The following is a 57,032-nucleotide window of genomic DNA, read 5'->3' on the forward strand; positions in this document are numbered from 1 at the left end:
AGAGTTACGGCGGAAATAGCGACAGGGAAACGCCCGGTCCCATCCCGAACCCGGAAGCTAAGCCTGTCAGCGCCGATGATACTGCCCACACGGGTGGAAAAGTAGGACACCGCCGAACACAATTTAAAGTCCTGTGCCCCCCAACAACAGTTGGGGGGCACAGGCATTTTCCACATGTTCTATGTTTTGCGCGAACAGATCGCGTAAATGCGACCGTGTCAAGAGGTCGGCGATCCCCGCCGTATCCTTTTGCCGTAGCACTGTTACGACCGGAGGGCGCGAGGTGGCCGAACACGGCAATGGCGGCGACGGGCCGCGGGGCGGCAGGGGCTCCGGGGATGCCGGGCGACGAGGCCGGCCCGGGCAATCCGGGAGCCGTCCTGGGCAGTCCGGTGGTGGTTCGTTCCGGGGAGCCGGTGATCAGCGCCGGACACCGCGGGGCGCGGGACCGGATCGTGATCGTCGTTCGCAGCCGCCGCGCGACCGCGATGGCAGTCCGCGGCCACCTCGGGACCGCGACGGCGTCTCGCGGCCGGCGCGGGAACGCGACGGTGCCGCCCGGCCCCCGCGGGACTACGACCGTTCCGCGCGGCCACGGCGGGACCAGGACAGTACGCCGCGACCTCCGCGAGCTGCCGGCGAGGAGACCACCCCGCGCTACGACGATCCGCCGCTGCCCGAGGGAATCGAGCCCAAGCAGCTGGCTCCGGAAGTGCGCCGGGAGCTGAGCACGCTCAACCGGGTCACCGCCGACGCGGTGGCCTGCCACCTGGTCGCTGCCGGGATGCTCCTCGACGACGACCCCGAGGCCGCACTGCGGCATGCCAAGGCGGCCCGGTCCCGGTCGACGCGGATCACCGCGGTCCGCGAAGCCGTCGGGATCGCCGCCTATCAGTGCGGGGATTGGTCGCAGGCGCTGGGCGAGCTGCGGGCGGCCCGGCGGATGGGCAGCAAGTCCGCGCTGCTGCCGCTGATCGCCGACTGCGAACGCGGCCTGGGTCGCCCCCAGCGGGCGATCGAGTTGGCCACCGGCCCGGATGCCGAACAGCTCGAGGGTGACGAGGCCGACGAGATGCGGATCGTCGCCGCCGGTGCTCGCGCCGACCTGGGCCAGTTGGAGCAGGCCCTGACGGTGCTGTCGTCGGCGCCGGCGGACCCCGACCGGACCGGCTCGACAGTGGCCCGGCTGCACTACGCGCACGCCGAGACGCTGGTGGCGCTCGGCCGCCAAGGCGAGGCGCTGGAGTGGTTCCTGCGCGCCGCGGCGGCCGACACCGAGGGCATCACCGATGTGGAGGACCGCATCGCGGAGCTCGGTGGCGGCGCCACGCTGGCCGAGGAATACGACTGCCTGCTGCTGGATCTCGACGGCACGGTGTTCCGCGGTGGCGAACCCACTGACGGCGCTGTCGAGACCCTGGCCGAGCTGCAGAGCCGAGCGCTGTTCATCACCAACAATTCGTCGCGCGGCGCCGACGAGGTCGCGGCACATCTGAACCAGCTGGGCTTCACCGCCACCGCAGAGGACGTCGTCACCAGCGGCCAGATCGCGGCAGGCCTGCTGGCCGCCCAACTTCCCGCCGGGGCGCGGGTCCTGGTGCTGGGCACCGACTCGCTGGCCGCCGAGATCGGCGCCGTCGGGTTGGAGGCGGTGCGCCTGGCCTCCGACGAACCGGCGGCGGTCATCCAGGGCCTCTCCACCGAGCTGGGCTGGGCCGACCTGGCCGAGGCGGCTCTGGCGATCCGGGCCGGGGCGCTGTGGATGACGACGAACGTCGACAACACGTTGCCGTCGGAGCGCGGTCTGCTGCCCGGGAACGGTTCCATGGTGGCCGCTCTTCGCGCCGCGACCGACGCCGAGCCGCAGGTGGCCGGTAAACCGGGCCCGGCGCTGCTGACTGCTGCACTGGCCCGCGGCGAGTTCTACGCCCCGCTGGTGGTGGGCGACCGGCTCGACACCGACATCGCCGCCGCCAACGCCGCCGGGCTGCCCAGCCTGATGGTGCTCACCGGGGTGAGCTCCGCACGTGACGCCGTCGGCGCTGCTGCCGAGCGTCGCCCGACCTACCTCGGCCATGACCTGCGGGCGCTCAACGTCGACGCCGGCCGGCTGGCGATCGGCCCGCAGCCGTATTGGGACCTACAGGTGGACGGCACCACCGTCACCGTCGCCGCTGCGCAACCCGAGGAAGACGACGGCGATGGCCTGTCGGTGGTCCGCGCGCTCGCGTCCGCGGTGGCCGACGCCGAGCTGGCCGGGCGCCCGTTCACGGTCGCGGCTGCCGATGGCACCGCGGATGCGGCGCTGCAACAGTGGTCGCTGCTCGGCACGTGGCCTTAAGCGGTATCGACTAGCGTGAGTGGCACCCATGAACAGTGAGATTGAGGACGTCCGAGCACGCATCGCGGCACTGCTGGCCGAGCTACCGGGGGACGCCGAGCTGGCCGACCTGCCGGCCCACAGCGATCTCAACGCCTTGGCGCAGCGGCTCGAAGAAGCCCACCAGGTGTTGGTGCGGGCGCTGGAGTCGGTAGAGAAGGGCTGAGTCAGGCATGTCGCGGCGTGCTCGCGTCGACGCCGAACTGGTCCGGCGCGGTTTGGCGCGGTCTCGTCAGCAGGCCGCCGAATTGATCGATGCCGGCAAGGTCACCATCGACGGCATCCCGGCGGTCAAGCCGGCCACCGCCGTGGCGCTGACCGCGGCGCTGGCCGTGCTGGACGACGGCGAACGCAGCTGGGTGTCTCGCGGGGCGCACAAGCTGATCGGTGCGCTGGACACCTTCGGCATCGCGGTGGCCGGCCGACAGTGTCTGGACGCCGGTGCCTCGACGGGCGGATTCACCGAAGTGCTGCTGGATCGGGGTGCGGCCCGGGTGGTCGCCGTGGACGTCGGCTACGGGCAGTTGGCCTGGTCGCTGCGCACCGACCCGCGGGTGGTGGTCATCGAACGCACCAACGTCCGCGGCCTGACGGTGGAGGCCGTCGGCGGGCCCGCGGAGCTGATCGTCGCTGACCTGTCGTTCATCTCGCTGGCCACGGTGTTGCCCGCGCTGACTGGCTGCGCGTCACCGGACGCCGATATCGTTCCGATGGTGAAGCCACAGTTCGAGGTCGGACGACAACAGGTGGGTTCCGGCGGTGTGGTGTCCGACCCGGTCCTGCGGGCAGACGCGGTCTTATCGGTGGCGCACCGCGCCGAAGAACTGGGGTGGGGCACCGTCGCCGTCACCGCCAGTCCGCTGCCGGGACCGTCCGGCAACGTCGAATACTTTCTGCACCTGCGTGCCGCCGCCGCGCCGCTGACCGGTGACGCGTTGCGCGCGGCCGTGCAGGATGCCGTCGCGAGGGGTCCGCAATGACCAGTGGAGATCGTCAACGCACCGTGCTGCTGGTGGTGCACAGTGGGCGTGAAGAGGCCACCGACACCGCTCGCCGCGTCGAGAAGGTGCTTGACGAACACGGCATCGCGCTGCGGGTGCTGACCGCCGAAGCCGTCGACAAGGGCGCGCTGCACGCGGGTTCTGACGACGGCCGCGAATTCGGTGTCGCGATCGACCTGGTGGACCCCGACAACGGGGCGGCCGAGGGCTGCGAACTGGTGCTCGTTCTCGGCGGTGACGGGACCTTCCTGCGCGCCGCCGAACTGGCTCGCAGCGCCGACATCCCGGTACTGGGCGTGAACCTGGGCCGGATCGGCTTTCTGGCCGAGGCCGAAGCCGACACCATCGACCAGGTCCTGGACAAGATCATCGCCCGCGACTACCGGGTGGAAGACCGGATGACGCTCGACGTCGTGGTGCGCGCCGACGGCGAGATCATCGACAGCGGGTGGGCGCTCAACGAGGCCAGCATGGAGAAGGGCCCGCGGCTGGGCGTGCTGGGCGTCGTCGTGGAGGTGGATGGCCGGCCGGTGTCGACGTTCGGCTGCGACGGGGTGCTGGTGTCGACCCCCACCGGATCCACCGCCTACGCGTTCTCCGCCGGTGGACCGGTGCTCTGGCCGGACCTGGACGCCATCCTGGTGGTGCCCAACAACGCGCACGCGCTGTTCGCCCGGCCCATGGTCACCAGCCCCGAATCGACCATTGCGATCGAAGTCGAAAGCGACGGCCACAACGCGCTGGTGTTCTGCGATGGTCGCCGCAAAATGCTGGTGCCGGCCGGCGGGCGCCTGGAAGTGCAGCGCGGCGTCACCCCGGTGAAGTGGGCGCGGCTGGGCCGCTCGCCGTTCACCGACCGCCTGGTGCGCAAATTCCGGTTGCCCGTCACCGGCTGGCGGGGACAGTAGGGGTGCGCTCCCGGTGCTGACTGAGATCCGTATCGAGTCCCTGGGCGCCATCAGCGCAGCCACCGCCGAATTCGACCGGGGACTGACCGTGCTGACCGGCGAGACCGGCACCGGCAAGACGATGGTGGTCACCGGGCTGCACCTGCTCGGCGGTGCTCGCGCCGACGCCAACCGGGTGCGTTCCGGCGCCGCCCGTGCCGTGGTGGAGGGCAGGTTCTGCACCGCCGACCTGGCGCAGGCCGCGGCCGCGCAGATCGACGAGCTGTTGGAGGCCGCCGGGGCGGAGCGCGACGAGGACGGCACGGTGATCGCGGCCCGCTCGGTCAGCCGCGACGGCCCTTCGCGGGCCTACCTGGGCGGTCGCGGGGTGCCCGCCAAATCGCTGACCGGATTCACCGGCAGCCTGTTGACGCTGCACGGCCAGAACGACCAGCTGCGGTTGATGCGCCCGGACGAACAGCGTGCGGCGCTGGACCGCTACGCCGCGGTCGGTCCCCGGCTGGAGCGCTACCGTGCCGCCCGCGAGGCCTGGCAATCCGCCCGGCGCGAGCTCGTCGAACGCCGCGACCGCGCCCGGGAACTGGCTCAGGAAGCCGACCGGCTCACGTTCGCGCTCCGCGAGATCGATGCCGTCGACCCCCGCGCCGGGGAAGACGACGCGCTGACCACCGAGATCCGGCGACTCTCCGAGCTCGACGCGCTGCGCGCCGCGGCCGCCGGCGCGCGGGCGGCCCTGGCCGGCGCCGACGAAGCAGTTGACGCAGCGGACGGGCCGAGCTCGGCAACCGATCGGCTGGGGCAGGCGAAGACGGCGTTGAGCACCACCGACGACACGGTGCTGCAGGCGCTGGGGGATCAGCTCGGTGAGGCGCTCACCGTGGTGGGCGACGTGGCCCGCGAGCTCGGCAGTTATCTCGAGGATCTGCCCACCGGCGCCGACGCGCTGGATGCCAAGCTGGCCCGGCAGGCCGAGCTGCGCAGCCTGACCCGCAAATACGCCGCCGACATCGACGGGGTGCTGGCCTGGGCGGCGCAATCCCGGGAGCGCCTGACCCAGCTCGACGTCTCCGAAGAAGCACTCGCCGAGTTGGCCCGCCGTGTCGACGCGCTGGGCGAGGAGGTGGCCAAGGCCGCCACCGACCTCAGTGCCGCGCGCACCAAGGCGGCCGGTGGACTGGCCAAGGCGGTCAGTGCGGAACTGTCCGGGTTGGCGATGGCCGATGCCGAATTCAGCATCGGGGTGAGCACCGGCCCGGCCGCCGCCGAGGACCCGTCCGCATTGCGGTTGCCGTCGGGACAGACCGTGCACGCGGGCGCCGACGGTATCGATGACGTGGGGTTCGGGCTGGCCCCGCACCGCGGCATGACGGTGCTGCCGCTGGCCAAGAGCGCCTCCGGCGGGGAGCTGTCGCGGGTGATGCTCGCGTTGGAGGTGGTGCTGGCCACCTCATCGCGGGACTCGGCCGGCACCACGATGGTGTTCGACGAGGTCGACGCCGGAGTGGGGGGACGGGCCGCGGTGCAGATCGGGCGGCGGCTGGCCCGCTTGGCCCGCACCCACCAGGTCATCGTGGTGACGCACCTGCCGCAGGTCGCGGCCTATGCCGACGTGCACCTGATGGTCGAGCCCACCGGGCGACAGGGCGCCAGCGGGGTCCGGCGGTTGGCGGACGACGACCGGGTCGGCGAGCTGGCGCGGATGCTGGCCGGGCTGGGGGAGACCGACACCGCCCGGGCTCACGCGCGAGAGCTGCTGGATGCCGCGCAGGAGGATCGGGGCGCCGGCTCCGAAAGCTAGGGCGACGACAGGTCAGCGCCGTGTGACTGATGTGACGTGATGAAACTTCTGGGGCTGGTGTTACGGCGCGCCTCCCCGGATTCACACGACTTCCCGGACAGAATCGCGCCCATGAAGATGTCTGCGCTGCTGTCTCGTAACACCGCTCGGCCCGGTCTCGTCGGTACGGCTCGGGTCGACCACGACATCGACCGACTGCTGCGCAGGGTGGGCCCCGGCGACATCGTGGTCCTCGACATCCTCGACCTGGACCGGATCACCGCCGACGCGCTGGTGGAAGCCCAGATCGCCGGCGTCGTCAACGCCTCGGCATCGATCTCCGGGCGCTACCCCAACCTGGGGCCGGAAGTATTGGTCGCCAACGGGGTCACGCTGATCGACGAAGCCGGACCCACGGTGTTCAAGAAGATCCGGGACGGCGCCAAGGTCCGCCTCTACAACGGCGCCGTGTACTCCGGCGACCGCCGGCTGGCCCGCGGCGTCGAGCGCAGCGACGTCGAGATCGCCGACATGATGATCGAGGCCAAGAGCGGGCTGGTGGCCCACCTGGAGTCCTTCGCCGGCAACACCATCGAGTTCATCCGCAGCGAGAGCCCGCTGCTGATCGACGGGATCGGGATCCCCGAGATCGACGTCGACCTGCGGCGCCGCCACGTGGTGCTGGTCGGTGACGAAGCCGGCGCCGTCGACGACCTCAAGTGCCTCAAACCGTTCATCAAGGAGTACCAGCCGGTGCTGATCGGCGTCGGTGCCGGAGCCGACGTGCTGCGCAAGGCCGGCTACCGCCCGCAGCTGATCGTCGGCGACCCCGACCAGATGAGCGCCGAGGTGCTGCGGTGCGGCTCGCAGGTGGTGCTGCCCGCCGACGCCGACGGCCACGCACCCGGTCTGGAGCGCATCCAGGACCTGGGTGTCGGTGCCATGACCTTCCCCGCCGCCGGTTCCGCGATGGACCTGGCGCTGCTGCTGGCCGATCACCACGGTGCGGCGCTGCTGGTGACCGCCGGGCACACCGCCAACATCGAGACGTTCTTCGACCGGACCCGCCAGCTGACCAACCCGTCGATGTTCATGACCCGGCTCAAGGTCGGCGAAAAGCTGGTGGACGCCCGGGCGGTCGCCACGCTCTACCGCAACCGGATCTCGGCCGGCGCGATCGCGCTGCTGGTGCTGACCATGCTGATGGCGATCATCGTCGCGCTGTGGATCTCGCGTACGGACGCCGTGGTGCTCGAGTGGCTCGGCAACTACTGGCACCACCTGTCGCAGTGGCTGCGGCACTGGGTGACCTAACAGGGATCGACTAAGAAGAATCGGGGTCGGCACCGCAATGATCACCCCTCGCTACCACGCGATGTCGCTGACGGCAGTGCTGCTGGCACTGGTGTTCGGCGTCGTGCTCGGCTCCGGGCTGTTGTCAGGCCCGTTGATGGCCGGGCTGCAGTCCGACAAGCAGGATCTGCGGGAGCAGATCGACGCGCTGCACGAACAGCACAACGCGCTGGGTGAGCGGCTTAGCAACGCCAACGATTTCGACGCCCAGATGGCCCCCCGGATCGTGCGCGACGCGCTGAACGGCAAATCCACGGTGATCTTCCGGACCCCCGATGCCGTCGACGGCGACGTCGAGGCGGTCTCGCGGATCATCGGGCAGGCCGGCGGAACCGTCACCGGAACGGTGACACTGACGGCCCAGTTCGTCGACGGCAACGCCGAGGAAAAGCTGCGTGCGGTGCTGGAGTCCGGCATCGTGCCGGCCGGCGCCCAACTGAGCACCAACCTCGTCGACCAGGACGCGCAGACCGGTGATCTGCTCGGGATCGCGCTGCTGATCAACCGCAACCCCACGATCGCGCCCGCCGACGACGCCGCGCGTGGCACCGTGCTGGCCGCGCTGCGCGACACCGGCTTCATCACCTACGCCCAAGAGCGTTTCCCCGCGGCCAACTCGGCCGTGGTGCTCACCGGCGGGGCGCTGCCCGAAGACGCCGGCACCAGTGGGCTGAGCGTGGCCCGGTTCGCCGCGGCACTGGCCCCGCACGGCTCGGCGACGGTCCTGGCCGGCCGGGACGGGTCGGCGTCGGGCACCGCGGCGGTGGCAATGGCCCGCACCGATTCCGCGGTGGCCGGCACGATCAGCACCGTCGACGACGTGGACATCGAGTCGGGCCGGATCACCACCGTCATGGCGGTCAGCAGCCTGATCGGCGGTGGACAGCCGGGCCAGTACGGCATCGGCCACGGCGCCGGGTCGGTCACGCTGGCGCAATAAGGCCGACGTATCACAGGCGGTGTCCGGGCGCGGGTGGGCGTGTCTGGAGCCGAGACGCCGTGTCGATGTTAGGGTGAGATTCCGTGGGTCGGCAGGCCCTCAGATCCTGCGCCGTCGTCACGGAGGTTGGTGTTGCCACCACTGCGAAAGCATCCGCAAACCGAGCCGAAGCATCTCTTCGTCACGGGCGGAGTTGCGTCCTCGCTAGGTAAAGGTTTGACCGCAAGTAGCCTGGGCCAGTTGCTGATCGCCCGGGGACTGCAGGTCACCATGCAGAAGCTGGACCCTTACCTCAACGTCGACCCCGGAACGATGAATCCGTTCCAGCACGGCGAGGTGTTCGTCACCGAGGACGGTGCCGAGACTGACCTCGACGTGGGCCACTACGAGCGATTCCTGGACCGCGATCTGTCCGGTTCGGCGAATGTGACTACCGGCCAGGTCTATTCGACCGTCATCGCCAAGGAGCGCCGCGGCGAATACCTCGGCGACACCGTGCAGGTGATCCCGCACATCACCGACGAGATCAAGCGCCGCATCCTGGCCATGTCGGAACCGGACGCCGACGGCGTGCGCCCCGACGTGGTGATCACCGAGATCGGCGGCACCGTCGGCGACATCGAGTCGCAGCCGTTCCTGGAAGCCGCCCGGCAGATCCGCCACGACGTCGGACGGGACAACGTGTTCTTCCTGCACGTGTCGCTGGTGCCCTACCTGGCCCCGTCCGGAGAACTCAAAACCAAGCCCACCCAGCACTCGGTGGCGGCGCTGCGCAGCATCGGCATCACCCCCGACGCGCTGATCCTGCGCTGCGACCGCAACGTCCCCGAGGCACTGAAGAACAAGATCGCGCTGATGTGCGACGTCGACATCGACGGGGTGATCTCCACCCCGGACGCGCCCTCGATCTACGACATCCCCAAGGTGCTGCACCGCGAAGAACTCGACGCCTACGTGGTGCGTCGGCTCAACCTGCCGTTCAAGGACGTTGACTGGACCGAGTGGGACGAGCTGCTGCGCCGCGTCCACGAACCCCACGAGACTGTGCGAATTGCTTTGGTGGGCAAGTACATCGACCTGTCGGATGCGTACCTGTCGGTGACCGAGGCGCTGCGGGCCGGCGGCTTCACCCACTACGCGAAGGTCGAGATCCACTGGGTGGCCTCCGATGCCTGCGAAACCCCCGCCGGCGCGGCCGCCGCGCTGGGGGAGATGCACGGCGTGCTGATCCCCGGCGGGTTCGGCATCCGCGGCATCGAGGGCAAGATCGGCGCCATCACCTACGCCCGCACCCACGCCCTGCCGGTGCTGGGACTGTGCCTGGGTCTGCAGTGCATCGTGATCGAGGCGGCCCGCCTGGCCGGAATCACCAACGCCAGTTCCGCGGAGTTCGACCCCGACACGCCCGATCCCGTCATCGCAACCATGGCCGACCAGCAGGAGGCAGTCGCCGGCACCGCCGACCTCGGCGGCACCATGCGGCTCGGCGCCTATCCCGCCGTGCTGGAAGCGGATTCGATTGTGGCCGAGGCATATCAGGCCACCGAGGTCTCCGAACGGCACCGGCACCGCTTCGAGGTCAACAACGCCTACCGCGACCGGATCGCCGAGAGCGGGCTGCGGTTCTCCGGCACCTCCCCGGACGGGAAGCTGGTGGAGTTCGTCGAGTACCCCCGCGAGGTGCACCCGTTCCTGGTGGGCACCCAGGCGCACCCCGAGCTCAAGAGCAGGCCCACCCGGGCGCATCCGCTGTTCGCCGCGTTCATCGGCGCGGCGATGGACTACAAGGCGGCCGAGCGGCTGCCGGTGGAGATCCCCGAGCACGCCCATGAACCTCACGGTGCTGAGCACGAAGACGCTCAGAACGGTGCCGAGGGGCATGGCGGCAGCGCCCAGCCGTTGACCGACCCACTGCAAGAAGCGCTGCCGGAACACGTCACCCGTGGCTGACCACGTCTTCGAGACCACGTCGTCGCAGCTGCTGCACAGCGGCAAAATCTTTGCGCTGCGCCGCGACGAGGTCTTGATGCCGGGCGGCGCGACGGCCACCCGGGACGTGGTGGAGCACTTCGGGGCGGTGGCGGTGGTCGCCCTGGATGCCGACGGCAGGATCCCGCTGATCTACCAGTACCGCCACGCGCTGGGCCGCCGGCTGTGGGAACTGCCCGCCGGCCTGCTCGACGTCGGTGGCGAGCCGTCGCACCTGACCGCGGGCCGCGAACTGGTCGAGGAGGCCGGTCTGACGGCGAGTACCTGGCAGGTGCTGGTCGACCTGGTCTCCACCCCGGGCTTTTCCGACGAGTCGGTGCGGGTGTATATGGCCACCGGCCTGACCGAGGTGGACCGCCCGGAGGCCCACGACGAAGAGGCCGATCTGCAACTCGAGTGGTATCCGATCGCCGAGGCGGCCCGGATGGTGTTTTCCGGTGAGATCGTCAATGCCATTGCGGTGGCGGGGATCCTGGCCGCCTTTGTCCACAGTCAGGGCTTCGCCGAGCTGCGTGACACCGGCGCCGAGTGGGTCGACCGACCGACCGCGTTCGCCGCCAGGCAGAACCGGCCATGACCGCGGCGACCCAGCCGGTGTGCCCGCTCAACGGGCAGTTGCAGGGGTATCTGGACCACCTGACCATCGAGCGCGGGGTCGCCGCCAACACCTTGAGTTCCTATCGGCGCGACCTGCGCCGCTACCGCGAGCACCTGCTGGCCCGCGGGATCGAAGACCTGGCCGGCGTCGCCGAAGGCGATGTCACCGAGTTTCTGGTGACGTTGCGTCGCGGCGACCCGGACAACGGGGTGCCCGCCCTGTCCGCGGTCTCGGCGGGGCGCGCGCTGATCGCGGTGCGCGGCCTGCACCGGTTCGCCGCCGCCGAGGGACTGGTGGCGGCCGACGTGGCGCGTTCGGTCAAGCCGCCGACCCCGGGACGGCGGCTGCCCAAGAGCCTGACTATCGACGAGGTGGCGGCGCTGCTGGCCGGCGCCGGCGGTGACAGTGCCTCGGACGGGCCGTTGACGCTGCGCAACCGCGCCCTGCTGGAAATGTTGTACTCCACCGGATCTCGTATCTCGGAGGCTGTCGGCCTGGATCTCGACGACATCGACGTCGCAGACCGATCGGTGCTGTTGCACGGCAAAGGCGGCAAGCAGCGATTGGTGCCGGTGGGCCGGCCGGCGGTGGCGGCGCTGGATGCCTACCTGGTGCGGGGCCGCCCCGATCTGGCGGGCCGGGGCCGTGGTACCGCGGCGGTGTTCCTCAACGCCCGGGGCGGGCGGCTGTCGCGCCAAAGCGCCTGGCAGGTGCTGCAGGACGCCGCCGAGCGGGCCGGGATCACCGCCAAGGTGTCACCACACACCCTGCGACACTCGTTCGCGACCCATCTGCTCGACGGCGGCGCCGACGTGCGGGTGGTGCAAGAGCTGCTCGGCCACGCCTCGGTGACCACCACCCAGATCTACACGTTGGTCACCGTCAACGCCCTGCGCGAGGTGTGGGCCGGCGCCCACCCCCGCGCCCGCTAGTTCTTTTGGCTTCTTTTGGCGCGAGAGTTTCCTGGCGCGAGAGTGCGGGTCTGTACGCCGACACGCCGCAAAAACTGTCAGTCTGCGCACGCTCGCGCAGGGAACTAACCGCCCAGATAGGTCGACTCCAGCACCAGGTCGTGGAGCAGGCTCTGATATTCCACGTGGGTGCGGTGTTCGCTGGTGTCCCAGAGCACGCCCTGCTGAGCCCGCATGTACTCGCGGTAACGCGGCGCCCCCGGCACCTTGACGTTGTCGGCCACCACGACCGCCCCCGGATGCAGCCACCCCCGGTCCAGGATCGCCTGCAAGTCGGGTAGGTAGGCGGTCTTGTCGTGGTCGATGAACAAGAAGTCCAGCCCACCGGCGGCAAAACCGTGCTTAGCGGTCAACGTGTCCAGCGTGCGCCCGCCGTCACCGATGGTTCCCACCACACAGGTCACCCGGTCGGCCACCCCGGCGTGCGCCCAGATCCGCCGGGCGTTGGCGGCGTTGGCCTCGGCCAGCTCGATCGAGTAGATCCGCGCCGCCGGTGCGGCGCGGGCAATCCGCAGCGCGCTGTAACCGCAGTAGGTGCCCAGCTCCAGCGCCAACGCCGGATTGACCCGCTGCACCGCGGCGTCCAACAGCAGGCCCTTCTCGTCGCCGATATTGATCAGCAAAGACTTCTCGTAGGCGAACTCATCGATGCGGGCGAGCACGTCGTCGATATCGCCGACGCGGGCGTTGGCCAGCACGAAGTCGACCGCTGCGGCCTCGCGGCCGTCGCCGATCTGCCCTGTTGTGACGACGTTGCGCCCACCGGTTGCCATCCGCAGGAACGACCACCGCAGGAAGGGGAAACGTCGTTTGAGGCTCATGGATGCGATCCTATGGCCGCCGGCGCCGCAATCACTGGTCATGTGGCTAATGCAGACGGCCGTCACCTATTAGACTTCTGCGGATGTCCGCCACCACAGCGCCGGTCCGGCCATGAGCGACGACGACACCTCGGGCGTCGGTTTGACCGGGCGTCCGCCGCGGAATATCCCCGAGCCGCAGCCCCGTTCGACACATGGGCCGGCCAAGGTCATTGCGATGTGCAATCAGAAGGGCGGCGTCGGCAAGACGACCTCCACCATCAACCTCGGTGCCGCGCTGGCCGAGTACGGCCGCCGGGTGCTGCTGGTGGACCTGGACCCGCAGGGTGCGCTGTCGGCGGGGCTCGGCGTGCCGCACTACGACCTGGCGCACACCGTGCACAACCTGCTGGTCGAACCTCGGGTCGGCATCGACGACGTGGTCGTGCACACCGGGGTGGAGAACCTGGACCTGGTGCCCTCCAACATCGACCTGTCCGCAGCCGAGATTCAGCTGGTCAACGAGGTGGGTCGGGAGCATTCCCTGGCGCGGGCGCTGACCCCGGTGCTGGACCGCTACGACTACCTGCTGATCGACTGCCAGCCGTCGCTGGGGTTGCTCACCGTCAACGGTCTGGCCTGCGCCGACGGCGTGGTGATCCCGACTGAGTGCGAGTACTTCTCGCTGCGCGGGCTGGCATTGTTGACCGACACCGTCGACAAGGTCCGCGACCGGCTCAACCCGAAGCTGGAGATCAGCGGCATCCTGCTGACTCGCTACGACCCGCGCACCGTCAACTCCCGCGAGGTCATGGCGCGGGTGGTGGAGCGCTTCGGCGACCTGGTGTTCGACACGGTCATCACCCGTACCGTCCGCTTCCCCGAGACCACCGTGGCCGGCGAGCCCATCACCACCTGGGCTCCGAAATCCGGGGGTGCACAGGCCTACCGTGCGCTGGCCCGCGAAGTCATCGACCGATTCGGCGCGTGAACTCCGACACTGAGACGGCCGACGCCCCACATGACGCGCAGGGCTTCCAGGTCCGGCTGACCAACTTCGAGGGTCCGTTCGACCTGCTGCTGCAGCTGATCTTCGCGCATCGCCTCGACGTCACCGAGGTGGCTCTGCACCAGGTCACCGACGACTTCATCGCCTACACCCGCGACGTCGGCGCGCAGCTGGAGCTCGAGGAGACCACGGCCTTTCTGGTGATCGCCGCGACGCTGCTCGACCTCAAGGCGGCCCGGCTGCTGCCGGCCGGCCAGGTCGACGACGAAGAAGACCTGGCGTTGCTCGAGGTCCGCGACCTGCTGTTCGCGCGGCTGCTCCAATATCGGGCGTTCAAACACGTCGCGCAGATGTTCGCCGAGCTCGAAGCCGCCGCGTTGCGCAGCTATCCGCGCGCGGTGTCGCTGGAAGACGGGTATGCCAACCTGCTCCCCGAAGTGATGCTGGGCGTCGACGTCGAGTCCTTCGCCCAGATCGCGGCGGCCGCGTTCACCCCGCGTCCGGCGCCGGTGGTGGGCCTCGGGCACCTGCATCAGGTGATGGTGTCGGTTCCCGAGCAAGCCGGTGTGGTGTTGCGGCTCTTGGAGGCTCGCGGCACGGGGCAGTGGGCGTCGTTCTCCGAACTGGTCGCCGACTGTAAGGCGCCGATCGAGATCGTCGGCCGCTTCCTAGCGCTGCTCGAACTGTATCGGGCCCGGGCGGTAGCATTTGAGCAGTCAGAACCACTTGGTGTGCTCCAGGTGTCGTGGACGGGGGAACGTCCCACCAATGAAGACCTGGTGAAAGCAGAATCGGCCGAGTAGTGCGAGACGAATTGATGACTGACCACGTGCCCGACTCCGAAGTGCCGGAGGACTTCGAGGCTCCCGAGGCCGCCGACGCTGTGGAAGACCACGAGGCCGCCGAGGAAACGGCCGGGACGTCGGGCTCCAATCTGGGGATCGACGTCGCCCTGGCACCCGAGCTCGAGGACTCCGAGCTGGGATCGGTGCTCGAGGCCCTGCTGCTGGTGGTGGACACCCCGGTGACCGTGGAGGCCCTGGCGGCCGCCACCGACCAGCCGGTCTACCGGATCACGGCCAAACTGCGGACGATGGCCGAAGAGTTCACCGAACGCGACAGCGGCATCGACCTGCGTGAGGCCGGCGGCGGCTGGCGCCTGTACAGCCGCGCCCGGTTCGCGCCGTACGTGGAGCGGTTACTGCTCGACGGCGCCCGGTCCAAGCTGACCCGCGCCGCGCTGGAGACCCTTGCCGTAGTCGCCTACCGCCAGCCCGTGACGCGGGCCCGCGTCAGCGCGGTGCGCGGCGTCAACGTCGACGCGGTGATCCGAACCTTGGTGGCGCGCGGCTTGATCACCGAGGCGGGCACGGACCCCGACACCGGGGCCGTGACGTTCGCCACCACCGAGCTGTTCCTGGAACGGCTGGGCCTGTCGTCACTGACCGACCTGCCCGACATCGCGCCGCTGCTGCCTGATGTCGACGTGATCGATGAAATGAGCGAAACCCTGGACAGCGAACCGCGTTTCATGAAACTCGGCGGTGCGCCGGCGGCCGATCAGCCGCTGACCTTCGATGTGGACCACCTCTGATGGCGTGGCCGGACGAAGAACAAGACGGAGTGCGCCTGCAGAAGGTGCTGTCGCAGGCCGGGGTCGCCTCGCGCCGGGTGGCCGAGCGGATGATTCGCGACGGCCGGGTCGAAGTGGACGGTCAGGTGGTGACCGAACTGGGCACCCGAGTGGACCCTGCCGCATCGGTCATCCGGGTCGACGGGGCGCGGGTGACCGTCGATGACACCCGGGTCTACCTGGCGCTGAACAAGCCGCGCGGGGTGCATTCGACGATGTCGGACGACCGCGGGCGGCCGTGCATCGGCGACTATGTCGAACATCGAGTTCGCGGTGACGCCAAGCTGTTTCACGTTGGGCGCCTCGACGCCGACACCGAGGGCCTGATGCTGTTGACCAACGACGGCGAACTCGCGCACCGGCTGATGCACCCGTCGTATCAGGTGCCCAAGACCTACGTGGCCACCGTGCTGGGCACCGTCCCGCGCGGGCTGGGCAAAAAGCTGCGCGAGGGCGTCGAACTCGACGACGGGCCGGCGAACGTCGACGATTTCGCGGTGGTGGACGCCGTGCCCGGCAAGTCCCTGGTGCGGGTGACGCTGCACGAAGGCCGCAAGCGGATCGTGCGGCGGATGCTGGCGGCGGTCGGATTTCCGGTCCAGGAGTTGGTGCGCACCGACATCGGCACGGTTGCGCTGGGGGAGCAGCGTCCCGGCAGCATCAGGGCGTTGACCCGCAAGGAAATCGGGGAACTGTATAAGGCAGTCGGTCTGTGAGCCCGGTCAGTGCGGCCGTCGTCGCCATCGACGGGCCGGCCGGTACCGGAAAGTCCACGGTCGCGCGGGGATTGGCAAAGGCGCTGGGGTCACGCTATTTGGACACCGGTGCGATGTACCGCGTCGTCACGCTGGCGGTGCTGCGGTCCGGTGTCGCCCTCGATGACCTCGACGGCATCGCCGCGGTCGCGCAGGGTGTCGAGGTCTCGGTGGACTCCCAACCCGACGGCGATCGCGCTTTTCTTGGCGCCGAAGACGTTTCGCGAGAGATCCGCGGCGACGAGGTGACCCGCGCGGTGTCGGCCGTGGCGGCGGTTCCCGCCGTGCGCAGCCGGCTGGTCGCCGTGCAGCAGCAGTTGGCCGCGCAAGGCGGCGGCGTGGTGGTGGAAGGCCGTGACGTGGGCACCGTGGTGCTGCCCGACGCCGACGTGAAGATCTTCCTGACCGCCTCGGCCGAGACCCGCGCCCGGCGGCGCAATGACCAGAACATCGCGGCCGGACTGCGCGACGACTACGCCGGCGTGCTGGCTGACGTGCTTCGCCGCGACGAGATGGATTCCACGAGGGCGGTGTCGCCGCTGCGGCCCGCCGACGACGCGGTGATCGTGGACACCGGAGACATGACCCAGGACCAGGTGGTCGACCACCTGCGGGACCTGGTTGAGCAGCATTGCGGGGCGATCCGATGAGTGACGGAACCTGGGTCGACGAAAGCGACTGGCAGATCGGCGAAGACGGCGGCTTCGACGATCTTGTCGAAGACTCCGGCCCGCCGCCGGTGGTGGCTGTGGTGGGCCGGCCCAACGTCGGCAAGTCGACGCTGGTCAACCGGATCCTGGGCCGGCGCGAAGCCGTGGTGCAGGACCTGCCCGGGGTGACCCGAGACCGGGTGTCCTACGACGCGCTGTGGACCGGCCGCCGATTCGTCGTGCAGGACACCGGCGGTTGGGAACCCGACGCCAAGGGTCTGCAGCAGCTGGTGGCCGAGCAGGCCGCGGTGGCCATGCGTACCGCCGATGCGGTGATTCTGGTGGTGGACGCGGTGGTGGGCGCGACCGCGGGCGACGAGGCCGCCGCGCGGATTCTGCGCCGGTCCGGCAAGCCGGTGTTCTTGGCCGCCAACAAGGTTGACAGTGAGCGAGCCGAATCCGACGCGGCGGCACTGTGGTCGCTGGGACTGGGCGAGCCGTTCACGATCAGTGCACTGCATGGACGCGGAGTGGCCGACCTGCTGGACGAGGTGATCGCCAAGCTGCCCGAGGTGGCCGAAACCGCCGGCGGGGGAGGCGGCCCGCGCCGGGTGGCTTTGGTCGGCAAACCCAACGTGGGCAAGAGCTCGCTGCTGAACCGGTTGGCCGGCGACGAGCGTTCGGTGGTGCACGATGTGGCCGGCACCACCGTCGACCCGGTCGACTCGCTGATCGAGATGGACGGCAAGATCTGGCGTTTCGTCGACACCGCCGGGCTGCGCCGTAAGGTCGGGCAGGCCAGCGGACACGAGTTCTACGCCTCGGTGCGCACCCACGGCGCTATCGACGCCGCCGAAGTGGTGATCGTGCTGGTCGATTCGTCGCAGCCGCTGACCGAGCAGGATCAGCGGGTGATCTCGATGGTGGTCGAGGCGGGCCGGGCGGTGGTGCTGGCCTACAACAAGTGGGACCTGGTCGACGAAGACCGGCGTTACCTGCTGGACAAAGAGATCGACCGGGACATGGCCCGGCTGGCGTGGGCGCCGCGGGTGAACATCTCCGCGAAAACCGGTCGCGCGGTACAGAAGTTGGTGCCTGCGCTGGAGACCTCGCTGGCTTCCTGGGACACCAGGATCTCCACGGGGCAGCTCAACACCTGGCTCAAAGAGGTGGTCGCCGCGACCCCGCCGCCGGCACGCGGCGGCCGCGCGCCGCGCATCCTGTTCGCCACCCAGGCGACGTCGCGTCCGCCGACGTTCGTGTTGTTCACATCGGGATTCCTCGAGGCCGGCTACCGCCGGTTCCTGGAGCGGCGACTGCGCGAGACGTTCGGATTCGAGGGCAGCCCGATCCGGATCAATGTGCGAGTGCGAGAGAAGCGCGGCCCCAAGCGTTCTCGCTGACCCCTCCAGTTAGCCGGCCTTGGTCAGCTGGAAGTCCCATTGCCCCACCACCCCGCCGGCCGGCCCGCGGCCGCACGGCTCCAGGGTTGCGGTGGTCCATTGCCCGGCCAGCGTCACCGCGTCGAAGCTGACCGTCTTCGACACCGGCAGCGGGGTGTGATCCACCGGGCAGTCCATGCTGCCCCGCCCGCTGTACTCCCAGCGGCCACCGTTGAGATGAAATTCGGCGTTCTGCAGCCAGCGTTCGGCGTCGACGGTGGTGCACGTCGCGCCGCACGGGGTGAACGTCCACGTCGCGGCCCGCTGCGACGGCCCGTGCTGGGCGGTGAAGGCGTACGGGCCTGACGGCACCTCCGGGGCGGCCTGGGCCGCCGGCGGCGCTCCGAGGAGGAACAGCAGCCCGCAGGCAGCACCGACCGCCCGCTTTCCCGTAATGCCGATCATCGCGTCACCTCTCAGCTCGGCTGCCCTAGCCCTGCGCACGATCAGCGTAGGGTGCTGCAAATGCCGGTATCGCAGATGGTGTTGATCATCCTGGCCGGGGTGGGCGCCGGGGTGATCAACTCCCTGGTCGGCTCGGGCACGTTGATCACCTTTCCGACCTTGGTGACGCTGGGTTTTGCGCCGCTGACCGCGACGATCTCCAATGCGATCGGCCTGGTGGCCGGCGGCATCTCCAGCACTTGGGCGTACCGTCGCGAACTGCGCGGCCAGTGGGATCGACTGCGATGGCAGATACCGGGATCGCTGCTGGGCGCGGTGCTCGGGGCGTACCTGCTGCTGCACCTGCCCGAGAGCGTGTTCAACCGGGTCGTCCCGGCGCTGTTGGTCGGTGCCCTGGCGCTGGTGGTGATCGGCCCGAAGATTCAGGCGTTGGCGCAGCGCCGCGCGGCGGCCGAGGGCCGCTCGACCGATCAGCTCAGCGATGGTCGGCTGGCGGCGTTAGCAATCGGCACTTTCGCTGTCGGCGTGTATGGCGGCTATTTCGCTGCGGCCCAAGGAATTCTGCTGATCGGCGTGATGGGGGTGCTGCTGCCCGAGTCGATGCAGCGGATGAACGCCGCGAAGAACCTGCTGGTGCTGATCGTCAATGTGGTCGCCGCGGCGGCCTACATCGCGACGGCTTTCGACCGGATCAGTTGGCCGGCAGCCGGATTGATCGCCGTTGGTTCGCTGATCGGGGGCTACCTGGGCGGTCACTACGGGCGCCGGTTGTCTCCGAACGCGCTGCGCGCGGTGATCCTGGTGGTCGGACTGATCGGGCTGTACCGGCTGTTGACGGTCTAGCCGGCTCAGGCGGGGTTCTGCCTACGCCACCGTTCCCAGCGGCTGCGCGGCGCCCGGGCCGAGGCCATCACCTCGTCCATCGACGCGGCGTGCGGGTGCTCCGGTTGCGCGGCCGCCTTCGGGGTCACCACCGCGGGCTCGGTGCCTTCCCACCAGACCGGTTGCAGCAGTGCGGAAACCACCGGAATGGCATGCTCGACACTCTTGCGTCCCCAATGACAGGCCCGGTCGATGGTTGCCGCGGACGGCGCCAGGTTGACCGGTGACAGCGTCGGGGAGAACCGGACCAGATGGTCGGCATAAGGCGCGTTGCGCACCATCTGCAACTGGATCGCCTGGGTGATCGGCACCAGCCACAGGTGCTTGGGGTCCCACTGCGGATGGAAGCAGTCGAAGGCGAGGTAGCAGGCGTTGCGGGTGCCCAACCGGCCCGCGCGGACTCGTTTCCAAGCCAGCTCCAACGGCACATTGCTGGCCGCGCCACCGTCCACCAGGGCGCCGACGTCGTTGTCGGCCAGCAGCGCGTCGAACATCGGCTCCATCGCCGGATCCTTGGGCTCGTGGTGCAACACCCCGGGGATCGCCGAGGAGAACGACGCCGCATCAACGACGTTGACGTCGCGGTCCGGGTTGTCGCCGCCGATCACGATCGGGGTCACCACCCGCGGGTCGATGAAGGCGGCCGTCTGCCACATCCGCGTCGCCACCTGCGGGCCCAGGCCGATCGACAGATAGGGGAAGGACCGCAACTGCAGGCCGGCCAGGCTCTGGTTGCGATAACGTGCCGGCAGGGCCGCAAACGGTTGGCGGCGCACCCCGGCCACCACCGCATCGAACGGAATCTCCAGATCCGACATCTTCATCGGCGCGCCGTCCTCGCGGCGGAACATCGCGTCGGCGAACAGGTCGAAGTTCAAGGCGAACACACCGGTCAGGCCGTGGCGGCGGCGCAGCCGCTCGGGCCCCAGGATGGCGCGGAACGACACCGTCTTGGCCCACTGGACGTACTCGTCGATAGGCACCGGCAAGGTGCGGCTGACCACCGAGCTCAGGATGGAACCGAAGGAGGACCCGATCAGGTAGTCGGGCACCGCCCCGGACTCCAGCAGGGCCTCCATCCCGCCGATGTAGACGAAGCCGGCGCCGCCACCCCCGCCGAGGACGGCTACCAGCTTCTTGTGGCCCACCTCCGCGTCGAGCTCGGCCAGGGAGAAGTCATTGCCGTGGCGTTCGGCCAGCAGGCGGCGCTGTTCGTCCTGCTCGGGGGCCAGCGTGCCCAGGGTGTCACGGGCGGCGACCAACGCCATCACCGGGTCGCGCTCTACGCGCAGTGGGCCGCGCAGCGCATCGGCCACCTTGGCTCGCCACCCGGCCAGCTCCGCGCCGACGGCGACGTCGCCGCGGCCGCGGGCGCCGCCCGGGCCGGCGGCGCCGGGCTCGAAGTCGTCGAGCCGGGCGAAGTTGAGCAGATACCGCAGCCGGCGCAGCTGCTCGGCGCTCAGCACGTCGGGCCGGCGCAGCGTGTGCCGGATGAGGCGGTTTTCCATCTTCTGCAGCAGCAGAACGGTGTCGCCGGTGTCGGCGACGTCGACCACTTCGTCGGTGACGGCGGGGTCGCCGCTGGTCTCGGGGATGTCTGTGGGGTCCGTGGGGTCGGGCATGGCCGACCACTGCTGCGAGGGGGGAAGCTGCATAAGTGGTGATTCCTGAGGGGTAGTCGCGCTGCCGAGGGGGCAGTCCCGCGTGGCCGAGCCTACGCGGTCAAGGTGTCCTCACGCGGATTCGGGACACCCGCGGCCGTGCGGTAGGCTTTCGACCTGCTGCCGGAGATGTTGCGGCGGTGGCGGGCTGTGGCGCAGTTTGGTAGCGCACTTGACTGGGGGTCAAGTGGTCGCAGGTTCAAATCCTGTCAGCCCGACAGTGTGAAATGTGCTTTGAACTGCGATGATTGTTCAGTGGAGCGGAGCGCAGCCGGATGTCTTGGGACCAATCTGGGACCACCGCGGCATCGGCTCGGCATGTCTGTCCGCACGAGACGTGGTGCGACGTACGTTGTCAGACTTCGATGGTGTGAACAACCAGTCAGGGCGCGATGCTTAAGGGCGGGCCCGTGTCCGAACGGCAACCCCAAATGGTGACTCATGTCCAATAATGACTTCCCGAGCAAAGAAGGCAGCACGCTTGGGCAGTTCTGGTTGCCCGGGGCTGAAAGCCGCAAGGTCACAGGGACGATCGAGGTCGATGGCCCCAGGGTGCGCCTTGAGGTGAGTCCGGGTTTGACTCCCTTCCACACGTTTGAGCCCCTCTCAAGCGGTAGATGGGCGGTCAAATCAACAGAGGATCCGCCCGACATGGTCGTGCTCGGTGAGATCCCCGTGCGCCCGCGCCTCGTGACACTGTGGGACGCCTACACATCACACCGTCACGCGGTTGGGTTGCCGAGCCCGTTCGATACGGACTCAATGCCTACCGTCCACGAGATGAAAGCGACCTGGTGTCTGGTTGGTGGCCACCTCGCCGATCCCGAAAGCAGACTCTTCGGTGTGCGCCCAGACGTCACCAACCTGGCTGAGTGGGCGTGGCAGCCTACCGTCACGCAGACTATCTATCTCAATAATCGGTTGAGGCAGGACTGGCACTTGGATCTCGCCGATAAATCTCTCGACACAGAACTCGTGGACGGCGCCGGGTACATCACGCTTGGGCCTGCGGCGTCGCTCAGTCCGCCCGGAATTCGAGGCTTTGCGGTCAAGACCAGCAGCCAGCTCGAAATCGAGCTCGTGAACGGTTGGACCATGCCGGAGGTCGTGACTCGTGCCCTCCAACCGCTCGCCGACCTCATGACCATTCTTTCGGGCGCATCGTGCGTCGTTCGGTCCCTCGACGTGTGGGCTGGCGAATGGTGTTCGGTGCACGGCTATCAGATTGATCCTGACGGACCCGCAACTGTAGGCGAACTGTTATTCGTCCAGCCACAGGTCGGACTTGATTTTCTCGCGCGGTGGCTTGACGTGCACTATCGCACCACACCCGTACCTCAAATTTTGGCTGCTGTGATGCGGAACGAATTCCCTACTGTTGAAGCACAAGCACTGTCCCTGGCGACAGCCGTCGAAGCGCTGCACCGAACCTTGTTCCCGCACGCACGTCGATTTAGCGTGGAATCGATCGATGAGTCACTGGAATCCCTTGCAGTATCGGGCATTCCGGGTCCAGTTGCAGAAACATTCGCGTCGGCATTGCGGCAGTACTGGCACGAATATAGTTATCCCCAACGTGTCAGAGCGCTGGCCGAACCGGTCTCCGCAGCGGTTCCTGAATGCGTCGGTCGACTCGGGCGATGGAAGAATGCGGTTGTTGAACAGCGCATCGCGTTAGCGCATGGCATGGAGTCGGGACGACTTGAAACCGATCAAATTCTTAGGATGAGCACCCTGAACAGATCATTGCAGTGGATGCTCGCGCTGCGATTACTTCTGGAGGCCGGTGTGCCTGCCGCGACCCTCGCGGAGGCCACCGCGCAATCGGAGCGCTTTGGCGAGGACAAAGCTCAGTGGACACGGCACTGGCCAAGGGTTTTCATCAATCAAACAGCTAAATGACCCGCAGGTTCCGCCCGCCTTTGGACGAAAGATGCCGTGTCAGCAGCTCACCCGCATCGGCGACGGACTGTCGGTCGGGGTGCAGGTAGCGCTGGGTAGTCGTGATGCTGCCGTGGCCAGCGATCTTGCGGAGACTGTGCAGGGGGACACCCGCGTCGGCCATCCAGGTCAGCCCGGTGTGCCGCAGGCCGTGGCGCTTGAGGTGTTCGTAGCCGAGTTTGGTCACGACTTCATCCCATGAGGTCGCATCCCGAAGGGTGGCGGTGGTGATTCGCCCGCCTCGGGGACCAGTGAACAATCGGGCGTCCGGGTCCCCGCCGACAAGGTCGATCCGACGCTGGACGAGTTTGCGAATCGACATAATCAACGGCACCTGGCGTGCTCGCCGCCCCTTGGTGTTCTTATCGACCAGGCCGCCGCCCGACACAGTCGTGGTGCCATCCTTGAGCGCGCCGGGGGACGGCGTTGTCTGTCGACACACAGTCCAGATCCAGTTCTCGGTGTCGATGTCACCGACCAGGCACCCGGAGACTTCGCCGATTCGCGCCGCGGTGCAGGCCTCGAAGATCACAACGTCGCCCCAACCCTGATATTGGTCCGCCGAGTTCGCCACCAACGCATCTGCGAGAGCCATGAGCGCGGGCCAGTCCGGCAGCGCCAGAGACCGCGGGTCGTCGAGTTCATCCTCCGCGAGTTTGTATTCGCGCTGCCAGCCGCTGATCCGTGCGGGTTTCCTGTCGATGATCCCGTCGCGGAGCGCCTGCTCCATCACCCGCACCAGCACTGACAGACTGTTTTTCACGGTTGGCCGGCTGCAGTCATCTGCGATCCACGCGTGGACGGCCCGGTCAACGGCGCCATTGGTGATCATCGTTACCGGTAGGTGGCCCAGCGATGGCACGATCCGCTTGCGCCAGCCCGCAAGGTAGGGGTCGGTGGTCTTGTTTTGCAGCCCGCGCAACGCCAGGGTCATGTTGGCTGCGCCGTACTCAGAGAGCGTGGTCGTCGCGGTGTTCGGATCGATGCCGCGCCCGGCGGACTGGCGCATCTGGGAGATCCAGGCTTCGGGACTGCCCCCGGTTTGGTTGATTCCTGACCTGTGAGGATTCGTCCTTGCTGGAAGGATCAATCTCGTGCCGAAGCCGTTTCCTGCCGAGTTCCGTGCTGACGTGATCGCTGTGGCCCGCAAGGGCGAGGCCCCGTTGCGCCAGATCGCGAAGGACTTCGGGATCTCCGAGGCCTGCCTGCATCGCTGGCTCAAGATCGCCGACCGTGACGAGGGTGTCGACCGGCCCGGGTCTGCTGCCGCCGATGGTGATCTGTCGGCGCAGCTGCGCGAGGCGCATAAGCGGATCAAGCTCCTGGAGCAGGAAGCCGAGGTGATGCGCCGCGCGGTGGGCTACCTTTCCCGGGACGCCAACCCAAAATGATGTACCCGCTGGTCCTTGACCTTGCCGCCGATGGGGTCCCCTTCACGGTGACCTGCCGGGTTCTTGGGTTCTCCACCCAAGCGTTCTACAAATGGCGCAAAGCACCACTAACCCAGCGTGATTGGGACGATGCACACCTGATCAACGCCGCCCGCGACATCCATGCCGATGATCCCGCTTTCGGATACCGGTTCATCGCCGACGAACTGCCCAGACGCGGGATCATCGCCGGGGAGAATCGCGTGGCACGACTGTGCTCCCAAGAACGCATCTGGTCGATCTTCGCCAAGAAACGAGGACTCCACCGTCGCTCCGGACCTCCGGTCCACGACGACCTCGTGAACCGCCAGTTCAGTACCCAGGCCGCCAACCAGGTGTGGCTGACCGACATCACCGAACACCGCACCGATGAAGGCAAGCTCTACCTCTGCGCCATCAAAGACGTCTACTCCAACCGGATCGTCGGCTACTCGATCGACTCGCGGATGAAATCCTCGCTGGCGGTAGCCGCCTTGGATCATGCTGTGGCCCTGCGCTCACCGGTCGCGACGATCGTCCATTCCGACAGGGGCAGCCAATTTCGGTCGCGAAAATTCGTCCAGGCACTGTCGCACCACGGATTACACGGATCGATGGGCCGCGTCGGCGCCTGCGGGGACAACGCCGCCATGGAGTCATTCTTCGCTCTCCTACAACGCAACGTGCTCGACCGGCAACGCTGAACCACCCGAGCCGAACTACGCCTGGCGATCGTGACCTGGATCGAGCGCACCTACCACCGCCGCCGCCGGCAACGCGCCCTCGGCAAGCTCACCCCGATAGAGTTCGAACTGCTCCACACCCCAGTCGCAACCGCGGCCTGAAATTCACACCCACCGAGTCAACTGAACTCGGGGCAGTCCCATTTGGCGAACCGCGCGACTGTGAGCTCCGTGTCCGGCAACAAGGTATCTATATAAAGGTTGCCAGAGGAAGGAGCACAGAATTGGGGCCCGCGCACGGTCAGCCAAGGGCTGGTGGAATCGATGCGCAGCTGCGTCTCGCGCGTGCGGAGGTCGCGTTCTGGGTCTGGGTCTGGGAACAGGGCGATCTGCGCCAACGCCAAACTGCTAGATATCACCCGCATCTCGAGTAGCGTCAACGTCGCCGGAGTCGAGGGCGTATACACCAACCAGTTGCCTTCTTCTGATTCCTCGACGCTGAGCGTGGATCCATCGTCTTCGACCACGCTTGATTCGTTGCCAGCCAGATGCCTCAACCGGTGCGGGTGATCAAGACGGAACCGAACGACACTGTAGGGCTGATCGAGGGTCACGTTAGCGCCGAGGACTGCGAAGGGCGCGACGTACTGTGGCGCGCCCGATACGGCGATGTCCCTCGCACCGAAAATGCTGACCGGCTCGCCGGTATCAAGCTGCCCACAGACATTGAATGGGCGGGACCTCGCGACCGACCCTGCTGCGGCCACCCTCATGATGCCAGCTAGATCGCCAGATTTGGGTGCTGGCAGGGGCGCTGGGGCGTCACGGGCGACAAGTCCCGTGGGCAGCCCACTCTCCAGCATCACTTCCACCTTTTCCCGAGCTCCGCAGTGAACTGACCGCGGATCTGCGGCTCCGGGAACTCCTCAAGCCAGAAGTGGCCGCCAATCGGTACCCCGTTCATCAGCGACAAGCCTAGTCTGCCAAAACCCGTTTAAAAACAACGAGATTGGCGACATCACATTGCACTCGTGCGAGCCACGCAGGTGCGCCGGGTTCCTCACTCAGTACCGCGGTGACATTACGGGATTCGTCAGCCGCTACGTTGACACCGATCTTGGCCGCGAACACGAGCTGTCGGGCGGTTGCTGGTTGGATGCCTTGGCTGAGGATTCGCAATGGTTCGCGCCAGTCGGGATATGAGGGCATGCACGCGCTCCGACGTCAAAGTCGGGCTGTCGGTGGTGCAGCGTACCGTTCGGTCCATGGAGAGTTTCGCCTGCCTGCTGTGCGACTGGGCGGGAACACCCGAATCGGTTCTCGTGCCACGAGGCGGCGTGGGCGGGATCGAATTTTTGCCCCTGCAACGCAGCGGGGTCAAACCGTTGCGCTACGCGCTTGAGGTCGTTATGGACGGCACCAAGATGGTCCGCGTCGGCAACTTCGACACCAGGGACCAAGCTGCTGGGCTGGGCATCTATTTCCACAACTCGTACTTGGCCAGGGGCAACTTTCACTGCCGTGTCCGACCAGTTCGGGATTACTTCGGGGCCGACGACACCGACCCGGATGTGTCAGTGGGCTGCAACGAGAACTTCGTGCCCGCAGAGCCGTGAACGACGACTCACCTGAGGCTCGGCTAGAGAGCATCATGGCTCTGCGTCGCAGATCCGAGGACCAGCTAGTGCCGCGGCGCCGCGTCGTAGAAGTCGTCGATGGCCCAGGTGCCTGATCCGATAGTCAGCAGCGTCGTCGCGGTGCAGATTCCTCGGCGGTCCATTGCGCGCGCGACGAGTTCTACGTTGAGACGCTCCGGTGCGTTCGGGAAAGGGATGACGGTGACCATGACAGTGCGAGACCAATCGTGGGGACGGATGTCGCCGAGGTCCCAGGTGACTTCGAACGAATCCGAGGTCTTTACGACCGACCCGGAACGGGGGCGGGTGATGGGGTGAGAGTAGGGCGGCACGGACTGAGGCACCCGGGTCAGAGTGCCGATCCGCAGCTGATTCACCAGAGGTTCCGGCCACTTCGGCGGCGGGAGTTCGTCGACGCTCGGCGCGGCTGTGCGCACGATTAGGCCGCCTTTCGGGATGTGGACCGTCAGTTGCACCCCGGTCACGGGGTCATCGGTCTCGTTGCCTACCCGGAAGCGCACCGTATTGGCGTCGTCGTCCAAGACGATGTTTCGCAAAACGTTGTCGAGCAGCCGTCGCGTGACAGCAGACATGTAAGTGTTAAGCCGCTGTTCGAACTCCTCAGCGTCGCGGGGGTCTGCGTACCGGCCGAACATCTGCATTGCCAACTCGGAGATCCGGACGTCGTCGACCGGGCTTCCGGTTGGTGTCCGCGGTGGCGGTTCTGGTGGGCGGCCGCTGGTGGCCCGCACATAAGCCGCATGACGCCGTAGCCAGTCCTCGAATTGCTCCCGTTCAATGCTGAGCCGGATGAGTGGTTCAGCGACGCCCGTCAGTGTGAGGTCCAGCTCTGGCTGCCGAACCCCAGCCAGAAGGCGGTTTTCGAGCATTTGAATTTCCTTTGGACCAGCTGGCGCGGACTGTGCGGCGCCGCGGTGGAAGATGGTGCCGGCCCGGTACTTGTCGAACTCTTTTTGCAGGGTGTGGAACTGGTCACCGGCCCGTGGTGGTTCCACAACGATCACCAGCACTTCCACCCGCGAGAACAAGACGTAGAAGGGTGTCCAACGAGGGCCGTCGACATAGGTCTTGAGTCTCTGGTCCAGCTTCGCGTGGTCTTCGCTGGCGACACCGTCCGCGGCTCCGGGCTCGACGCCGATGACCACGTAAGCAACGCCCTCGCAAACTAGATGTGCCTGCTCCACAGACCGGTTCATGAACCCGAGGATCGCCTTGGCGATGGCGAACTTTCCCGCAGTTGTACTGATATCGAGGCCGTTCTTCCATTCCAACCAGTTGGTTTCCTGAGTGCCGACCGGGGAGTTGTGGATCGCCTCGACCAGACCCAGTAGCTCGTCGGGAGTGCGCATCGCTCGTGTGCGGTCGATGTCATCCAACGTGGCGGGACGACTGGGCCGCGGGTGCACACACCCAGCTTATTGCCGCGCTGAGACAATTCGGCAGTGAGGCTGGCGGGTAGGGAATTCGCAGGACTGGACCGGGTCAAGGACGTTGGTAAACGGATGCGCATATGTCGGCGCGTTGCCGGGGAGCGGCCGCCAACCGTGCCTACGCTGCCGGAGACGCGGCAGGAGACACAGACGAATTCATTCGGCTGGACGCCTTCCGAACAAGACGCGCGGGAGGATCTGTTGGGACGCGACATCTTTCAGCAACGCGAACGCTGGCTCGAAGAGTTGCGTGAGTACGTGAATAGCAATGAGTCGATCATCTGCGGCGCTGGCTACATGTCGCTACCGGCGGTCACCGACGAGATCACCGAGGCCGCTGCCGATCCGCCGCCACACACCCGCCAACAGAGGTACGACTGGAAGTCGCGGGCTCGCGATCTCGACGATACTCGCGCGTGGTTGGGGCCTCAGCTTCGTGCCCAGGTTGAACCTGCGGCCGGGGACTTGTCGAGGGCAATCACCACCGACCTCCTCAAACTGAAGCAGAACGGAACCTTCGACCTCGACGATTCGAAACGGCCCCTCGTGCTGGCGAAGGCGCAGGCGCTGGGAACGCTCCTGGAGAGCGATGACACGATCTCCGCGGCGTGGCGCGACCTCGTGGCCGCGTGCCAAGACTCGGACCATTCCCTCTATCCGACCGAGCGCGTGAAGTTTCTGCGCGACACCGTGGTGGCTCTCTGCGCGCACAGGGACCAGGATCTAGGACCGTTCGGCTCACTCCGAACGGCAGTACAGGTACTTCTCGGTTCCGACTTCCAGGTGCGCCGCGCACAGTTCATCCTGGGAGACGTCGAGGGTCCCGTTGAGTTAGAGGTCGGTCGGGACTCGGACCTCACCCCGAGCGAGCTTGAAGATCTCGCCGCTCGCAGTGTGGCGGCGCCGTCGCTCGACGGGGACTACGTGGTCTGGTTTCGGATAGCGCGTGCCTACGTGAAGGGTGGGGTGTCGGTCAGCCACGGTGATGTCACTTTCTATCGAGCCCACTCGCTCTCAACCGCGCTGACTGACCACGATGTCGTGCGTGAGATGTTCGATGTGGTTCCCGAGGAGCTGCTCATCGAGGAGATTCGGCAGTTCCAAGGAGCTACAGGTGATGACGGGCCTTCCGAGATCCGCGGATTCGAGTGGCAGGACCCGGCACTGGTGTACGCCCGCGTCGAAGTACACGGTGTGAAACGACATCTCGTAGCGGAGCGCGCCCGAACACTCCTCGACGCCATCCTCCAGGTGAACGGAACACCAGAGAATGCGTGGAAGGTTCTGCGGGGCAGCCTGCTCTTCGGGGAGCGGGAACCCTTCCACTACACCTCCATTGAGTGGGGGCCGAAAGAAACTCGTGACTACGGCCAGCTCTACTACGAGAACGATGACTTCACGGAGACTCTGAAGGAGATGAGCGACGGGGGCCACGTGATCTCCGCCGAGATCGCCGAGGCTCTTGCTCCTGTTCTTCGGCTGCAAACCGAGCTGGAGGACACCCCACTCTCGGATGCCCAGGCTGTCGTACGAGCAGCTGTCCGCGCTATCGAGCACTGCAATACCTGGGCTACCCACGGAACGCTGGATTGGGTCGCCTTCATAAAGGAGTATCTGCTGGATGTCTACACGGTCGACGCGTTTGCACATCGCGCGGTCACTGATGTGTTCGACGCTGCAGTGAGGTACCTCCCAGACCACACACCGGGCGCTCCGGCTCAGCCCGACCTCGACGCCATTCGAAGAGACATCACTACCGACGACTGGAGCAACCGGATCATCCGCAGCAGGACGGTCGCCCACACGGCCGCGCTCCGAAGGATCTACACGGATCACTGGCTGGCGCGCCGGCTCGCCGAACTTGACGACACACTAGGCTCTGCGGGGGCGCTGGCCGCGGCGTTCCAGCAGGAACAGTCTCGTGTCGACGCGCGGGTGGATCGCTTGCGGAGGCAGCGCAACGCCGCCATTCACGGCGGTACCCTGTCAGCGGCAGCCTGCGAAACGATCGCATTATTCGCCCAGCGGATCGCGAGGATGGCGTTGAACAACGTGGTCCGAGCAATCGTGGATAACGACACAGTGAACGCCCACACTAAGGCTCGCCGAGACGAGTACCGTCAACGATCCGACAACCTGAAGCAGAGCGGGGACCTGGAGTATCTGTTCGGAATCCCGACGCCTCCGTCGGTATGAGTTCAAGAGTGTGGTTGCGGCAGGTGGGTGGGTCAATCTGAATCGGGTCAGGTTGGCGGCCGGCATGCCAGGAGGTGCTTACGAACTCTTTCCGCGAACTGTGATGCGCCTGCATTCTTGAGCTACGTGCATAGATTGAACGATCTCCCTTTCAAAGCCCAGTTGGCGTCGCTGGGGCGCTGTCTGCTGAGCGAGCGGCGTTGGGGCGCTGGTTACGGAGCGAGTTGGGCCAGCAATGGCGGATACCGCGAGGCCGCGCGCCGGCCGAAGGGATGGTGAAAGGGGTGTCTAAGGTGTCCAATCCACAGTTTCAGGTGATCCGCGAGCTCACCCGGGTGTCACTTCCCGTCGACGACGGGTACTTGTTTCGACTCGGTGTTGCGCTGTATGGATTTGCCTCGGTGAGCGGCTTCATGTTGGAGATCGTCTCTTACCTGGATCCGCCCGCAGACCGGCAGGCAATCTCAGAGAGGCCGGCCGGCGCCATCCTCGATCAATTCCGATCGGCGGCCAAGAAGTGGAAGGGAGCGCCCATCCAGCAGGCAGCGAGTACAGCCGCGACAGAGTTCGAGCGTCTCAACAGCGAACGGAGTGACTTCGTGCACGCCTACCCAATAACCGGGGTGGCCGGTGCACAGATCTTGCTCCGCCGGTTTGAGGAAAAGGGCAAGTACTTCGAGGTCACCGATGCATTCCTCGATGACTTCGTCAGTCGCTTGACGCGGGTGTCGGACGCTCTGTACGTGATCCGCGACGTGGTGACCTAGGACCGTGCGCCATGCGCTCAACCTGACGGGCCTACCCCCGGCCTCAAGGCGTGTACAGCCAAGGGAATTGGTTCGCACTCGTACTCGACAGGCTGCGGAGCAGCTGACCGACGAGGTCGCGCACAATGGCGTGCGGCGACTGTTGAATCTCTGCCAGCGACGCTGTCTTCGCTCGCGAGTAGTCGCGGTCCGTGTAGATCGGCAACTGGTCGTCGTAGCTAGACGTTGCGCTCAGCGCGAAGGAGTTGGCGCCCTCGATGCCCACGACGGCAACACCGAATCGCCATGAGCCGCTGAACCCATACAGCGCAACCTGGGCGGCCAGGCGTACGACGAGATCGGTGTGGCCGAGGATGACCGATTCCATGACACGCGGCCGGGGTTCTTCACTCCATACGCCGCCGTACATCCTCACAACCCCGCCGGACAGGAGCGTAATCGCACCGGACTCATGGAATTTGACCTCGGCTTGCCGCTCAGCACCTTCGAAGCGGCTGTTGTCCGACCAGCTCGTGGCCGCGATGCCACCTGGTCGTTGCCACACTCCAAACGGCTGACGGAGGCTCGGTTCGGCCGACTGATGCACCGCCGACGCCTGACACAAACTGACGACGTCTGCGCGTGCCGAATCCGATACCGCCAATTCGATCAGCAGATCGTCCCTAGCGCCTAGCGGCCTCGCGAGTACAGCCATTACGGGGGCGAAGCCGCGGCGCTGGTGGACCTCGTCGATCAGACCAAGCGCTTCAGCCGCAAGATCTACGTTCTGCGCGATCAGACTCTCATGCTTCCGAAGCACTTCCGCATTCGATAGCGGAATGTTGATCTTGTCGCCGCGAGCGTAGTACTTGTTGTCCGCCATGTGGGGCGGACGCGGCGACACCGGAACGTGGACCAGCAGGTAGCCCTCGTCCGGGTTCGCGTCGGATGGGATCTGCGTCGTCGTTACTGTGACCGCTTCGTCTACTCGCGTGCGACCGACTTGCTCGATGCGCTCCGCGAGGTTGGCGAGTGGTACCGGCGTTAGGCTCGGCGGTTTCGTTGCCTCGTCTACGCCAATGACGATGGTTCCGCCGTCCTCGGAGAACGCTGCGATGTCCTTTGCGATCTCGCGGTTTCCTGGATTGCCTCCTTGGAGCTCACGTTTTATGTCGAGATAGTGATTCTCTTCCAGCGTGCCGTTGGCTGCGGCTTGGGCTAGTGCCTCCTCGGTGAGGGGAGGCCAGCTCGGTTGGGTGGGGACGCTCATCGAGCGCCATGATTGCACCTACTCGCGGCATCGCGCATAGGAATGAGGGTGTCGCCGCCGCCCGCCCACAATCGACGATGAAGGTTGCCATCCACACTTCGGCGCGAGTCTCGTCGTCGTCGACCGCGGTGTACCGCTCCGTGCTCGTAACACTGGGATGTCCGAGCAGCGTTTGCATCGCGCGCAGATTGCGGGATCCGTGGTACGCCTTGGTTGCAAATCGGTGGCGGCAAGGTGTGGGCGGTCCCTTGGTCGGGCAGTGCACCGGCTATCAGATTGCAGGATTATCGCGGCGACAGGTGACCGTCATCGTCACCGGAAAACAGGTGGCCGTCGGCATCGGCGCCCACGATTACCGCGGCTAGGGCGAGTCTCGGGGTTGCGTGTATCAACTGGGGTGATGGTTACGCCGAGAAATTTGGTACATCAGCCATATTCAAATTGCGGACCCCCACCACCATCTCAAAACGGGCTAGTGAGGTCCCGAGTAGAAGGGGGCCTGGCAACTCGGAAGCGATCGATAGTGCATCACCCGGAGCTGGCGCAACCGCTCCCGCAATCCAGATCCCATCCGAGGTGCGCAGATTGGCGACATCCAAAGTGCCGGAACGTGTTATTAACATCGGCCCTTCTTTGCATGGAGGATCGGACGGAACCTCGATGAGGTCTGTGGCATCGTCGTCCGGCCGAATCGATGACGGGTTTTTGCTGGTTACGAAGAGTGCCATGTTGTCAAATGTGGGCTTGGTCAGAAGCTCCCAGCCAGAGTGATAGAAGCCGCTCATGTTGTAGTTGACGCCGAGGACCGCGCCAACCAATTCGCGAACGTAAGCCCAAAGACGTTGTAGTGAAGTGCGCAGTTCTGCGCGACCGGCGTCGTCCTGCGGGAGCAGATATCGGCCCGGCTTCGCGTGACTCAACGCAGAGCGCTCATCGGCATACATGTTGGCGTAAACCCAATCGATGGGCGCTGATTCGCCAGGGGGAGCCAATTTCGTTACCGGAACCAGTGCATCGGCTTGTTGTAGTGCTGCTGTGAACCATGCCTTCTCGCTCTCGACTGGACGGCCGTTTGGACCCACATTCAGTGGCCGAATGTCGCTAAGCAGGCGCTCCAAAGCCAGAAACATGTTGCGGTAAGAGTCAAACAGATACTCGGAGGTGCGCGACATCCGGATGAACCGGAAGGCGTCATGTTGCGCCGGCGTAGGAGGGGGCGGTTCAAGGACAGCTTTTCCCGATGCGTCAGTCACACTTACAGATGCGTTGATCTGGGTTCTCGTCGTGAGGATGACTCTGGCACGAAGGACGGCGCCGACGGCCGGTTCCGGCCACCACACTAGGCAGTCGTCAGAGTCAAGGCGGACCGCCGCATCGCACCAACCACGGATGCACATATAGTCCAAGGCGTTGTTGGCGGCGCGAAGTGCATCCGGGTGCGTGTCGTTGAAGTTTGCTGCTGACGATCTGCCATACGTGACAACGGCCCTCGTTGACGCTGCGACCGTCGTCGTCCAACCCCCGAGCGTGACCGTAGCGTCGGCGTTCGGCTTGTCTCGGAGCAGGAACACGGCGCCATGACGGCAAGTATCAGCGGGGTCTTGAAGCGGGATACCGGCGCAAAGCCCAATAGTCATACACCGAATTATTGCGGCCGTCCTGGCCTGGATTGTTCCAGTCTGACACCGGTGTCTCTACAGGCGCGGTTAACACCGCGTCCAACGGGCCGGTACTTTCTCTCGCCACGCTGTTCGTCGGCCCCCAAGCCGCTCCTGTTGCGATGCGCATCACCTGCTCGTTTCCCAGGGACCACGTTGGGACCACACGTCATGCGCGATGCTGAACGACCTGCACGTCCGTGAACGTCACGCACAGGGCCGAAGCCGTCGGAACGCTTCGTGACTTGCGGAAACGCTCTACCGCTACTTCCTGGGGGTCAAGTGGTCGCAGGTTCAAATCCTGTCAGCCCGACACAGGTCAGAGGGTGTTTCGGAGCCGTCCGGGGCGCCCTTTCGGCGTTTTGACCACCACTGGTGACCACCACGGATCAAACAGAGGACACCGCAAGGAGCCTTGACGGGGCGGCGGAACGCAAGGACACTTGACAGTGTGGAAGTGCGGCGCAGCGCTTACAAACACGGGAAGTCCAAGGAGGACATCGAGCACGCCTTCCGCAACGCACTCCGACTGGTGGAATATGAGTACGACGGTGAGGAACGTCTGCTAGTCATCGGTCCTGCGCGAGACGGGTCGATGCTAGGGCTGGTAGCAGTCCCCGCCGAAGACCCTGACCGAATCATTCACGCCGACGACTTGTACCCGGAACACTACGTCTATCTGAATTGAGGTGAACACCATGACCGTTATCCATGACAAAGACACCGGGCTTCACACTCTGAACCCGAAAACTAACCCGGCACGCGATGCGACCGCGTTCCGTCGCATCGTCGCAGCGGTAGAAGCCGTACACCAAGCTGACGCTGAACTGGTGGAAGCCGTTCGCGCATCCCGTGTGGCGGGGGATTCGTGGACTGTCATCGCGGTTGCGTTGGGCACCACCCGGCAGGCAGCCCAGCAGCGTTTCGCCAAGGTAGTTGATTAGCTGGATGCCGCCGCGGTGTCCCCATTGTCAGTGACCACCGACAGCTGTGCCTTGAGCACCGCCGCGGGTGATTGTCAGCACGCGGCGACCTAGGTCTGGGGACCGCTTGCCGCGCTTTACGAAGCAATATTCGGCTGTCCGCGGTGTGGCCTGAAGCTGTCAGTTCCCACCGAGCGCCTTGGCTGCCAATGCTGCTGCGGCAGGACTCACGATATTCCGTCGCGCCCGGGTGACGGGCTGGTCGGTCACGTTGATCAGGACGTCGTAGACGAGTAGGTGTTGCAGAGACGATTCTGTGATGGATCGACCGTCGGAGTAGCGCCAACCGAGTTCCGCCAGCAACGCCGCGATTTCGTCGAACGGCAGTATGGAGTCCGCTGAGACCGCCGCATAGGCCAGCAGAAGTACGGTGGCCTGTGTCTCGAATTTCTCGGCGGACTTGGGAATCAACCGGCCGGCCAGATGATTCCACAATCTGTCGGTGTCACGCTGGGCTGCTATGCCGGCCTTGGTCAGCAACAACGTGCCCTTGTGCTTACGCAGCAATCCCAACGACTGCATGCCCTCGCGGTACCGCAGCAGTGGATAGCATTGGACCTCGCGGTTGTGCTTGCCGATCCAATCACTCATTACCGGAACGACTTTGGAGGCCTCCTCTACGTCGGCCGGCTTGAGATACCCGGCGGTCGGCAACGGAATACCGCCGTCTTTGGCGCGATCCAGAAACCACTGATACCCCGCAGATTGTCGGCGACTGCGACCTGGTGCAGCGATCGCGCACCGGCCGCCGAGAGCGCCGCCCTCGTCAGGTCATCGCCATACCGCGTGTATGTCAGCCGATGAACGAGATCGACCAGGCGCATGTCGATGCTTGCCTCGTACAGCACGAAGTACGCGTCACCAAATCCTTTGTTGAGCCGTTCCGGCTCGAACAGCGCCGGGTCGGTGAGCACCTCGGCGAGGCTGTCGGCATCGACCAGATGCCCGCAGTCTTCTGGCGGCGCGGCGCGCTCACCGTCGACGACAACTGCTGCGGGGCAGTCTGTCCGGGCGGTAATGACTTCTTCAAGACACAGCGTCAGCTCCCAGTTGTCGCCGTAGTCGTAGAGATAGTGCAGGACATCGCCGGGCGCAGCGAGAGCTTCGTCGAGTCGAGTCTCCGCACAGGGAAGGCCGTCGTCGTCTTCGGGCCACTCCTTGTTGTCCATGTCGTACGGACACAGGAACAGCTGGCTGTGACGTTCGAACGCACCGCCGCCGAGGGAGAAGCGATACAGGTGCGAGTCCGTCCAATCGAACGCCACCTGCAGAACCTGGTGCAGTAGGTCCAGCGTCAAGTTCGAGCGCAGCTCCACCCGTCGCCAGATCGTTGGATCGCTCCCATCGAGGTGCACCCGGACCCGGTAGACGGCGACATCCCTGCGTCGCGGGTGACGAAGATCGGGCCGCTGGGCCGGTTCCGGCACCAGTCGCAGATGCGGGCGCGGCCACCTTAGGGTGTTGGTATGCCATTGTCGGAGACTGCGCTGCTCAGTGTTGCCGGTGATCGTGTCTACGGCCGAGGCGAGGATTACGTTCGCTACGTCCGCGGCATCCGGGTCACCGCCGAGAAGGCCTCTGCCTCGGTCCAAGCCAAGGGGTCTACACCGTGGAGCTCGATTGGTCCGGTCCGCAACCTGACGGTTTCTGTACGTGCCCGCACGCCGCCGACGGGAACTTCTGCAAGCACCTGGTGGCGGTCGGACTCGCTGTGATCGACAGTGGCACGCTCGACGACGCCACGCCGGCGGCATCGGCTCTGGAAGCGACCGTGCAAGCGATGCAGATCGACGAGCTTCGCGAACTCGTCATGAGCCTTGCCCACCGCGACGGCGAAGTCCGCCGCATGCTGGAGGTTCGCGCCACGGCATCCTCCGGTGACGATACGACCGCGAAAGCCGAGTTCGAGGCTTTTGTACGCACCGCGCTGGAATTCCGCGGATTCGTCGACTATCGCGAGTCCTACACCGTCGCACAAGACGCCAGTCGAGTACTCGACGAGCTCGAGAACCATCTGAATGACGGGGCTGCCGAAGTCGTGCGGCCGGCCCTGCTGTGCGCGTTGACGCTGCTGCGCACGATCACCGAGCAGGCGGACGATTCGTCGGGCGCGATCGGCGCTGAATGCGAGCGGGCCGCTGAGCTCTACGCGCAGGCAAGTCGACTGGGTGAACCGGACCCGGCTGAACTCGCACAGTGGCTGGCGGCGTTCCGTGCGACATCGCCGGGATGGCCGACGTTGGTGCTCGGCGATTTCGTGGAGGTATTCGACGACGATGCCCTCGGGATCTATCGCGCGGCGGTCGCGGACCTGGACCGCCAGCATGCAGGTCGCGACCATTGGAGCCGGTTTGAGATCGACGCCATGTTGCTGGAACTGGCCGATCACGACGGCGATGTCGATCGGGCCATCGACCTGCTGAACGAACGCGAACACCCGCAATACGGGGCGATCATCACCCGCTTGCGGGAAGCCGGCCGCGACGACGAAGTCGCGGATTGGATCGATCGAGCGGTTGCCGAAGGGCGGGTCAGCGGTCAAACCGGAGGTAATGACTATTGGCTCAGCCCGACCGCCGTCGCCGAGACGTACGGGGGCCTCGGCCGCATCGACGACGCGATCGCCGTTCTGCGTACGGATTTCGTCGGACGGCCTACGGTTCACGCCTATCGGTCGTTGCTGGCCTTTGCTGCCACGATCGATCGCGCCGATGCCGAACGCACCTGGGCGTTCGACCATGCGCGAGAACTCGCTGATGGATCCGGCTCAGGGTCGGTCCTGGTTCAGCTCGCCCTGAGTGACGGAGACGTGGACGCCGCGTGGAAGGCCGCCGACCGCTACGGTCCCGGTTGGGCACGGCAGGAACTCGCTACCCAAGGCGCGGAGGCTCGGCCGGTGGCCGCTGCAGATCTGTACCGACCGCAGCTCGAGAACGACTTGCAGCGTCCCAACACCAGGCTGTATCCGGGCATTGCCGCGACGCTGGCAACGATGGCCAAACTGTATGAAAGAGGCGGTCGCAGTGCAGATTTCGCGTCGTACATCGCCAAGATCCGGCAAGACTACGGCAGGCGACCTTCGTTGATGAAGGCGCTCCAAGCAAAGGGACTCTGAGCTGTGATCGCCTGTAGGGCATGGCACAGGCGCCGCGGCAGGGGCCCCGGCGAATGCTAAAGGCTCAGTACGACGCGAGACCCGTCTGGGCGCTTCACCGCGACCTCCAGCTCGCCGCCGGTGGCCTCGACGTACTTGCGGAGGGTATCGACCCGGCTGGTGCCCAGATTGCCGTGCTCCATCTGGGAAACGCGATTCTGTCCGACGCCGATGGCTGCCGCGAGGGAGGTTTGGGTATAACCAGCGTCTTCGCGCAGCTCACGAAGTCGATACTGAGCAACCTCGCGATCCATCTCGTCCTTGATTGCGTCGATGCGGGCGCGGTTGCCCGGACGGCGACGTCGAAGATCATCGAGCGTGGTCATCGTTTCTTCGCCTTTCTTGTCTTCGGCTTGGCGGCTTTGGCTGCGTCAGCCTGCTTCATCTTCTCTTGGTGCTCGCTGAATAGGCGGTCGGCGACAGGAATGTTTGTCGCATACCACTTCGTCCAATTCCCTGCCTTGTCCCCGGCGACGAGCATGACCGCCCGAGACTGGAGGTCGAAGGCGAAGAGCACTCGTATGTGGGCTCCGCCTTTCGTAGCGCGAGGCCGAAGCTCCTTCATGTTCGGGTGCTCCGACCCTTCGAGGGTGTCCACAAACGGCCGGCGCGTGACGGGTCCGTGTTCCTCCAATTGCTCCAGAGCCGCAATCACGCTGTCGTATTCCTCGTCGTCGAGGGTGTCGATCCATGCTTCGATGAGGGTCAGATCAACCTCCCATTTCCGCACACCGAGAGTCTATCAGCTTTAACTGATATCATCTAGAGATGATTCCCGCAGGCTGTGGACGTATGGCCATGCTGGGACCACCCAGGGACCACACGTCATGCGCGATGCCGAACGACCTGTACGTCCGTGAACGTCATGCACCGCGCGGTGAGGGCGAGAATTGTCGGCGGACTGGGAAAAGGCGCTACCGCTACGTCCTGATGGTCAAGTGGTCGCACGTTCAAATCCTGTCAGCCCGACAGTCAGCCTGACAGAGGTCAAAGGGTAGGCCGCCGGCGACCGCGTCGGCGGGCGACGGTCGTCCGTTGGGGTTACTTTGACGTCCATGACGAACGAAGAACGACTCCGGCAGATAGCCAGGGACGTATTCCCGGATTGGTCGCGGCCGCCCAGGATTGTGGTGGAGCAGATCGGCGAGCTGGTTAGGCGGTGGCCGGCTGAAGGCTTCGCCCGCGAGAAGCTGCCAGACCACGGGTGCCGTCTGGTGTGGATCGACCGGCACGTGATCGGACAGTTGGACTACATCGCCGACGCTGCGGAGGAGCAGAATCTGGCTGCGGTGATCCGGCCGCTCAGCCAGGTCGCTGGGGTCGACGTCAATGCCTATGGTTCGGCGGACGGTTTCGGGGAGCGGACGTACCGGCGTGCAATGCGGGTGCGTTTCGCATCGGGGGATCCGATCGAGGTCGACACAACCCAACACACCAACGACAGCCTTCGTGGCCATGCCGACCGGTTCATCGATCGGGTACTGGACGCACTGGCGGGCGCACCCGCCGGGGAATAGGTGCCGGCTCAGTAGAGGACCGCGCCCGAGTTGCTTCCCGGTAGTGGCTGGGACGCGGGCAGGATGCAGCTCAGCTAGGTTTCGAGCATGGACGCAGCACAGGTGCTGGGGCGGCTGTCGGATCGTCGCTCTCGCCTGGCGTTCCTCGATGCACCGGCAGCGCCCGGAGTTTATGCGTTTTTCCTCCGTAAGGGTGCTGTGCCGGGACTGCACTGCGGATCCGGGGACTGTCTTTACATCGGGCTGTCGCAGAACCTTGCTCAGCGGGAGTTCGACACGCATTTCCGTGTGGGCGGCAGCGGCTTCTCCACACTGCGTCGATCGCTGGGCGCGCTGCTGATCGACGAACTCGATCTGCAACCCCAACCGAGAAGCGCCGGCACCAGCGACACCAACTATCGCAACTATCGCTTCGACAAGAGCGGCGAGGAAGCACTCAGCGCCTGGATGCACGATCACCTTGATGTGGCCGTGTTCGAAGAGGCTGATCCCAAATCGCTTGAGCGCGAACTCGCCGTATTAGCCGGGCCGCCATTGAATCTCACGCACTGGCCGAACCCGGACGCGCCGACGATCAGGGCGGCGCGCAAGCGCTGCGCTGATGCGGCACGGGCCAGTCGGCGACAGTGACGCGCGAGAGCGGCTACTTCGACATTTCCTCGGCCAACTCGTCAGCCGACGCCGGCCGCAGATCCCACGCCTCCAGGCCTACACAGATGCTGCGTTCCCCGCTGCGCCGCTGATCCGAGTGGGTGTGCCCATGGATGAGCCATCCGCCCAGGTCAGGCAACTGATACTGGTCAAACTGCTTGCGCGAGTAGCGGTCCGGCACGCCGTGGTATGGGAAATGCGAAAGCAGCACGCTGGTCCCGCCGATCTTGGTCCGCGCCATCTGTTGCACGCTCGCGAACACCAGCGCGTAGTCGGCAAAACGCTTCTGTCCGCCGCGGTACATCGGGTGGATCGGATCGTGGTTCCCCGTCACAAGGTGGAGCGGTACTCGCAGCGTCGCCAGTTGCTCAAGGGCGAGGTGCATGCTCCCAACGCCGCCGGCGCAGATATCACCCAGCACCCACAGTGTGTCGGTGTCGGGGTCGAGCCGGTACAGCGAAGCCATCACCGCCGAGTCATGCGCTGCGACCGTGTCAAACCCGCGCATGGCCGCCAGTTTGGGGTGCGCAAGGTGCAGATCGGCAACGAAGAAGTCCACGGCGCTGATGATGTCACCGACTACTGACACCCATCGGGAAGGATTGCGCCGCGGGTATCTCCAGCTTCGGACTCGGTGTGCCATGCTGGCCCCAGCCTCAGGTCGCGGCATCAGCGGAATCAAAGGGAGAGGCGCCTTGCAGTTCACTCGTTGGCGGCTCACTCTTACCCTCGCGCTGCTCCTGGGCGTGGGGCTACCCGCTGCTCCACCCGCGGCTGCAATGGTGATCTTGGGCGGTGGAGCCGCCATCGTCGTTGACGGCAACAGCTACTGCACGCTGACCACGATCGGACGAGACCGGGCCGGTGACGTGGTGGGCTTCACCGGAGCGCAGTGCGGAGGACCAGGGGCAGCCGTCACGGTCGCGGGAACAGACGCCACCGTCGGCACCGTCGTCGCCGTCAACGGCGACCTTCGCTACGCGGTGATCAAGTTCGACGTGCCCGACCTGATCCCGGTGTCTGACTACGCCGGTATTGCGATCAACGGTTTAGGCCCAGAACCGCAGTTCGATTCGCTCGTATGCAAGTGGGGACCTGCCGACCCTGGTCTCTGTGGTCGCATCACTACCCCCTTCGGGCCACGGGTGAACCTGTTGGCGCAATTTGACCACGGTGACGTGGGCGCTCCGGTAACCATGGACGGCCTGCTGGTCGGCATGGTCTACGCGGGCGGAGTGACACTGGGCAGCAGGTATTCGCTTCCGAGGGCGCTCACGTACTTGACGAAATTCAGTGCGATTCTCGACGATGTCAACGCCGGCGACGGGCCGGGCAGCGGATTCATCCCCATCGGCAGCTGACGCAGCGGTACGGCGGCCGGACACGTCAGCACCGGTAGATCCGTTCGGCATTGCCGGCGAACAGCTTGTCCCGTGCCTCGGCCGGCAGCCCGGCGGTGACGGTCGAGTACGTCTGCCAGAGCTGCTGCAGTGTCCCGCGCAGGCCGTCTACGGGGAAATTGCTGGCAAAGCAACACCGGTCCACGCCGAAAGTAGCGATTGCGTACTCCAGCCATGGTGTGAACGCCCCGGCGTTCATCGTCCCGAGCGGCATGGCCAGTCCGGAGAGCTTGCACATGACATTGGGACCGACATCGGCCATCGCCCGCAGCCCCTGCTGCCACCGCCGGTACTCCGCTTCGGAATCGTCACACGGCCAGCCGGTGTGCTCGACGACCACGAGCAGATCGCCATGGTTGCGTAATCCCCGTGCCGCGGCCGTCAACTGATCCGGACGGGCCATGAACTCGAAGATCAGGCCCCGCTCGGCCAGCGCATCGAGCACCTCATCGGCCGGCAGCGAGTCCCGGTCCGCGCCCATTCGGCGGACGCCGCGAAAGCGTGACGCCGCAAGTTGGGTGTCCAACGCCTCGATGGACTCGGACACCGATTCGGTTGACGGCAGGCCGCCGATGATGGCGTCCGGCCCGCCGCCCTCGTCGGCGCGTCGGTCGAGTTCCAGCGTCTCGTCGACCGAGAACCAGTCCGTCGCCGCGGCCACATTGACGACCTTCTCGACATTCCAGTCGCCGGCCTCGGCGGCATAGTCGGACATGTCGAAACGACGGGCCATGGCGCTGACGTCGCCCATGTCGAGGTCTGCCTGCTCGGCCGACGGCGTCAGATAGGGATACCAATCGGTGCGAGCCGGATCCCACAGGTGGACATGCGCGTCGACAATGCGCGCGGGTCGCGGCGTCTCGGCGGTCATCGGGGTTGCACCACTTCCTGAAGGGCCGTGTCGAACCACGGCGGGACGTCGGGCCCGCCGAAACTGATGCTGCCGACCGGCCGGGGGTGGTTGCGCAGGCCGAACCATCCCTCCCCGGTGACCAGTTCGGCGCCGGCCAGATCACCGGTGAGCTGACTGCACAACAGATGAGCGATCAAATCCGCAGGGATGGCATCGGATTCGGCGCTGATGGTGAACGGCAGGACCAGCCCGTCGGTGGCCTGGCGGCCGGCCCGCGCCAGCTGGGCGGCTGCCTGGGCTCGGCTGTGTCCACCGGTGGTGGTGGCGTCGTGCAGGCCCACCAGCCGTATCGGGCGGTTGGTGGCGATCGCGAGGTCGGCTACCGCCCGGCTCCATCGGGCGTCCCGGTGGATCTGCGCCACGATGTCACCGTGCTCATCCAGGATGCGCTGCCACCTCGGCGCCGCCGCTGTGGACGGCGTGCTCGATGAGGCGATGACGACGGCGTCGAGGGCGGGGATGCCGGCCAGCCCCGCAGGCTCGTCGACCGTCGTCACCGAGACACCCCGGCGCCTCAGGGCCCCGGCAACGGCCGAGGCCACCGCCGGCGAGTCCGCGGCCACGGCACAAGTGTGCGTGGCGGGGCGTGGTAGTTCGGCGGGCGCGGGCTCAGCGAGGATCGACCCGAATCGGGCGTTGCCGCCGCCACCGGTGATCTGGTGAGTCTCGGCCGGTACCAGCGCAATCGAGGTCGCGGCATCGAGAAGGTGGGGCAGGTCGGCGTCCCGGACCACCTCGATCAGTCTTGGCTCGTCGATCACCGCGATCTCCGACCCCGCAGCGAACAGCACGCGACCCTGGCAGGTGGCGAAGTCGTCGGCGACCAGATGCGCGGCGAGCGCGCCGAGGTCCTCCGGGGACGGCATGGCGGCCAGTGACAACCCGCCGGTGACCGATGTCGAGGTCTTTGCCAGTGCAGCGGCCACCATCCGGGTCGCGGCGATGGGGGAGATGGCATTGACGGTGACACCGTCGGGCGCGTGCCGCCCGAGCTGCCAGGTGAGCGCCGCGACCGCGCGTTTGGCGCAACCGTAGGCCCCGGTATCCGCGGAGCGCCAGCCGGACCCGGACGTGACACCCAGGATGTGTCCCCGGCCGGCGGCGGCCATCAAAGGCATTGCCGCACAGAGCACATTGCGGTACCCGTCGAGGTGGACCGCGAGCACATCCTGCCAGTCGCGGGAGCTTCCGGTGGTGTAGCTGGTGGGGCGGCTGATGCCGGCGACGTTGACCACCGCATCGAGACCGCCGAACTCATCGGCCAGGTCGGTGAACAACTTCTGCAGCGCCGCCGCATCGGTGACCGAGACTCCCGAAGCGCGGGCAGTGCCTCCGGCCGCAATGATCCGGTCGGCGGTCGTCTGTTCCGGTGCCGGCAGGGTCTGGGATCCGTCCAGCGAGACCAGCGGATCGAGGGTCACCACGAGATCACCGGCCCGCCCCAGCGCCTGTGCGATCGCGGCGCCGATCCCGCCACCACCGCCGGTGACGGCGACCACCCGTTGCCGGTCGGTCACGCCAGGTCCAGGCCGGCCAGGTCGCCGGCGGCGAGCCAGTTCTCCAGCAGGTCCCGATAGGCGAAGTAGTCGCCGAAACCCTTGCCGTAGTTGGTATCACGCGCGCGGGTAGCGCCGGGGTCACCCTCGTTGTTGAGCCGGGACGGCGTACAGGCGGACATCACGCCGCTCGGATCGACGAACGTGTCGACTATCTGCTTGATCCAGTCGGCTTCGGCGTCGGCCCGTACATCGAAGACGGTCGCGTCGCGCTTGGTCAGCAGAGCCACCGTTCCGGCGACGAATTCAGCTCCGAGCACCGCGAGTTGGGTGTAGTTCACGGTCACCACCGATTGCTGGCCCGGCGCCGGCATGACGAACATATTGGGGAAGCCCTGACTCATCATTCCGAACAGGCTGGCGGCGCCGTCGGCCCACTTCTCGGCCAGGGTGATGCCGTTGCGGCCGATGATGTCGTGGCCGACGCGGCGCGGCAGGGGTGTCACCTCCGCCTCGAAACCGGTGCCATAGACGATGCAGTCGACGTCGAACTCGCGGCCGTCGACCACCGGACCGCGCTCAGTGATCCGCTCGATACCGGCAGGGCAGCTGATAAGAGTCACGTTGGGCCGGTTGAAGGCGTCGAAGTACTCGTCGTGGAAGCACGGGCGCTTACACAGGTAGCGGTAGTAGGGCTTGAGCTGCTCGGCGACCTCGGGATCGGTGACCAGTTCATCGATTCGGCGCCGATGCTCCTCCATGATGTCGAAATCGAGTCTTTCGGCGTTGAGCAGGAACTCGGCGATGCCGGCGCCCGGGATCCGAGGTGGATTCTGCACCGCGGCATAGTATTTCGTCCATCCATCGTCGGTCATATCGGTATCCACCGGCCGGCCCAGCATGATCGACTGAAAATTGTCCATCCGCCGCTTCTGCCAACCGGGCGCCAGACCGTGCCGGAAATCGGGTTCGGTCGGCCGGTTGTCCCGCGCTCCGATCGCCGACGGGGTGCGCTGGAACACGAATACCTGCCGCGCGGCCTCGGCCAGCGGCGGGAGGACCTGCAGTCCGCTGGCGCCGGTGCCGACCAGCGCGACAGCCTTGTCGGCGAGTCCGGTGAGGGGGGCGCCGGGGGCGCCGCCGGTGTATCCGTAATCCCAGCGTGCCGTGTGGAAGGCCTTTCCGGCGAAGTCGTCCATCCCCGGAACCACCGGCAGCTTCAGGAGGTTCAATATGCCGGCGGCCACCACGTAGTGGCGGGCGGAAAGCAGGTCGCCCCGGTCGGTGTGTATCGCCCATCTGCCGGAGTCCTCATGCCACACCGCACGCTGGATCCCGGTGTGGAAGAGCGCATCGCGCACCAGGTCGAACCGGTCGGCGACGGCCTGCAGGTGCAGCCGGATCTCTTCGCCGTAGGCGTAGCGCTGGGTCGGGATGTAATCGAGTTCCTCGAGCAGGGGCAGGTACTGATAGGACTCCACGTCACACATCACGCCCGGGTAGCGGTTCCAGTACCAGGTGCCGCCGACTCCGCCGGCCCGGTCGATGATCCGGATGCGCTCGACGCCGGCCTTGCGTAGCTGAGCTCCCGCCAGCAGCCCGGCGATCCCGCCGCCCAGGATCACGACATCGGGATCGTCCTCGACCGGTTCGCGCTCGCGCCAGGCGGTGAAGGGGTCGGTCAGGAAACCGGCGAGTCGCCGATCGTGGGTCATGTCACGGATAGCGGCCCGTCCGGGCACCAGGCGCTTGTCACGTTCCGCGCGGTATTTGGCGTGTACGGCTTCGAGGTCGAACGACATGACTCCCTTTCGGCGGCATCCGCACTGGGTTACAAAGTTCGTCATTAATGTAAACCAAGTCTTGCTGGCATGCCTAGCATTGATTGACACAAGCAGGTGTGTATGTAAACAGGAGTGCGAGGAGTTGTGATGCCACGGGTGATCTTCGGTGACAACGACGACGTAACCAGACCGTTGGCGCTCCTGGTACACGGATTTCCGGATACCCCGCACACATGGCGGCACCTCGGCCCGGTGCTCGCCGCCGCCGGCTACCGGGTGGCGGCACCCTGGCTGCCCGGATACCGCAGCCCCGCTGCGGGTCCGGTCAGCGTGGGAACCTATGTGCAGCACATCCTCGCCGAACGGTCGGTGCACCGCGGTGACCAGCGGACCGTGCTCATCGGGCATGACTGGGGCGCCAATGCGGGATACGGCGCAGTGTCATCGGCCCCCGCAGCGTTTCGCCGCTTTGTGGCACTGGCCGTGCCGCCGACGGCCGCACTGGGCGCTGGCATCTTCTCCTACGCCCAGCTCAAGCGATCCTTCTACATTTGGTTCATCCAGCAGGCCGGGCTCGCGGAATCAGTGCTGCTGGAACCGGGTTTCTGGGAGTCCTTGTGGTCGGACTGGTCGCCCGGCTACGACGCCGGAGAGGACCTGGAGATGCTGCGCCGCTACATCGGACCCGAGACCATCGCGGGCGTGCTCAGTCCGTACCGGGCATCCTTCAATGCGGCGTTCATCGACCCCGGCGCCGTGTCCGAGGCCGCAGCGACACTGACCGTGCCCCCGATACCCACGCTGTGCCTGCACGGCCGCCGCGACGGCGCGATCGGGGCCGACCTGCTCGGTGACGTCACGTCGCATCTACCCGCCGCGGGATCAGCGTTCCGGATGGTCGAGGGGGCGGGGCACTTCCTGCACCTGGAGCGTCCAGCCGAGATCGCCGCCGAGATCCTGGCCTGGCTAGCGGCCGACTGAGTTGCGCCGGCGGCGCGGTTCGAGGCCGGCGGCATGGCGCAATTCGGCCAGGAAGCTGGTGCGGTCGCCGCCGCCGACCAGGTAATGGCACACGGCAATGCGCACGACGGCGGCCGCGGCGATATCGGCATTCTCGTCGGAGAGCACCCGGCGCATACCCTCCTCCATGATCGGCAGTACCCGCACCATCTGCGCGATCGAATATTCGGGCTCCAGTTCGACCAGCATGGCCAGCGAGTGCGAGAACTGATAGTCGACGATGAACTCCAGTGTGGCATTGACTCGGTCGATGCCACGTAAACCTGCTGTGGCAGCAGCCATTCCAACTGCAAAGTTGTCCTGTTCGTAGAGCGCGAAGGCGTCCAGCAGGCCCTCCTTCGACCCGAAGTAGCGATAAACCGTGGGCCGGGACACGCCTGCAGTGGCGGCCACGTCCAGGATCTGCAGCTTGCGGCGGCCGCAGCGGGCCACCACCTCGAAGGTGGCGTCCAGGATCCGTTTGCGGATGGACTGCTCGCTCTCAGCGGGCACTCCGCCACCACCTCCTCGAGTGGTTTACACATAGCCATTGAAATGTCACACTGCCAGTACGCACCTGCTGGCAAATATTGAGTCCATGTTAGGACCTGAGCGCGTATTGGGGTGACATCCGATGACGGATCTGGTGGTGCGAAAAATCCGTTGGGACTTCGACGCGACGGTGCCCTTTCTGTGGCAGCCGGCCAATCCCAACTTCGGGATGTTCTGTAACGCTTTCACCTTCATCGCAGTACCGTTCGAGCGTTACCTGATCAAGGCGCTCCGGCAGGCGCAGCCGGACTTCGACCGCTCACCCGCGGTTGCGGCAGAGGCCGACGCATTCCTGCGGCAGGAGGGCCAGCACGCTGCGGCGCACCGCAAGCACATGGCGGCACTGATCACCCAGTACCCAGGGCTGGAACGGGCCTACGTGGATGCCACCGCAGCGTTCGACGACCTGATCGACGGTCATCCGGTGCAGTTTCACGCCTGCTATATCGCGAATCTCGAAGCCACTTTCACGCCGTTGTTCAAAGTGATTCTGGACAACCGGCATTCGCTGTTCGCCGGGTCTGATCCGCGGGTCGCCGCGTTGATGACCTGGCATTTCGTCGAAGAAATCGAGCACCGCAGCTCTGGGCTCATCCTGTGTAACCACCTGACGCCCCACCGGTGGTACCGGGCTCGGCACATTCGCCACACGTTCCGGCATATCAGTGAGATAGCCGCCGCGATCGGGCGCACCATCGATGAGGTAGTGCCCGCCGAGGAGCGGGTGGTGTCGGCAGAAGAGCTCATGTCGGCAGCGCTGTTGGTCAACGAGTTCAAGTTCCGCGGGCCCGGCGGGCACCGCCGTAGGACCCGATTATCCGGGCCGCCAACGCTGTTCGGATCAGTGCCCTCCGGTGATCTGACGCGGATGGTCTGGCGGCTGGCGCTGTCTCAGATGCCGTATCACGATCCGGCGGATCAGCCGTTGCCGGACTGGGCGGGCACCTGGATGTCCGAATACGACAACGGTGCCGACATGACGGTCTTCTCCGCGGAATGATCGCCGTTTACGTTCAGCCATCCGTATGTCACAGATAAGAGGTCGAGGTGTGAGCCCGAAACCGGACAAGCCGACCGTGGCGGTCATCGGCGCGGGCCCGGGCGGCATCGCCATGGGTACCGCGCTGGCCGCCGGCGACTACGAGTTCGCCATCTTCGACCGCAATGACGGATTCGGTGGCACCTGGCGCAAAAACACCTACCCGGGAGCAGCATGCGATGTGCCGTCGCATTTCTATTCGTTCTCGTTTGCGCTCAACCCCTGGTGGAGCAAGACTTTCGCCAACCAGCCGGAGATCCTTGCCTACCTGGAAGCGGTGGCCGACGACCACGGTCTGCGCAGTCACCTGATCCCGAACACCAGCGTGAGCACACTGCGGTGGTCAGATGCCGACGGATTGTGGTTCGTACACACCGACGACGCGCGCACCTACCAGTTCGACGTGGTGATCAGTGCGGTCGGCATGCTCGACGTCCCCAACCTCCCGGACATCCCCGGGGCGGACAGCTTCCGAGGGCGGATATTCCACTCCTCGGCATGGGATCATTCCCGCTCCACCGCCGGGGAGCGGGTCGCATCGATCGGTACCGGTGCCAGTGCGGTTCAGTACGTTCCGGCGATTGCCCGGGAAACCGAGCACCTGACGGTCTTTCAGCGCACACCCATCTGGGTCGCGCCGCGGCCCGACGAACCGTTCACGCCGGAGCAGCAACAGCTGTTCGCGCGCCATCCCGAGGAGGCCCGCAAGCTCCGCAACGCCGCATGCGAGCAGTACGAAATGGCCGACTTCGCCGAGAATGCCCGCCAAACAAGGGATTCCACCGAGATGGCGCGCAAGTACCTGCACCGCAAGATCGCGGATCCGGTGCTGCGGGCGAAGCTGACTCCGGACTACCCGGTCGGGTGCAAGCGCCCGCTTCTGTCGGCGGACTGGTGGCCCACCTTCACCTTGCCCAACGTGACCCTGGAAACCTCGCCCATCGTCGAGTTCACCACCGACGGATTGCGCACCGCCGACGGCGCCGAACACCCGGCCGACACTGTCATCTACGGAACCGGTTTCCGGGCAGCCGACTACCTGAGCAGTCTCGATGTTGTCGGCCGCGGCGGCGCACGCCTGCGCGAGGTCTGGAAAGACGGCGCCGAGGCTTACCTGGGCACCGCAATCCCGGGTTATCCCAATCTGTTCACCCTGTACGGCCCGAACACCAACGGTGTCACCTCCATCATCCACATCCTGGAGGTCCAGACGGCCTATGTGCGGCAGCTGCTGGACTCGATGTCGCAACGCCGTCTGCGCAGCGTCGAGGTGCGACGCGAGGTGCACACCCGCTACAACGCCGAAATCCAGGCCGCGATGCAGGGCAAGGTGTGGCTGGCGAACTGCAACAACTACTACCGGCACCCGAGCGGCAAGATCGTCACCCAGTTCCCGTACAGCGGCATGGCGTTCGCGGATCTGCTCCGAACGGTCCGCCTCGAGGACTACCACTTGTCCACCGCCGACACGACACTGACCGTCATCTGACGAGAGGATCTCGAGTGCGCGCCCTTCACCACACCGCGATCGTCACCGCCGATATCGACGTGTCGCTGCGGTTCTGGCGGGACGGGCTGGGACTGACCCAGCTGCTCGACCACACCTTTACCGGGGATTGGAAGACATTGTTCGGCGCCGAAACCGACACGCTGCGTTCGATCTTCCTGGGCGACCAGGCCCACCCGGAAGCCGGGATCGTGGAACTCGTGCAGTTCCTCGGTGGAGCGAGCGTCCCTGGTGCCGGCGATCCGGACCCGGGTCCGCCCCGCGCCGGCTTCTTCCTGGTCTCGCTGCAACGTGACGTGGAAGCGACCTTGCCGGCGTTGGCGGCGCTGGGATTCAGCGAAGGAGTGCGACGGATATCCATGCCGGCACCCGGCGGGAAACGTGTGGCAATGGCGGTCATCACAGCACCCGACGGCGTTCTCGTCGAACTCATCGGAGCACCCGAATGACCGCGGTCGTGGTCGGGGGAGCGTCCGGTATCGGAGAGGCGGTGGTGAGCCGACTGCGCTCGCAGGGCCTGACGGTCACCGTGTGGGATCTCCACGATGCCGACTTCATCTGCGATATCAGCGATCCCGGCGCGGTCAGCGCAGCCATGGCGCAGACCGTCGAGACGGTGGGCTGCCCCGACCGGTTCATCACCTGCGCCGGAATCGGCGCGTCCGGACTGCTCCTCGAGCAGCCGCCCGAGCAGTGGAAGCGCGTGCTGGACGTCAATCTGACCGGGACGTGGCTGGCGATGCGCGCGGGCGCCGCGGCGATGATCGACGCCGGAATCGGCGGGTCGATCATCGCGGTGTCCAGCATCAGCGGAACGCTGGCGGACCGAGATATGGGCGCCTACTGCGTATCCAAAGCCGGTCTGGACATGCTGGTGCGGGTGGCGGCCGCCGAGTGGGGCGCACACGGGATCCGGGTCAACGCGGTGGGTCCCGGGGTCACCCGTACCCCGATGCTCGCCAGACCGGAGCAGCTACCCGGCTGGGTCGAGGGGCTGACCGAACGGACCGCGCTGGGAAGGCTCGGGGCCGCCGATGACATCGCCGAGGCGATCCTGGGCCTGCTCGAGATGTCCTGGGTGACCGGTCAGACGCTTTTCGCCGATGGCGGTTTGGCGCTGCACAGTCCCATCGACGCCTATGGGCAGATGCAAAGACTGACGAAGAAGGAGCAGCCATGACCTACGACGTCGTCATCCGGAGCGGCACCGTCATCGACGGCACGGGGCAGCCCGGCCGGACCGCAGATGTGGCGATCAGCGACGGGGTGATCGCCGCAGTCGGACGCGTCGACGAGGGCGGCCGCCGGGAGATCGATGCAGATGGCGCCCTCGTCACGCCCGGATTCGTCGATATCCACACCCACTACGACGGGCAGGTGACCTGGGACAATCAGCTGCAGCCGTCGTCGACGCACGGCGTCACCACCGCGCTGATGGGCAACTGCGGCATGGGATTCGCGCCGGTGCGGCCCACCGACCACGACCAACTCATCGAGTTGATGGAAGGTGTCGAAGACCTGCCCGGCCCGGTATTGCACGAGGGGTTGCCGTGGACCTGGCGCAGCTTCGAGGAGTATCTGGACGCCGTCGACAGCCTGCCGCACGATATCGACGTGGCCGCCCAGGTCACCCACGATCCGCTGCGGCTGTTCGTGATGGGGCAGCGCGGTGCCGACCGGGAGGCCGCCACGCCGGACGATATCGCCGAGATGGCGCGGCTGGCGGCCGCCGGAATCCGGGCCGGCGCCCTGGGATTCAGCACCTCGCGCACCGAATGGCACAAGACCAGCCGTGGCGAGCAGACACCATCGGTACGGGCCGAGTTGAACGAACTCGTCGGCATCGCCAAAGCGATCGGGGAAACCGGAACCGGGGTATTCCAGGTGGTTTCGGATCTCAAGGGGTTCGACCACGAGATCGCGGTGATGTACGAGATGATGCGGGTGTCCGGGCGGCCGCTGTCGCTGTCGGTGATGCAACACGAGGCCGGTGACGGCTACCGTCGCACCCTCGCGGCCATCGAGCGGGCCAATGCCGAGGGACTGCAGATGACCGCGGTCGTCGCCCCACGTGCCATCGGGGTGCTGGTCGACTTCCGCGGGACCTACAACCCGTTCGTGCTGTCCCGGTTCTTCCGTTCCGGACCCGACCTGCACGATCCTGCGGTGAAACGTCGCGTCTTGGCCGAGATCTCCGACCGCGGGGGTCTGCGGGCGCCGTTGGACACCATCTTCGAACTCGGTGACCCGCCGAACTACGAACCAGCGCCGCAGGATTCGGTGGCGGCTCGGGCCGCTCGGGCCGGCGACGATCCGGCCGAGGTGCTCTACGACATCATGCTCGCCGGCCCGGCCTATATGCCGGTGTTCAACTATCACGGCGGCAATCTCGACGTGGTGCACGAGATGCTCTCGCACCCTAACGCGCTGCCCGGGCTCAGTGACGGTGGCGCCCACGTCTCCACCATCTGCGATGCGAGTTTTCCGACCACGCTGCTCACACACTGGGGGCGGGACCGTCTCGACGACCGGTTCGACGTGGCGTGGTTGATCCAGCGACAGACCCGCGACGCGGCCCGCATGGTGGGACTCAACGACCGCGGGGTGCTCGCACCGGGCTATAAGGCCGACGTCAACGTCATCGACTTCGACAATCTCACCGCACGGGCGCCACGACTGGTCGCTGACCTTCCGGCCGGCGGCCAGCGGGTCCTCCAGGCGGCCGACGGCTATTTGCACACCATCGTCAGCGGCATCGAGGTGTACACCAGCGGACAACACACCGGTGCGCTTCCGGGCCGGCTGGTCAGGGGAGCGAGGCAGGTGTGAATACGCCGTCGTTGGGGGTGCGTCGCCGGTCACTGAGCGGACATGTCGCCCAAGCCCGTCATTGACCGGAGTCCAGACTCCCCTTAGACTCCCGATACTGATAACGCATGTTGTCAAAAGTGGTCGATGATGACTGGGAGTGCGCGCTCGTGACTCAAGACATGTCGGAAACCTGCCCCGCGGCCAGCGAAGCGCCGATCGCCGCCGGCTGTCCGGTGAGCAACGGCGGCTACGACGCACCCCCGATTCCGCTGGGCCCCGACTCGCTGACCTGGAAGTACTTCGGCCAATGGACCGGTCTGTTCCAGGGGACGTGGGCCGGTTCGATGCAGAACATGCACCCGCAACTCGGTGCCGCGGTCAAGGACCACTCGATCTTCTTCATGGAGCGCATCCCGCGTCTGATGCGGTCGATCTACCCGATCGGCGGCGTGGTGTTCGACGGCTACCGTGCCCCGCAGACCGGCGCCGAGGTCCGCGACTACCACATCGGCATCAAGGGCGTCGACGAGCAGGGGCGCCGCTACAGCGCGCTGAACCCCGACGTCTTCTACTGGGCGCACGCGACCTTCTTCAAGTCGACCCTGCTGGCCGCCGAGAAGTTCGCCGGCGGACTGACCGAGGCCGACAAGCGGCAGCTGTTCGACGAGCACGTGCAGTGGTACCGGATGTACGGCATGAGCATGCGCCCGGTGCCCAAGTCCTGGGAAGAATTCGAAGAGTACTGGGACCACATGTGCAACAACGTCCTGGAGAACAACTGGGCGGCCCGTGAGGTCATGGACCTGTCGACCATGCCCAAACACCCGTCACTGGAATGGATTCCGGATTGGTTGTGGGCGCAGAACCTCAAGGTCATGCAGCGCTTCCTGACGTTCATGACAGTGGCCCTCTACGACCCGCCGGTGCGCGAACTCATGGGCTACACCTGGTCCCCGCGCCAGGAGCGGGTGCACGGGTATATCTGCAAGGCGATCACCTTCGTGTCCAGGTACGGTCCCAAGCGTGCCTTGATGCATCCGCGTAAGCGGTCGGCGCTGGACCGGGCGTCGGGTCGCCTTCCCGTGGACGCACCGCTGGTGCAGACCCCGGCGCGCAACCTGCCGCCGGTCGAGTACCGCAACGACCCGCACTTCTACTGCCCGAAGGTCGACTGACCCACGTCGAAGTCGCTCGGGCTCAGGCGAAGCGGCCCGGGTTCGCCGCGACAGCACGGTGCAGCGTCGGCCGGTCGGCCCGATAGGCCTGTACGACGGGCGCGAGCTCATGCGGACTCGCCCCATGCATGATCACCGAGTGCACGCCCAGGTCGAACTGCCGGGCGATGGTGTTCGCACAGTCGCGGGCCGATCCCGCGGCCACCGACGCCAACCATTCGGCGGGAATCAGCTCGGCGATCCGCTGCAGCGTCTCGTATGACGCGCTGGCGTCGATAGGCCCGGCGGTGGCCGCATCGGTGAACAGCTCGGACTGCCGGATTCGCTCCCACACGTGCGGATCCCAGCCATTGGCGGAGACCAGCACATCGGGATAGGCCTGCAAATAGGTCGCCAGGCGGCCGACCCCGCGGCGCAGTTGATCGTCCTCCGACAACGAGTCGCATACCGTCGCCAGGCAAGCCCAGATGCGGATGCTGTCGGGATCGCGGCCCGCGTGTTCGGCGCCCCGCCGCACGGCCGCGACCGAGGCGGCGGTCGCCTCGTCGGAAAAGAAGGTGTGCAGCACAACGAAATCGGCGATCTCACCGGCCAGTTCCATCGTCTTGGGACCGACCGCCACCAAGCCGATCGGTGGCCCCGCGCCCAAGCCGTTCGCGTGGCGCAGCATCGGCCACTTCCCGGCCGGGCCGTCGTGGTTGAGGATCAGCTCGCCGGCCCAGAGCCGGCGCAGGATGGAAAAGAAGTCACGCAGCCGGGCCGCGGTCACCACCGGCAGCCCCATCGCCTGCCAATAGCCGGCCATTCCGCGGCCGAACGCCATCGCGAAACGACCCTCGGTCAGTGCATGCATGGTCGACCCCACGGTCGCGGTCACGGTGGGGTGGCGAGTGTGGTGGTTGGTCGACGGGGCGATACCCAGGCTGGAGCTGCAGCCCGCCACGGCGCCGCTGAGCACCGCCGGGTCTTTCACGGTGAAGCGTTCACCGATGTGGCAGGAGCCCAGGCCGAGCGCCTCCGCCTCCCGGGCTTCCGGCAGAACCACGCGGGCGTCCGCGGGGTGTCGGGTGACGGCGTAGTAGCCGAGCTCGTTCAGTTGCACGTCAGTGCCGGCTGCGCTCGACGGGGCGGTGGCCTGCGGTGCGGCGGCGCGATTCATTTCGCAATTACACTACGTCGAGTAGCGTTATACAAGCGAGCAAGGCTGCGCGTCAGCTGTTCAGCGACCACACCGCGTAGTTCAATGCGGTCGCGAACAGGATCCAGCCGAAATACGGCACCATCAGGAGCGCTGCGCCGCGGTGGACCTTCCAAAACGCCGCGATGGTGACTGCCACGGCGACGTCCAGGAGCAGGATGTCGACCAGGGCCAGGCCGCGCCAGCCAAGCCCGAAGAACATCGGCGACCACAGCAGGTTCAGCGCCAGCTGTACGCCGTAGGCGATGATCGCGGGGTTTGTCCACCGCGGATCTGCGCGCCAGACCAGCCAGGCCGCGACCGCCATCAGCAGATAAAGGGCGCTCCACACCGGACCGAACAGGTAGCTCGGCGGCGCCCAGGCCGGTTGGGCGAGCCTTCCGTAGTCGGCTGCGGCGTCAGCCGAGGCGACACCCCCGAGGGCCGCGACGACGATGACCAGCACAAGCGAGACCAGGAACGCGGCGAGGTGCTGAGCACTCGGCTGGTGTGCTTTCGGCGAGATCGTCTCCATCGCGCCAGCGTAGGCGGAATCGGCCCAGGACGACAGGTCACGGCTCGCGCACGGTCAGCACAACCTTCCCGACCGTCTCGGAAGAGTCGAGCAGCTTGTGGGCCTCGGCTGCCTCGGTGATCGGGACTTCGGCGGCGACGACAGGCGCCACCGCGCCTTCGGCGATCATCGGCCACAGCTGCCGCCGCAGTTCGGTGATGATCTCGGCCTTGGAGCCGCGGCCCTGCTCGGGACGGCGCCGCAGATTGGTCACATGCACCGATCCCCGCTTGAACAGCAGCGCACCGAGATTCAGTTCGGCTGTGGCGCCGCCCTGCAACCCGATGATTGTCAGGTGACCGTTCTCGGTGAGGGCCTCGACGTTCTTGGCCAGATAGCTGCCGCCCATGATGTCGAGGATGACGTTGGCCCCGGCGTACTCGGCGTTCACGACCGCGGGGAAATCCTGCTCGCGATAATTGATCAAGGTCTGCGCGCCGAGTTCGCGGCAGCGCTCCAACTTCGACTGCGACCCAGCGGTCACCGCCACATTGGCGCCAATCGCTCGGCCCACTTGGATGGCATGCGTGCCGATTCCGCTTCCGCCACCGTGAATCAACAGTGTCTGACCGGGTTCGAGGCCACCGACCATCACCACGTTGGACCACACCGTCGCGGCGGCTTCCGGCAGGGCGGCGGCCGCGGTGACGCTGACCCCCTCCGGTACGGGCAGCACCTGGGTGGCCGCCACGTTGACCCGCTCGGCGTACCCGCCGCCGGCCAGTAGCGCGCACACGGCGTCGCCGGGTTCCCAGTCCGAGACTCCGGCACCGACGTCAGCGATCACACCGGAGACCTCGAGTCCGGGGACCTCGCTGACACCCGGCGGCGGCGGGTAGAAGCCCATGCGCTGCATCACATCGGCCCGGTTCACGCCCGCGGCCACCACATCGATGGCCACTTCGGCAGCACCCGGTGGGGGAAGGTCGTCGACGTGGGCCCACTCCATTACTTCGGGATCACCAAAACCGTTGAGCGTTATGGCATACATCCAAAACTTCCTTCCCCCGGTGAGCGCAGAACGTCGTGCGTACTCAATTGGATCTCACGTGGCCGTTGTCGGTCGCTGCTTCATCATCCGTCTCCGGTGTGTTCCAAGTTGTGCAAAGTGGCCAGTTCGCTGGCGCCGGCCGAGCATCCGGGGAATCCTGGGGA

53 protein-coding genes, 1 tRNA gene, 1 rRNA gene and 2 pseudogenes are annotated in these 57,032 nt (G+C 66.3%); 36 read left to right on the top strand and 21 right to left on the bottom strand.

Annotated elements, in window-relative coordinates; translation table 11 throughout:
* The first annotated feature begins 5 nt into the window (after positions 1 to 5).
* The 11 genes from rrf (at position 6) to xerD (ending at position 11,878) form a co-directional block, all read left to right on the top strand.
* Positions 6 to 118: ribosomal RNA gene (gene rrf, locus ABW16_RS19310) — 5S ribosomal RNA — on the top strand.
* Between the two features lie 165 nt (positions 119 to 283).
* On the top strand, positions 284 to 2,341 hold the full coding sequence (locus ABW16_RS26940) for an HAD-IIA family hydrolase (RefSeq protein ID WP_233424815.1): 2,058 nt from the start codon (positions 284 to 286) through the stop codon (positions 2,339 to 2,341).
* A 28-nt stretch (positions 2,342 to 2,369) separates the two neighbouring features.
* Entirely contained in the window at positions 2,370 to 2,546 is a 177-nt protein-coding gene (locus tag ABW16_RS26810; protein WP_167344300.1) for a hypothetical protein, read from the top strand.
* 7 nt (positions 2,547 to 2,553) lie between these two features.
* Entirely contained in the window at positions 2,554 to 3,360 is an 807-nt protein-coding gene (locus tag ABW16_RS19320) for a TlyA family RNA methyltransferase (RefSeq protein WP_047320816.1), read from the top strand.
* Entirely contained in the window at positions 3,357 to 4,289 is a 933-nt protein-coding gene (locus tag ABW16_RS19325; RefSeq protein WP_047320817.1) for an NAD kinase, read from the top strand. The genes ABW16_RS19320 and ABW16_RS19325 overlap by 4 nt, the downstream gene beginning before the upstream one ends.
* A 13-nt stretch (positions 4,290 to 4,302) precedes the next feature.
* On the top strand, positions 4,303 to 6,087 hold the full coding sequence (gene recN / locus ABW16_RS19330) for a DNA repair protein RecN (protein WP_047320818.1): 1,785 nt from the start codon (positions 4,303 to 4,305) through the stop codon (positions 6,085 to 6,087).
* 111 nt (positions 6,088 to 6,198) lie between these two features.
* Positions 6,199 to 7,380 (top strand): putative cytokinetic ring protein SteA, encoded by a 1,182-nt coding sequence (gene steA, locus ABW16_RS19335; protein WP_047320873.1) that lies wholly within the window; start codon positions 6,199 to 6,201, stop codon positions 7,378 to 7,380.
* A gap of 37 nt (positions 7,381 to 7,417) precedes the next feature.
* Positions 7,418 to 8,359, top strand: a complete 942-nt coding sequence (locus ABW16_RS19340; protein ID WP_047320819.1) for a copper transporter — start codon at positions 7,418 to 7,420, stop codon at positions 8,357 to 8,359.
* 141 nt (positions 8,360 to 8,500) lie between these two features.
* Positions 8,501 to 10,309, top strand: a complete 1,809-nt coding sequence (locus ABW16_RS19345) for a CTP synthase (protein WP_047320874.1) — start codon at positions 8,501 to 8,503, stop codon at positions 10,307 to 10,309.
* Complete coding sequence (locus ABW16_RS19350) at positions 10,302 to 10,925, top strand: NUDIX domain-containing protein (protein WP_047320820.1); 624 nt, start codon at positions 10,302 to 10,304, stop codon at positions 10,923 to 10,925. The genes ABW16_RS19345 and ABW16_RS19350 overlap by 8 nt, the downstream gene beginning before the upstream one ends.
* The gene (gene xerD / locus ABW16_RS19355) at positions 10,922 to 11,878 is read left to right on the top strand and encodes a site-specific tyrosine recombinase XerD (protein ID WP_047320821.1); all 957 of its coding nucleotides are present in this window, start codon (positions 10,922 to 10,924) and stop codon (positions 11,876 to 11,878) included. The genes ABW16_RS19350 and xerD overlap by 4 nt, the downstream gene beginning before the upstream one ends.
* A gap of 104 nt (positions 11,879 to 11,982) precedes the next feature.
* Here xerD and ABW16_RS19360 read toward each other — a convergent pair whose 3' ends face one another.
* Positions 11,983 to 12,738: an O-methyltransferase gene (locus ABW16_RS19360; protein ID WP_047320822.1), complete on the bottom strand. Its 756-nt coding sequence runs from the start codon at positions 12,736 to 12,738 to the stop codon at positions 11,983 to 11,985.
* Between the two features lie 112 nt (positions 12,739 to 12,850).
* Here ABW16_RS19360 and ABW16_RS19365 point away from each other — a divergent pair, with 112 nt between their 5' ends.
* From ABW16_RS19365 to der, 6 genes are read left to right on the top strand one after another with little or no spacing between them, the layout of a single operon-like run.
* The gene (locus ABW16_RS19365; protein ID WP_047320823.1) at positions 12,851 to 13,708 is read left to right on the top strand and encodes a ParA family protein; all 858 of its coding nucleotides are present in this window, start codon (positions 12,851 to 12,853) and stop codon (positions 13,706 to 13,708) included.
* Positions 13,705 to 14,529 (top strand): segregation/condensation protein A, encoded by an 825-nt coding sequence (locus ABW16_RS19370; protein ID WP_047320824.1) that lies wholly within the window; start codon positions 13,705 to 13,707, stop codon positions 14,527 to 14,529. The genes ABW16_RS19365 and ABW16_RS19370 overlap by 4 nt, the downstream gene beginning before the upstream one ends.
* Before the next feature lie 14 nt (positions 14,530 to 14,543).
* Positions 14,544 to 15,320 (top strand): SMC-Scp complex subunit ScpB, encoded by a 777-nt coding sequence (scpB, locus tag ABW16_RS19375; RefSeq protein ID WP_082134223.1) that lies wholly within the window; start codon positions 14,544 to 14,546, stop codon positions 15,318 to 15,320.
* Positions 15,320 to 16,075, top strand: a complete 756-nt coding sequence (locus tag ABW16_RS19380) for a pseudouridine synthase (RefSeq protein ID WP_047320825.1) — start codon at positions 15,320 to 15,322, stop codon at positions 16,073 to 16,075. The genes scpB and ABW16_RS19380 overlap by 1 nt, the downstream gene beginning before the upstream one ends.
* Positions 16,072 to 16,764 (top strand): (d)CMP kinase, encoded by a 693-nt coding sequence (gene cmk / locus ABW16_RS19385; RefSeq protein WP_047320826.1) that lies wholly within the window; start codon positions 16,072 to 16,074, stop codon positions 16,762 to 16,764. The genes ABW16_RS19380 and cmk overlap by 4 nt, the downstream gene beginning before the upstream one ends.
* Positions 16,761 to 18,167, top strand: coding sequence for a ribosome biogenesis GTPase Der (der, locus tag ABW16_RS19390; RefSeq protein WP_047320876.1), 1,407 nt, complete (start codon positions 16,761 to 16,763; stop codon positions 18,165 to 18,167). The genes cmk and der overlap by 4 nt, the downstream gene beginning before the upstream one ends.
* Positions 18,168 to 18,176: 9 nt before the next feature.
* Here the strand turns inward: der and ABW16_RS23980 are convergent, their stop codons facing one another.
* Positions 18,177 to 18,611: a hypothetical protein gene (locus tag ABW16_RS23980; protein ID WP_052957009.1), complete on the bottom strand. Its 435-nt coding sequence runs from the start codon at positions 18,609 to 18,611 to the stop codon at positions 18,177 to 18,179.
* A 60-nt stretch (positions 18,612 to 18,671) separates the two neighbouring features.
* Here ABW16_RS23980 and ABW16_RS19400 point away from each other — a divergent pair, with 60 nt between their 5' ends.
* On the top strand, positions 18,672 to 19,454 hold the full coding sequence (locus ABW16_RS19400) for a sulfite exporter TauE/SafE family protein (protein WP_047320827.1): 783 nt from the start codon (positions 18,672 to 18,674) through the stop codon (positions 19,452 to 19,454).
* A 5-nt stretch (positions 19,455 to 19,459) separates the two neighbouring features.
* Here ABW16_RS19400 and ABW16_RS19405 read toward each other — a convergent pair whose 3' ends face one another.
* The gene (locus tag ABW16_RS19405; RefSeq protein WP_082134217.1) at positions 19,460 to 21,148 is read right to left on the bottom strand and encodes a patatin-like phospholipase family protein; all 1,689 of its coding nucleotides are present in this window, start codon (positions 21,146 to 21,148) and stop codon (positions 19,460 to 19,462) included.
* A 150-nt stretch (positions 21,149 to 21,298) separates the two neighbouring features.
* Between ABW16_RS19405 and ABW16_RS19410 the strand changes: the two genes are divergently transcribed.
* Positions 21,299 to 21,372 (top strand) — tRNA-Pro (locus ABW16_RS19410).
* Between the two features lie 223 nt (positions 21,373 to 21,595).
* On the top strand, positions 21,596 to 23,056 hold the full coding sequence (locus ABW16_RS24925) for an ApeA N-terminal domain 1-containing protein (RefSeq protein ID WP_233424816.1): 1,461 nt from the start codon (positions 21,596 to 21,598) through the stop codon (positions 23,054 to 23,056).
* Here the strand turns inward: ABW16_RS24925 and ABW16_RS19415 are convergent.
* Complete coding sequence (locus tag ABW16_RS19415) at positions 23,049 to 24,245, bottom strand: site-specific integrase (protein WP_233424817.1); 1,197 nt, start codon at positions 24,243 to 24,245, stop codon at positions 23,049 to 23,051. The genes ABW16_RS24925 and ABW16_RS19415 overlap by 8 nt on opposite strands.
* Here ABW16_RS19415 and ABW16_RS19425 point away from each other — a divergent pair.
* Positions 24,190 to 25,349, top strand: a pseudogene (locus ABW16_RS19425) (IS3 family transposase). The gene ABW16_RS19415 and the pseudogene ABW16_RS19425 overlap by 56 nt on opposite strands.
* A 17-nt stretch (positions 25,350 to 25,366) precedes the next feature.
* On the opposite strand, the gene ABW16_RS19430 reads toward ABW16_RS19425, so the two are convergent.
* Complete coding sequence (locus ABW16_RS19430; RefSeq protein WP_047320830.1) at positions 25,367 to 25,960, bottom strand: hypothetical protein; 594 nt, start codon at positions 25,958 to 25,960, stop codon at positions 25,367 to 25,369.
* A 492-nt stretch (positions 25,961 to 26,452) separates the two neighbouring features.
* Between ABW16_RS19430 and ABW16_RS19435 the strand changes: the two genes are divergently transcribed.
* Positions 26,453 to 26,803, top strand: coding sequence for a hypothetical protein (locus ABW16_RS19435; protein WP_131721529.1), 351 nt, complete (start codon positions 26,453 to 26,455; stop codon positions 26,801 to 26,803).
* A 65-nt stretch (positions 26,804 to 26,868) separates the two neighbouring features.
* On the opposite strand, the gene ABW16_RS19440 is transcribed toward ABW16_RS19435, so the two are convergent.
* The gene (locus ABW16_RS19440; protein ID WP_233424818.1) at positions 26,869 to 28,221 is read right to left on the bottom strand and encodes a hypothetical protein; all 1,353 of its coding nucleotides are present in this window, start codon (positions 28,219 to 28,221) and stop codon (positions 26,869 to 26,871) included.
* Positions 28,222 to 28,287: 66 nt separating this feature from the next.
* Between ABW16_RS19440 and ABW16_RS27510 the strand changes: the two genes are divergently transcribed.
* Positions 28,288 to 30,471 carry a hypothetical protein gene (locus ABW16_RS27510; RefSeq protein ID WP_233424819.1) on the top strand — a complete coding sequence of 728 codons (2,184 nt, stop codon included), beginning with the start codon at positions 28,288 to 28,290 and terminating at the stop codon, positions 30,469 to 30,471.
* 224 nt (positions 30,472 to 30,695) lie between these two features.
* Entirely contained in the window at positions 30,696 to 31,238 is a 543-nt protein-coding gene (locus ABW16_RS19450) for a hypothetical protein (protein WP_131721530.1), read from the top strand.
* A gap of 43 nt (positions 31,239 to 31,281) precedes the next feature.
* On the opposite strand, the gene ABW16_RS19455 is transcribed toward ABW16_RS19450, so the two are convergent.
* From ABW16_RS19455 to ABW16_RS26235, 3 genes and pseudogenes are all read right to left on the bottom strand, one after another.
* Positions 31,282 to 32,487 (bottom strand): AlbA family DNA-binding domain-containing protein, encoded by a 1,206-nt coding sequence (locus tag ABW16_RS19455; protein WP_047320834.1) that lies wholly within the window; start codon positions 32,485 to 32,487, stop codon positions 31,282 to 31,284.
* Between the two features lie 100 nt (positions 32,488 to 32,587).
* Positions 32,588 to 32,756 (bottom strand): annotated as a pseudogene (locus ABW16_RS28045) (tyrosine-type recombinase/integrase); the annotation flags it as partial.
* 135 nt (positions 32,757 to 32,891) lie between these two features.
* Positions 32,892 to 33,740 carry a hypothetical protein gene (locus ABW16_RS26235; protein WP_131721531.1) on the bottom strand — a complete coding sequence of 283 codons (849 nt, stop codon included), beginning with the start codon at positions 33,738 to 33,740 and terminating at the stop codon, positions 32,892 to 32,894.
* A 1,103-nt stretch (positions 33,741 to 34,843) separates the two neighbouring features.
* Between ABW16_RS26235 and ABW16_RS19465 the strand changes: the two genes are divergently transcribed.
* Positions 34,844 to 35,089 (top strand): hypothetical protein, encoded by a 246-nt coding sequence (locus ABW16_RS19465; protein ID WP_047320879.1) that lies wholly within the window; start codon positions 34,844 to 34,846, stop codon positions 35,087 to 35,089.
* A gap of 159 nt (positions 35,090 to 35,248) precedes the next feature.
* On the opposite strand, the gene ABW16_RS27515 is transcribed toward ABW16_RS19465, so the two are convergent.
* Positions 35,249 to 35,719 carry a hypothetical protein gene (locus ABW16_RS27515; RefSeq protein ID WP_047320836.1) on the bottom strand — a complete coding sequence of 157 codons (471 nt, stop codon included), beginning with the start codon at positions 35,717 to 35,719 and terminating at the stop codon, positions 35,249 to 35,251.
* Positions 35,720 to 35,745: 26 nt separating this feature from the next.
* Positions 35,746 to 36,444: a plasmid pRiA4b ORF-3 family protein gene (locus ABW16_RS27520; RefSeq protein WP_052957010.1), complete on the bottom strand. Its 699-nt coding sequence runs from the start codon at positions 36,442 to 36,444 to the stop codon at positions 35,746 to 35,748.
* Between the two features lie 395 nt (positions 36,445 to 36,839).
* Here ABW16_RS27520 and ABW16_RS19480 point away from each other — a divergent pair, with 395 nt between their 5' ends.
* Positions 36,840 to 38,243, top strand: a complete 1,404-nt coding sequence (locus ABW16_RS19480) for a DUF6880 family protein (protein WP_167344299.1) — start codon at positions 36,840 to 36,842, stop codon at positions 38,241 to 38,243.
* 56 nt (positions 38,244 to 38,299) lie between these two features.
* On the opposite strand, the gene ABW16_RS19485 is transcribed toward ABW16_RS19480, so the two are convergent.
* Together ABW16_RS19485 and ABW16_RS19490 are read right to left on the bottom strand one after the other, a co-directional pair.
* Positions 38,300 to 38,608 carry a helix-turn-helix domain-containing protein gene (locus ABW16_RS19485; protein ID WP_047320838.1) on the bottom strand — a complete coding sequence of 103 codons (309 nt, stop codon included), beginning with the start codon at positions 38,606 to 38,608 and terminating at the stop codon, positions 38,300 to 38,302.
* Positions 38,605 to 39,012, bottom strand: coding sequence for a type II toxin-antitoxin system RelE/ParE family toxin (locus ABW16_RS19490; protein WP_047320839.1), 408 nt, complete (start codon positions 39,010 to 39,012; stop codon positions 38,605 to 38,607). Before ABW16_RS19490 ends, ABW16_RS19485 begins: the two co-directional genes overlap by 4 nt.
* Before the next feature lie 325 nt (positions 39,013 to 39,337).
* Between ABW16_RS19490 and ABW16_RS19495 the strand changes: the two genes are divergently transcribed.
* A complete protein-coding gene (locus ABW16_RS19495; RefSeq protein WP_082134219.1) occupies positions 39,338 to 39,799 on the top strand; it encodes a hypothetical protein in 462 nt (153 codons plus the stop codon).
* Between the two features lie 87 nt (positions 39,800 to 39,886).
* Positions 39,887 to 40,429 (top strand): GIY-YIG nuclease family protein, encoded by a 543-nt coding sequence (locus ABW16_RS26240; RefSeq protein WP_131721532.1) that lies wholly within the window; start codon positions 39,887 to 39,889, stop codon positions 40,427 to 40,429.
* 13 nt (positions 40,430 to 40,442) lie between these two features.
* On the opposite strand, the gene ABW16_RS19505 is transcribed toward ABW16_RS26240, so the two are convergent.
* Positions 40,443 to 41,009 (bottom strand): metallophosphoesterase family protein, encoded by a 567-nt coding sequence (locus ABW16_RS19505; protein ID WP_047320881.1) that lies wholly within the window; start codon positions 41,007 to 41,009, stop codon positions 40,443 to 40,445.
* 136 nt (positions 41,010 to 41,145) lie between these two features.
* Between ABW16_RS19505 and ABW16_RS19510 the strand changes: the two genes are divergently transcribed.
* Complete coding sequence (locus ABW16_RS19510) at positions 41,146 to 41,811, top strand: chymotrypsin family serine protease (protein ID WP_131721533.1); 666 nt, start codon at positions 41,146 to 41,148, stop codon at positions 41,809 to 41,811.
* Positions 41,812 to 41,836: 25 nt separating this feature from the next.
* Here the strand turns inward: ABW16_RS19510 and ABW16_RS19515 are convergent, their stop codons facing one another.
* From ABW16_RS19515 to ABW16_RS19525, 3 genes are read right to left on the bottom strand one after another with little or no spacing between them, the layout of a single operon-like run.
* On the bottom strand, positions 41,837 to 42,721 hold the full coding sequence (locus tag ABW16_RS19515) for an amidohydrolase family protein (protein ID WP_047320843.1): 885 nt from the start codon (positions 42,719 to 42,721) through the stop codon (positions 41,837 to 41,839).
* Positions 42,718 to 44,280: an SDR family NAD(P)-dependent oxidoreductase gene (locus tag ABW16_RS19520; protein WP_047320844.1), complete on the bottom strand. Its 1,563-nt coding sequence runs from the start codon at positions 44,278 to 44,280 to the stop codon at positions 42,718 to 42,720. The genes ABW16_RS19515 and ABW16_RS19520 overlap by 4 nt, the downstream gene beginning before the upstream one ends.
* Positions 44,277 to 46,061 (bottom strand): flavin-containing monooxygenase, encoded by a 1,785-nt coding sequence (locus ABW16_RS19525; RefSeq protein ID WP_047320845.1) that lies wholly within the window; start codon positions 46,059 to 46,061, stop codon positions 44,277 to 44,279. The genes ABW16_RS19520 and ABW16_RS19525 overlap by 4 nt, the downstream gene beginning before the upstream one ends.
* Positions 46,062 to 46,190: 129 nt before the next feature.
* Here ABW16_RS19525 and ABW16_RS19530 point away from each other — a divergent pair, with 129 nt between their 5' ends.
* Complete coding sequence (locus ABW16_RS19530; protein ID WP_047320882.1) at positions 46,191 to 47,024, top strand: alpha/beta fold hydrolase; 834 nt, start codon at positions 46,191 to 46,193, stop codon at positions 47,022 to 47,024.
* Here ABW16_RS19530 and ABW16_RS19535 read toward each other — a convergent pair.
* A complete protein-coding gene (locus tag ABW16_RS19535) occupies positions 47,010 to 47,555 on the bottom strand; it encodes a TetR/AcrR family transcriptional regulator (protein WP_047320846.1) in 546 nt (181 codons plus the stop codon). The genes ABW16_RS19530 and ABW16_RS19535 overlap by 15 nt on opposite strands.
* Before the next feature lie 121 nt (positions 47,556 to 47,676).
* Here ABW16_RS19535 and ABW16_RS19540 point away from each other — a divergent pair, with 121 nt between their 5' ends.
* From ABW16_RS19540 to ABW16_RS19565, 6 genes are all read left to right on the top strand, one after another.
* Entirely contained in the window at positions 47,677 to 48,594 is a 918-nt protein-coding gene (locus ABW16_RS19540) for a metal-dependent hydrolase (RefSeq protein ID WP_047320847.1), read from the top strand.
* A 49-nt stretch (positions 48,595 to 48,643) separates the two neighbouring features.
* The gene (locus ABW16_RS19545; protein ID WP_233424820.1) at positions 48,644 to 50,122 is read left to right on the top strand and encodes a flavin-containing monooxygenase; all 1,479 of its coding nucleotides are present in this window, start codon (positions 48,644 to 48,646) and stop codon (positions 50,120 to 50,122) included.
* Between the two features lie 14 nt (positions 50,123 to 50,136).
* On the top strand, positions 50,137 to 50,589 hold the full coding sequence (locus ABW16_RS19550; protein WP_047320849.1) for a VOC family protein: 453 nt from the start codon (positions 50,137 to 50,139) through the stop codon (positions 50,587 to 50,589).
* Complete coding sequence (locus ABW16_RS19555; protein WP_047320850.1) at positions 50,586 to 51,320, top strand: SDR family NAD(P)-dependent oxidoreductase; 735 nt, start codon at positions 50,586 to 50,588, stop codon at positions 51,318 to 51,320. The genes ABW16_RS19550 and ABW16_RS19555 overlap by 4 nt, the downstream gene beginning before the upstream one ends.
* The gene (locus ABW16_RS19560; RefSeq protein WP_047320851.1) at positions 51,317 to 52,969 is read left to right on the top strand and encodes an N-acyl-D-amino-acid deacylase family protein; all 1,653 of its coding nucleotides are present in this window, start codon (positions 51,317 to 51,319) and stop codon (positions 52,967 to 52,969) included. Before ABW16_RS19555 ends, ABW16_RS19560 begins: the two co-directional genes overlap by 4 nt.
* 161 nt (positions 52,970 to 53,130) lie before the next feature.
* Positions 53,131 to 54,126, top strand: coding sequence for an oxygenase MpaB family protein (locus ABW16_RS19565; RefSeq protein ID WP_109519683.1), 996 nt, complete (start codon positions 53,131 to 53,133; stop codon positions 54,124 to 54,126).
* Positions 54,127 to 54,148: 22 nt separating this feature from the next.
* Here the strand turns inward: ABW16_RS19565 and ABW16_RS19570 are convergent, their stop codons facing one another.
* Genes ABW16_RS19570 through ABW16_RS19580 form a run of 3 tightly spaced genes read right to left on the bottom strand, consistent with a single transcriptional unit; the run spans position 54,149 to position 56,868 of the window.
* Positions 54,149 to 55,285 (bottom strand): TIGR03857 family LLM class F420-dependent oxidoreductase, encoded by a 1,137-nt coding sequence (locus tag ABW16_RS19570; RefSeq protein WP_047320852.1) that lies wholly within the window; start codon positions 55,283 to 55,285, stop codon positions 54,149 to 54,151.
* 52 nt (positions 55,286 to 55,337) lie between these two features.
* A complete protein-coding gene (locus ABW16_RS19575; protein WP_047320853.1) occupies positions 55,338 to 55,838 on the bottom strand; it encodes a TspO/MBR family protein in 501 nt (166 codons plus the stop codon).
* Between the two features lie 37 nt (positions 55,839 to 55,875).
* On the bottom strand, positions 55,876 to 56,868 hold the full coding sequence (locus ABW16_RS19580) for an NAD(P)H-quinone oxidoreductase (RefSeq protein WP_047320854.1): 993 nt from the start codon (positions 56,866 to 56,868) through the stop codon (positions 55,876 to 55,878).
* Positions 56,869 to 57,032 lie beyond the last annotated feature (164 nt).

The organism is Mycolicibacter heraklionensis (genome assembly GCF_001021505.1).
Classification (GTDB): Bacteria; Actinomycetota; Actinomycetes; order Mycobacteriales; family Mycobacteriaceae; genus Mycobacterium; species Mycobacterium heraklionense.

Bases quoted from the DNA above. Each gene is read 5' to 3' on its own strand.
- ABW16_RS19340 (WP_047320819.1), top strand. From the start codon at position 7,418: ATGATCACCCCTCGCTACCACGCGATGTCGCTGACGGCAGTGCTGCTG.
- ABW16_RS19400 (WP_047320827.1), top strand. From the start codon at position 18,672: ATGCCGGTATCGCAGATGGTGTTGATCATCCTGGCCGGGGTGGGCGCC.
- ABW16_RS19560 (WP_047320851.1), top strand. From the start codon at position 51,317: ATGACCTACGACGTCGTCATCCGGAGCGGCACCGTCATCGACGGCACG.
- ABW16_RS19575 (WP_047320853.1), bottom strand. From the start codon at position 55,838: ATGGAGACGATCTCGCCGAAAGCACACCAGCCGAGTGCTCAGCACCTC.
- ABW16_RS23980 (WP_052957009.1), bottom strand. From the start codon at position 18,611: ATGATCGGCATTACGGGAAAGCGGGCGGTCGGTGCTGCCTGCGGGCTG.
- ABW16_RS24925 (WP_233424816.1), top strand. From the start codon at position 21,596: ATGTCCAATAATGACTTCCCGAGCAAAGAAGGCAGCACGCTTGGGCAG.
- steA (WP_047320873.1), top strand. From the start codon at position 6,199: ATGAAGATGTCTGCGCTGCTGTCTCGTAACACCGCTCGGCCCGGTCTC.
- scpB (WP_082134223.1), top strand. From the start codon at position 14,544: ATGACTGACCACGTGCCCGACTCCGAAGTGCCGGAGGACTTCGAGGCT.
- ABW16_RS26240 (WP_131721532.1), top strand. From the start codon at position 39,887: ATGGACGCAGCACAGGTGCTGGGGCGGCTGTCGGATCGTCGCTCTCGC.
- ABW16_RS19485 (WP_047320838.1), bottom strand. From the start codon at position 38,608: ATGACCACGCTCGATGATCTTCGACGTCGCCGTCCGGGCAACCGCGCC.
- ABW16_RS19435 (WP_131721529.1), top strand. From the start codon at position 26,453: ATGGAGAGTTTCGCCTGCCTGCTGTGCGACTGGGCGGGAACACCCGAA.
- ABW16_RS19320 (WP_047320816.1), top strand. From the start codon at position 2,554: ATGTCGCGGCGTGCTCGCGTCGACGCCGAACTGGTCCGGCGCGGTTTG.
- ABW16_RS19325 (WP_047320817.1), top strand. From the start codon at position 3,357: ATGACCAGTGGAGATCGTCAACGCACCGTGCTGCTGGTGGTGCACAGT.
- ABW16_RS19360 (WP_047320822.1), bottom strand. From the start codon at position 12,738: ATGAGCCTCAAACGACGTTTCCCCTTCCTGCGGTGGTCGTTCCTGCGG.
- ABW16_RS19540 (WP_047320847.1), top strand. From the start codon at position 47,677: ATGACGGATCTGGTGGTGCGAAAAATCCGTTGGGACTTCGACGCGACG.
- ABW16_RS19580 (WP_047320854.1), bottom strand. From the start codon at position 56,868: ATGTATGCCATAACGCTCAACGGTTTTGGTGATCCCGAAGTAATGGAG.
- ABW16_RS19365 (WP_047320823.1), top strand. From the start codon at position 12,851: ATGAGCGACGACGACACCTCGGGCGTCGGTTTGACCGGGCGTCCGCCG.
- ABW16_RS19530 (WP_047320882.1), top strand. From the start codon at position 46,191: ATGCCACGGGTGATCTTCGGTGACAACGACGACGTAACCAGACCGTTG.
- ABW16_RS19570 (WP_047320852.1), bottom strand. From the start codon at position 55,285: ATGAATCGCGCCGCCGCACCGCAGGCCACCGCCCCGTCGAGCGCAGCC.
- ABW16_RS19455 (WP_047320834.1), bottom strand. From the start codon at position 32,487: ATGAGCGTCCCCACCCAACCGAGCTGGCCTCCCCTCACCGAGGAGGCA.
- ABW16_RS19515 (WP_047320843.1), bottom strand. From the start codon at position 42,721: ATGACCGCCGAGACGCCGCGACCCGCGCGCATTGTCGACGCGCATGTC.
- ABW16_RS19405 (WP_082134217.1), bottom strand. From the start codon at position 21,148: ATGCAGCTTCCCCCCTCGCAGCAGTGGTCGGCCATGCCCGACCCCACG.
- ABW16_RS19430 (WP_047320830.1), bottom strand. From the start codon at position 25,960: ATGAGGGTGGCCGCAGCAGGGTCGGTCGCGAGGTCCCGCCCATTCAAT.
- der (WP_047320876.1), top strand. From the start codon at position 16,761: ATGAGTGACGGAACCTGGGTCGACGAAAGCGACTGGCAGATCGGCGAA.
- ABW16_RS19380 (WP_047320825.1), top strand. From the start codon at position 15,320: ATGGCGTGGCCGGACGAAGAACAAGACGGAGTGCGCCTGCAGAAGGTG.
- ABW16_RS19555 (WP_047320850.1), top strand. From the start codon at position 50,586: ATGACCGCGGTCGTGGTCGGGGGAGCGTCCGGTATCGGAGAGGCGGTG.
- ABW16_RS26810 (WP_167344300.1), top strand. From the start codon at position 2,370: ATGAACAGTGAGATTGAGGACGTCCGAGCACGCATCGCGGCACTGCTG.
- ABW16_RS19525 (WP_047320845.1), bottom strand. From the start codon at position 46,061: ATGTCGTTCGACCTCGAAGCCGTACACGCCAAATACCGCGCGGAACGT.
- ABW16_RS19465 (WP_047320879.1), top strand. From the start codon at position 34,844: ATGACCGTTATCCATGACAAAGACACCGGGCTTCACACTCTGAACCCG.
- ABW16_RS19495 (WP_082134219.1), top strand. From the start codon at position 39,338: ATGACGAACGAAGAACGACTCCGGCAGATAGCCAGGGACGTATTCCCG.
- ABW16_RS27515 (WP_047320836.1), bottom strand. From the start codon at position 35,719: ATGAGTGATTGGATCGGCAAGCACAACCGCGAGGTCCAATGCTATCCA.
- xerD (WP_047320821.1), top strand. From the start codon at position 10,922: ATGACCGCGGCGACCCAGCCGGTGTGCCCGCTCAACGGGCAGTTGCAG.
- ABW16_RS19565 (WP_109519683.1), top strand. From the start codon at position 53,131: ATGTCGGAAACCTGCCCCGCGGCCAGCGAAGCGCCGATCGCCGCCGGC.